Annotated in this window: 54 protein-coding genes and 1 riboswitch (1 of these 55 only partly in view); of the genes, 12 read left to right on the top strand and 42 right to left on the bottom strand. The window is 65.7% G+C overall.

All coding sequences use genetic code 11. The features are described 5' to 3' along the window. A protein-coding gene (locus tag HMPREF3151_RS08865; RefSeq protein WP_070475172.1) for a DUF6263 family protein crosses the window boundary here: on the top strand, positions 1-332 show its 3' end. 607 nt of this gene lie to the left of the window's left edge; only the last 332 of its 939 coding nucleotides appear in the window; its start codon lies beyond the left edge, outside the window; the stop codon is at positions 330-332. Here the strand turns inward: HMPREF3151_RS08865 and HMPREF3151_RS08860 are convergent. Continuing rightward, the gene (locus HMPREF3151_RS08860; RefSeq protein ID WP_070475171.1) at positions 329-907 is read right to left on the bottom strand and encodes a WKL family lipoprotein; all 579 of its coding nucleotides are present in this window, start codon (positions 905-907) and stop codon (positions 329-331) included. The two genes, HMPREF3151_RS08865 and HMPREF3151_RS08860, sit on opposite strands and share 4 nt — an antisense overlap. 74 nt (positions 908-981) lie before the next feature. Here HMPREF3151_RS08860 and HMPREF3151_RS08855 point away from each other — a divergent pair, with 74 nt between their 5' ends. Then, positions 982-1872, top strand: coding sequence for an asparaginase (locus HMPREF3151_RS08855; protein WP_070475170.1), 891 nt, complete (start codon positions 982-984; stop codon positions 1870-1872). Here HMPREF3151_RS08855 and HMPREF3151_RS08850 read toward each other — a convergent pair. The 23 genes from HMPREF3151_RS08850 to HMPREF3151_RS08740 all read right to left on the bottom strand — a co-directional run bounded on the left by HMPREF3151_RS08850 (position 1861) and on the right by HMPREF3151_RS08740 (position 29049). Beyond that, a complete protein-coding gene (locus tag HMPREF3151_RS08850; RefSeq protein WP_070475169.1) occupies positions 1861-3243 on the bottom strand; it encodes a DNA polymerase IV in 1383 nt (460 codons plus the stop codon). The genes HMPREF3151_RS08855 and HMPREF3151_RS08850 overlap by 12 nt on opposite strands. A 43-nt stretch (positions 3244-3286) precedes the next feature. Beyond that, positions 3287-4585: an HNH endonuclease signature motif containing protein gene (locus HMPREF3151_RS08845; RefSeq protein WP_070475168.1), complete on the bottom strand. Its 1299-nt coding sequence runs from the start codon at positions 4583-4585 to the stop codon at positions 3287-3289. A gap of 399 nt (positions 4586-4984) precedes the next feature. Beyond that, positions 4985-8161 carry an isoleucine--tRNA ligase gene (gene ileS, locus HMPREF3151_RS08840; RefSeq protein WP_070475167.1) on the bottom strand — a complete coding sequence of 1059 codons (3177 nt, stop codon included), beginning with the start codon at positions 8159-8161 and terminating at the stop codon, positions 4985-4987. Positions 8162-8402: 241 nt separating this feature from the next. After that, on the bottom strand, positions 8403-9368 hold the full coding sequence (locus HMPREF3151_RS08835) for a DivIVA domain-containing protein (RefSeq protein ID WP_070475166.1): 966 nt from the start codon (positions 9366-9368) through the stop codon (positions 8403-8405). 126 nt (positions 9369-9494) lie between these two features. Then, positions 9495-9806 carry a YggT family protein gene (locus HMPREF3151_RS08830; RefSeq protein ID WP_034998551.1) on the bottom strand — a complete coding sequence of 104 codons (312 nt, stop codon included), beginning with the start codon at positions 9804-9806 and terminating at the stop codon, positions 9495-9497. A gap of 18 nt (positions 9807-9824) precedes the next feature. Further along, a complete protein-coding gene (locus HMPREF3151_RS08825) occupies positions 9825-10343 on the bottom strand; it encodes a cell division protein SepF (RefSeq protein WP_070475165.1) in 519 nt (172 codons plus the stop codon). A 38-nt stretch (positions 10344-10381) separates the two neighbouring features. Then, positions 10382-11080, bottom strand: a complete 699-nt coding sequence (locus HMPREF3151_RS08820) for a YggS family pyridoxal phosphate-dependent enzyme (protein WP_070475164.1) — start codon at positions 11078-11080, stop codon at positions 10382-10384. Continuing rightward, entirely contained in the window at positions 11073-11798 is a 726-nt protein-coding gene (gene pgeF, locus HMPREF3151_RS08815; RefSeq protein ID WP_070475163.1) for a peptidoglycan editing factor PgeF, read from the bottom strand. The genes HMPREF3151_RS08820 and pgeF overlap by 8 nt, the downstream gene beginning before the upstream one ends. Before the next feature lie 14 nt (positions 11799-11812). Next, positions 11813-13000: a cell division protein FtsZ gene (gene ftsZ, locus HMPREF3151_RS08810; protein WP_070475223.1), complete on the bottom strand. Its 1188-nt coding sequence runs from the start codon at positions 12998-13000 to the stop codon at positions 11813-11815. A gap of 133 nt (positions 13001-13133) precedes the next feature. Continuing rightward, positions 13134-13781: a cell division protein FtsQ/DivIB gene (locus tag HMPREF3151_RS08805; RefSeq protein ID WP_070475162.1), complete on the bottom strand. Its 648-nt coding sequence runs from the start codon at positions 13779-13781 to the stop codon at positions 13134-13136. 1 nt (position 13782) lies between these two features. Beyond that, a complete protein-coding gene (gene murC / locus HMPREF3151_RS08800) occupies positions 13783-15204 on the bottom strand; it encodes a UDP-N-acetylmuramate--L-alanine ligase (RefSeq protein ID WP_070475161.1) in 1422 nt (473 codons plus the stop codon). After that, positions 15205-16284: an undecaprenyldiphospho-muramoylpentapeptide beta-N-acetylglucosaminyltransferase gene (gene murG / locus HMPREF3151_RS08795; protein WP_070475160.1), complete on the bottom strand. Its 1080-nt coding sequence runs from the start codon at positions 16282-16284 to the stop codon at positions 15205-15207. It lies immediately after the preceding gene. Positions 16285-16291: 7 nt separating this feature from the next. Beyond that, positions 16292-17716 carry an FtsW/RodA/SpoVE family cell cycle protein gene (locus HMPREF3151_RS08790; protein WP_070844745.1) on the bottom strand — a complete coding sequence of 475 codons (1425 nt, stop codon included), beginning with the start codon at positions 17714-17716 and terminating at the stop codon, positions 16292-16294. Between the two features lie 51 nt (positions 17717-17767). Next, the gene (gene murD, locus HMPREF3151_RS08785) at positions 17768-19171 is read right to left on the bottom strand and encodes a UDP-N-acetylmuramoyl-L-alanine--D-glutamate ligase (protein ID WP_210383729.1); all 1404 of its coding nucleotides are present in this window, start codon (positions 19169-19171) and stop codon (positions 17768-17770) included. Next, positions 19168-20268, bottom strand: coding sequence for a phospho-N-acetylmuramoyl-pentapeptide-transferase (gene mraY / locus HMPREF3151_RS08780; RefSeq protein ID WP_070475157.1), 1101 nt, complete (start codon positions 20266-20268; stop codon positions 19168-19170). Before mraY ends, murD begins: the two co-directional genes overlap by 4 nt. Positions 20269-20304: 36 nt before the next feature. Beyond that, positions 20305-21825 (bottom strand): UDP-N-acetylmuramoyl-tripeptide--D-alanyl-D-alanine ligase, encoded by a 1521-nt coding sequence (murF, locus tag HMPREF3151_RS08775; RefSeq protein ID WP_070475156.1) that lies wholly within the window; start codon positions 21823-21825, stop codon positions 20305-20307. Beyond that, positions 21822-23306, bottom strand: coding sequence for a UDP-N-acetylmuramoyl-L-alanyl-D-glutamate--2,6-diaminopimelate ligase (locus tag HMPREF3151_RS08770; RefSeq protein WP_070475155.1), 1485 nt, complete (start codon positions 23304-23306; stop codon positions 21822-21824). The genes murF and HMPREF3151_RS08770 overlap by 4 nt, the downstream gene beginning before the upstream one ends. Before the next feature lie 23 nt (positions 23307-23329). Then, the gene (locus HMPREF3151_RS08765) at positions 23330-25306 is read right to left on the bottom strand and encodes a peptidoglycan D,D-transpeptidase FtsI family protein (RefSeq protein ID WP_083290271.1); all 1977 of its coding nucleotides are present in this window, start codon (positions 25304-25306) and stop codon (positions 23330-23332) included. 97 nt (positions 25307-25403) lie between these two features. Further along, positions 25404-26108 carry a cell division protein FtsL gene (locus HMPREF3151_RS08760; protein WP_141741383.1) on the bottom strand — a complete coding sequence of 235 codons (705 nt, stop codon included), beginning with the start codon at positions 26106-26108 and terminating at the stop codon, positions 25404-25406. 20 nt (positions 26109-26128) lie between these two features. Next, entirely contained in the window at positions 26129-27142 is a 1014-nt protein-coding gene (gene rsmH / locus HMPREF3151_RS08755; RefSeq protein ID WP_070475153.1) for a 16S rRNA (cytosine(1402)-N(4))-methyltransferase RsmH, read from the bottom strand. Positions 27143-27337: 195 nt separating this feature from the next. Continuing rightward, complete coding sequence (gene mraZ / locus HMPREF3151_RS08750; protein ID WP_070475152.1) at positions 27338-27772, bottom strand: division/cell wall cluster transcriptional repressor MraZ; 435 nt, start codon at positions 27770-27772, stop codon at positions 27338-27340. A 413-nt stretch (positions 27773-28185) separates the two neighbouring features. Further along, positions 28186-28578 carry a DUF3040 domain-containing protein gene (locus tag HMPREF3151_RS08745; RefSeq protein WP_070475151.1) on the bottom strand — a complete coding sequence of 131 codons (393 nt, stop codon included), beginning with the start codon at positions 28576-28578 and terminating at the stop codon, positions 28186-28188. A gap of 90 nt (positions 28579-28668) precedes the next feature. Next, positions 28669-29049, bottom strand: a complete 381-nt coding sequence (locus tag HMPREF3151_RS08740; protein WP_083290276.1) for an SAV_6107 family HEPN domain-containing protein — start codon at positions 29047-29049, stop codon at positions 28669-28671. Between the two features lie 209 nt (positions 29050-29258). Here HMPREF3151_RS08740 and HMPREF3151_RS08735 point away from each other — a divergent pair, with 209 nt between their 5' ends. The 3 genes from HMPREF3151_RS08735 to HMPREF3151_RS08725 are packed head-to-tail and all read left to right on the top strand — an operon-like array spanning position 29259 to position 32453. Continuing rightward, positions 29259-29822, top strand: a complete 564-nt coding sequence (locus HMPREF3151_RS08735; RefSeq protein ID WP_070475150.1) for a GNAT family N-acetyltransferase — start codon at positions 29259-29261, stop codon at positions 29820-29822. A gap of 43 nt (positions 29823-29865) precedes the next feature. Further along, positions 29866-30948, top strand: a complete 1083-nt coding sequence (locus HMPREF3151_RS08730; RefSeq protein ID WP_070475149.1) for a polyprenyl synthetase family protein — start codon at positions 29866-29868, stop codon at positions 30946-30948. Beyond that, positions 30948-32453 carry an alpha-(1->6)-mannopyranosyltransferase A gene (locus HMPREF3151_RS08725; protein WP_070475148.1) on the top strand — a complete coding sequence of 502 codons (1506 nt, stop codon included), beginning with the start codon at positions 30948-30950 and terminating at the stop codon, positions 32451-32453. Before HMPREF3151_RS08730 ends, HMPREF3151_RS08725 begins: the two co-directional genes overlap by 1 nt. Here HMPREF3151_RS08725 and HMPREF3151_RS11630 read toward each other — a convergent pair. Further along, entirely contained in the window at positions 32356-32718 is a 363-nt protein-coding gene (locus HMPREF3151_RS11630) for an Rv2175c family DNA-binding protein (RefSeq protein WP_141741382.1), read from the bottom strand. The two genes, HMPREF3151_RS08725 and HMPREF3151_RS11630, sit on opposite strands and share 98 nt — an antisense overlap. 25 nt (positions 32719-32743) lie before the next feature. On the opposite strand from HMPREF3151_RS11630, the gene HMPREF3151_RS08720 reads away from it, so the two are divergent. Then, positions 32744-34123: a protein kinase domain-containing protein gene (locus HMPREF3151_RS08720; RefSeq protein ID WP_070475147.1), complete on the top strand. Its 1380-nt coding sequence runs from the start codon at positions 32744-32746 to the stop codon at positions 34121-34123. Between the two features lie 234 nt (positions 34124-34357). Here the strand turns inward: HMPREF3151_RS08720 and HMPREF3151_RS08715 are convergent, their stop codons facing one another. From HMPREF3151_RS08715 to HMPREF3151_RS08645, 14 genes are all read right to left on the bottom strand, one after another. Continuing rightward, the gene (locus tag HMPREF3151_RS08715) at positions 34358-35746 is read right to left on the bottom strand and encodes a class II 3-deoxy-7-phosphoheptulonate synthase (RefSeq protein ID WP_070475146.1); all 1389 of its coding nucleotides are present in this window, start codon (positions 35744-35746) and stop codon (positions 34358-34360) included. A gap of 80 nt (positions 35747-35826) precedes the next feature. Beyond that, a complete protein-coding gene (locus HMPREF3151_RS08710; RefSeq protein ID WP_070475145.1) occupies positions 35827-36336 on the bottom strand; it encodes a polyadenylate-specific 3'-exoribonuclease AS in 510 nt (169 codons plus the stop codon). Then, positions 36337-36549, bottom strand: coding sequence for a hypothetical protein (locus HMPREF3151_RS08705; protein ID WP_070475144.1), 213 nt, complete (start codon positions 36547-36549; stop codon positions 36337-36339). Next, a complete protein-coding gene (locus HMPREF3151_RS08700; RefSeq protein ID WP_070475143.1) occupies positions 36546-37274 on the bottom strand; it encodes a lysophospholipid acyltransferase family protein in 729 nt (242 codons plus the stop codon). Before HMPREF3151_RS08700 ends, HMPREF3151_RS08705 begins: the two co-directional genes overlap by 4 nt. Before the next feature lie 13 nt (positions 37275-37287). Continuing rightward, positions 37288-38241 (bottom strand): ROK family protein, encoded by a 954-nt coding sequence (locus HMPREF3151_RS08695; protein ID WP_070475142.1) that lies wholly within the window; start codon positions 38239-38241, stop codon positions 37288-37290. Between the two features lie 11 nt (positions 38242-38252). Continuing rightward, a complete protein-coding gene (locus HMPREF3151_RS08690) occupies positions 38253-39389 on the bottom strand; it encodes a glycosyltransferase family 4 protein (RefSeq protein WP_070475141.1) in 1137 nt (378 codons plus the stop codon). Further along, positions 39385-40413, bottom strand: a complete 1029-nt coding sequence (locus tag HMPREF3151_RS08685) for a C40 family peptidase (RefSeq protein ID WP_070475140.1) — start codon at positions 40411-40413, stop codon at positions 39385-39387. The genes HMPREF3151_RS08690 and HMPREF3151_RS08685 overlap by 5 nt, the downstream gene beginning before the upstream one ends. Before the next feature lie 161 nt (positions 40414-40574). Continuing rightward, a complete protein-coding gene (locus tag HMPREF3151_RS08680) occupies positions 40575-41330 on the bottom strand; it encodes a C40 family peptidase (RefSeq protein ID WP_070475220.1) in 756 nt (251 codons plus the stop codon). Positions 41331-41343: 13 nt separating this feature from the next. Beyond that, positions 41344-41472: riboswitch (cyclic di-AMP (ydaO/yuaA leader) on the bottom strand. Positions 41473-41882: 410 nt separating this feature from the next. Next, on the bottom strand, positions 41883-43514 hold the full coding sequence (locus HMPREF3151_RS08675; protein WP_070475139.1) for a cytochrome bc1 complex cytochrome b subunit: 1632 nt from the start codon (positions 43512-43514) through the stop codon (positions 41883-41885). Continuing rightward, positions 43514-44734 carry a cytochrome bc1 complex Rieske iron-sulfur subunit gene (locus tag HMPREF3151_RS08670; RefSeq protein ID WP_070475138.1) on the bottom strand — a complete coding sequence of 407 codons (1221 nt, stop codon included), beginning with the start codon at positions 44732-44734 and terminating at the stop codon, positions 43514-43516. Before HMPREF3151_RS08670 ends, HMPREF3151_RS08675 begins: the two co-directional genes overlap by 1 nt. After that, positions 44731-45579 (bottom strand): cytochrome bc1 complex diheme cytochrome c subunit, encoded by an 849-nt coding sequence (locus HMPREF3151_RS08665; protein ID WP_070475137.1) that lies wholly within the window; start codon positions 45577-45579, stop codon positions 44731-44733. The genes HMPREF3151_RS08670 and HMPREF3151_RS08665 overlap by 4 nt, the downstream gene beginning before the upstream one ends. A gap of 63 nt (positions 45580-45642) precedes the next feature. Next, positions 45643-46263, bottom strand: coding sequence for an aa3-type cytochrome oxidase subunit III (locus HMPREF3151_RS08660; protein ID WP_210383728.1), 621 nt, complete (start codon positions 46261-46263; stop codon positions 45643-45645). 406 nt (positions 46264-46669) lie between these two features. Next, the gene (locus HMPREF3151_RS08650; protein ID WP_070475135.1) at positions 46670-47101 is read right to left on the bottom strand and encodes an aa3-type cytochrome oxidase subunit IV; all 432 of its coding nucleotides are present in this window, start codon (positions 47099-47101) and stop codon (positions 46670-46672) included. Between the two features lie 18 nt (positions 47102-47119). Then, a complete protein-coding gene (locus tag HMPREF3151_RS08645; protein ID WP_070475134.1) occupies positions 47120-48214 on the bottom strand; it encodes an aa3-type cytochrome oxidase subunit II in 1095 nt (364 codons plus the stop codon). Between the two features lie 345 nt (positions 48215-48559). Here HMPREF3151_RS08645 and asnB point away from each other — a divergent pair, with 345 nt between their 5' ends. Further along, positions 48560-50482, top strand: coding sequence for an asparagine synthase (glutamine-hydrolyzing) (gene asnB, locus HMPREF3151_RS08640; protein ID WP_070475133.1), 1923 nt, complete (start codon positions 48560-48562; stop codon positions 50480-50482). A 61-nt stretch (positions 50483-50543) separates the two neighbouring features. Further along, positions 50544-51530 carry a S41 family peptidase gene (locus HMPREF3151_RS08635; protein WP_070475132.1) on the top strand — a complete coding sequence of 329 codons (987 nt, stop codon included), beginning with the start codon at positions 50544-50546 and terminating at the stop codon, positions 51528-51530. A gap of 60 nt (positions 51531-51590) precedes the next feature. Here HMPREF3151_RS08635 and HMPREF3151_RS08630 read toward each other — a convergent pair whose 3' ends face one another. Further along, positions 51591-51935 (bottom strand): HesB/IscA family protein, encoded by a 345-nt coding sequence (locus HMPREF3151_RS08630; RefSeq protein ID WP_034998489.1) that lies wholly within the window; start codon positions 51933-51935, stop codon positions 51591-51593. A gap of 140 nt (positions 51936-52075) precedes the next feature. Here HMPREF3151_RS08630 and HMPREF3151_RS08625 point away from each other — a divergent pair, with 140 nt between their 5' ends. Beyond that, on the top strand, positions 52076-52807 hold the full coding sequence (locus HMPREF3151_RS08625; protein WP_070475218.1) for a DUF3043 domain-containing protein: 732 nt from the start codon (positions 52076-52078) through the stop codon (positions 52805-52807). Positions 52808-52810: 3 nt separating this feature from the next. Next, positions 52811-53797, top strand: a complete 987-nt coding sequence (locus HMPREF3151_RS08620; protein WP_070475131.1) for a nicotinate-nucleotide--dimethylbenzimidazole phosphoribosyltransferase — start codon at positions 52811-52813, stop codon at positions 53795-53797. On the opposite strand, the gene HMPREF3151_RS08615 is transcribed toward HMPREF3151_RS08620, so the two are convergent. Then, entirely contained in the window at positions 53794-54900 is a 1107-nt protein-coding gene (locus HMPREF3151_RS08615) for a branched-chain amino acid aminotransferase (RefSeq protein WP_070475130.1), read from the bottom strand. The genes HMPREF3151_RS08620 and HMPREF3151_RS08615 overlap by 4 nt on opposite strands. Before the next feature lie 70 nt (positions 54901-54970). On the opposite strand from HMPREF3151_RS08615, the gene HMPREF3151_RS08610 reads away from it, so the two are divergent. After that, on the top strand, positions 54971-56458 hold the full coding sequence (locus HMPREF3151_RS08610; RefSeq protein WP_070475129.1) for a leucyl aminopeptidase: 1488 nt from the start codon (positions 54971-54973) through the stop codon (positions 56456-56458). Here HMPREF3151_RS08610 and HMPREF3151_RS08605 read toward each other — a convergent pair whose 3' ends face one another. Further along, complete coding sequence (locus HMPREF3151_RS08605; RefSeq protein ID WP_070475217.1) at positions 56459-56854, bottom strand: oxidoreductase; 396 nt, start codon at positions 56852-56854, stop codon at positions 56459-56461. 122 nt (positions 56855-56976) lie between these two features. On the opposite strand from HMPREF3151_RS08605, the gene HMPREF3151_RS11625 reads away from it, so the two are divergent. After that, the coding region (locus HMPREF3151_RS11625; protein WP_141741381.1) for a biotin/lipoyl-containing protein at positions 56977-57096 on the top strand (120 nt) is incomplete at its 3' end.

Genomic DNA, 57096 nt, shown 5'->3' with positions numbered 1-57096 from the left:
TGGAAAGCCGCGTCGCGGGCGACACCGCGATGACGCGTACCACCACCTACACGCTGATCTCCCGCGACGGCGACACGCTGACGCTGGATACGAAGGTTGAGGAGCGCCCCCAGAACAACAACGTCACCATCGACGGCCCCGGTGAGCTCGAGGGCGAAAGCGTGCAGGTGGATTCCTCGCGCACCACTTCCGAAGGCCAGATCGTGGTGGACCTGACCCGCCCGCTGCCGGTGTCCGGCCAGACCGCTTGGACCACGCGCCTGATCTACGGCGGAGACGACAAAGCGCGGGTGGTCCAAGACATCACCCGCGCTGTGCAGTACGGAGCTTAGAGCGCCGGAGCTTCGGCCGGCGCCTGTTCGGCTGGCGCTTCGGCCGGTGCTTCGGGGGCTGCCGGTGCACCCGTGTTGCACATGTCCGGCACCTGCTCCGGGGCCAGGGTGTTGCTGACCAGGAAGCAGGCCCAGCTCTTGGAGATCTTCCAGTTGCCTTCCTCGTTGATGAACTCCACGTCCTCTGCAAGCTGGGACTCAGCGTTCGGACGGGTGAAGTTCACGGTGGCGAGCACGGAGTTGGCGGTGTAGCCCGGCAGCACCGGGTTGACCACCTGGAAGTTCGCGCCGGACTCTTGCTGCGATTGGGTCATCAGGTCGAACAGCTCCGGCGTGGTCTCGCCGCCCTGCACGGTGTTCGCGCGCTCTGCGATGGGCAGGTTCGGGTCGGCGGCGCGCTGCAGCACGGCATTGAGCTCTTCCGCCGTGGGCATTTCCGCAACCGGGGCAGCCTCGGAGGAGGCTGCCTGGGTTTCGGTGGTGGTTTCGGTCGTGTCCGAATCCTCGGAGCAGGCAGTCAGGCTCAGCGCCAGGCCCGCCACGGCAGCGGCTGCGACAAGTTTCGGTGCTTTCACGTGTTCTCCTTGCGTAGCGTAAATCTCTCGTTTCACGTTACTGCACACCCGCAACTTTCTGGCACTCTGTGTGCATGAACGTGTTAGTCATCTCAACCGGCGGCACGATTGTCTCCACCGCCAACGACCGCGGCGCGCTCGTGCCCACCCTCACCGGGGAGGAACTCGTCGCCCGCTGCGGCACCACTCGTCAGGTGCGCGCGATCGACGTGGCCAGCCTCGATTCCTCGTCGATGAGGCTCGCTGAGATCGACATGTTGCGCGAAACCGTGCGCACTTTGCTTCTCGACGACTCCGCCTCCCTCGTCATCACCCACGGCACCGACTCCATGGCCGAAACCGCCCTCGCGCTGGACCTCGTCCACGCCGACCCCCGACCAGTTGTGCTCACCGGCGCGATGCGTTCCGCCGACCACGCCCACCCCGACGGGCCCGCAAACCTCCGCGGCGCGATCGAGGTGGCCGCCACCCGGCACGACACCGGCGTGCTTGTCCACTTCGCGGGCGAAACCCTTCCAGCGCGCGGGTTGATGAAGACGCAGACAACCGCCGAGCACGCCTTCACCCTCACCAGCGGCACTCCCCTGCCCCGCCCCATGGCTGTGCCGGCCGCCCCGCTGGACGGGCTGAACATCCCCATCGTCCGTGCGTGGGCCGGCGCCGACGACGCCCTCCTCCGCGCACTCGGGCCTATCGACGGGCTCGTCCTCGAAGCCCTCGGCTCCGGCAATGTGTCGGCGGGGATGGGCGAAGCCGTCGCAAAGCTGCTGCGTCGCGGGGTGCCTGTGGTTGTTGCGACGTCGGTGCCCTACGGCGAGGTGTCGTTCGCTTACGGCGGCGCTGGCGGCGGCTCCACCCTCGGCGACCTGGGGGCGCTGCCCGCCGGCTACCTCAGCGCCGGGCAGGCCCGCATCGCGCTGGCCACCGCGCTGGCCACCGGCATGGATCCACGCTCACTGCTGTGAGAACCAGTCCTGCCACGCCAGCGAATCCAAAGGGTCCGCCTGTTGGAGCTGCGGGTCGTCCGCGCGCAGACTTTTGATCCTGCCCGGGCCCGTCGCCCGCGTTTCAAACCGCACCGTCACCCAACCTTTGCCGGCCCCCTGGACCCAACCATGGCCGTAATCAGGGTGGTAAACGTCCTGGGTGGCGCGCCACACGCCGCGCTCCGGAGCTGTCTCCTGCCGAACTTCCGCGTCGAACTGCGTTTCGTGGTCGCTAACCCCAGTTTCGTAGTCCGCCGGCACTGGCGCCGGCTTCACAATCGCCTGGTCCAGCTCAGGGAACAGCACGTCCTGCAGCGTGTCCTCCAGCCCCGAGTACGACACTCCAACCAGCCGGATCGGCCCCACCTCATCCGGGTAACGCACGATCCGGAACGCGGTGGCCAGCAGCGTCTCCGCGTCATCGGTGGCGTATGGCAACGTCGCCGAGCGCGACTCGATGCGGAAGTCCGCCATCCGCAACTTCACCGTCACCGTTCGCGCCCCGCGACCGTCCTTGCGCAGCCTGCGGTGCGACTCCGCAGCCGCCCGCTCCAGCGCCGCGTCCACCTCCGGCGGGGTGGTCAGATCCTGCGGGTAGGTGTGCTCCGAGGAGATCTGCTTCGACTCCGCCCTCGGCGCCACCGGCCGCTCATCCACGCCTCGCGCCAGCCACCACAACTGCTTGCCCACCGCGCCACCGATGGCGATGTCCAGCTCTTTCTCGCTGAGGTTGGCCAGGTCCCCGATCGTTTCAATCCCGGCGGCGAGCAACTTCGACTCAGTCACAGGCCCCACGCCCCACAACTCGCTGACCGGCATCGGGTGCAGGATCTCTAACTGCCGGTCGTGCGGGATGACAAACACCCCGTCCGGCTTCGCCCGTCCCGAGCCAATTTTGGCGTACTGCTTTCCCGGACCCGCCCCGATCGAGCTTGGCAAACCTGTCTCTTCCTTGATCGCCGCGCGCAGCTCGTTCGCCCATTGCTCCACGTCTTCCGGGCTCGCCCCAACCAAGTCCTCTGGCTCCATGAACGCCTCGTCGATGGAAAGCTGCTCCACCACATCCACGTACCTGCCGATGACTTCGAACACCCGCCTCGACGCCGCCGCGTAGACCGACCTGCGCGGGGCTACCAGCACCGCTTTCGACCCCACCAGACGCGCCGCCCGGTGCGTCGGCATCGCCGAGCGCGCCCCATACTTGCGCGCCTCGTAGCTCGCGCCGGCGACCACACCGCGCCCAGAGACTCCCGCAACCAGCACCGGGCGCCCTTGAAGCGTCGGCCGGGTCAGCTGCTCGCAGGACGCGTAGAACGCATCCATGTCGATGTGCAGCACCCAGCGGTTCATGTCCACCACTGTGCACCACCGGTCCCGCGTTGTTCCAATCCCCTCACCCGGCGAACGAATCTCCGGCGACGTACTCCATTCGCCTCGGCTGCTTTCTGTTTCGCGAGACGAACCGGGCACCGTTTTTGAACGTGAAGAACAAATCGCTCCCTTGGCGCTCAATGGTGATCACTCCGTGGCTCACCTGGGAGTGGCAGCTCGAGCACAGCGGAATCAGGTTGTCCAAATCGGTCATGCCTCCGTGCTCCCACTCTTTTATGTGGTGCATCTCTATGAAGCGCCTATGCGAACACCCAGGCATGGCGCATTGATATCCCCAGATCGCCAGCAGTGCCTGCACTTGGCCGTCTGTGGCGAACCGCCGCGAACGGCCGACGTGGATAGTCAGGCCCGTTTCATCCAGCAAGTGCAAACGCACCATCGCATTGGCGAGGTAGCTGCGCACGTCCTCAGAAGAGGCCGAGCGGTTTTCTGGCATCCAGCACTGACCTTGCTGATTCACCATGAGGTTAACCTGCACGCCAGGGCTACGAAGCGGACTCTTCGGGTTTGCGCGGACCATGTCGATCATGGACAACAAGGCCCCGTACACGTCCTGTTTTTCTGGAGGCCCGTAACGCGACACCGAACGCACGATGTCGTCCATGGTGATCTTCGTGCGCTTACGCGGAGCGCGGTCCTGTTCTGACAGGACGGCGTCTTCGGCGGCAGATGCGTCGTCGATAAGCTTCTGCACCTTCTCCGGGTCCTGCAGATCATCCGGGTCCACATCCTCGAGACCGAAACTGGCCAACTGCGCCACCTTCAGCGCGGTCAGGAGTTTTTGGCCAGCCACCGCCGGAAGCCTCGCCTCGAAGGCGAGCATGCCGTCGTCGCACTCGCGGGCGCGAGCGAATGGTTCCGTCGGGTCCTCTTCTTTGGGTCTTGCCCCGGCGAGCAAAAGCTGGAGATCAGCAAACGACATGCTCAGCGCGAGCTCGACATATTGCTCCTCGTTGTACTCATTCACGTACCGGAGAAGGAAGCGAACTGTCGAATACGGCATCACCCCCGATTCGAATGCGGCGTACAAACACCTGAACTTCCTCAGCCCCCGCGCCACGCGCACATACTCGAACGCCGTGGCCTGCGGGAGGTTGAGCTCGCTGCGCAACCACGTTGCCGTCGACTTCTCCCCGTACTGCTCCGCGAGCCCTTGTTCGTCGAACTGCCCCACAGCATCGAGCATCCGCGCCCGGTGGTAGTTCGCCGACAATTGATTGCATTTGATCTGGTCCTCGAGCACCTCTGCCGACAGGCCACCCGTTCGACCGTCTGTCCGTTCTTCCACCACAACTGTCATGGTTAATCCCCTTACTCATGAACATTGACACCTTTATAGAACGCTCATGTGTTCGAGTCAACGGTTTGGCAAAAAATGTCCACTGAAGTGGACAATCTATGGCGCTTCACTAAGTAAAAGCGCCGAACATAAAATCCGTTGACTATGCCGCTGCATAGTGGGTGCCTCCCCAAAATTGGCCAGAAAAACTATGCAGCTGCATAGTCGACGCCATCCCTCAAGCGCCCCAGTTGCGTCGCGAGAAACTATGCCACTGCATAGTTGGTGCCTCCCCAAAATTGGTCAGAAAAACTATGCAGCTGCATAGTGCCCACAAACGATCGCCGACCCGCCGCCCCAGCTCTGCAAGCAAAAAGGGGCCCCACTCTGTACGAGTGAGGCCTCAGGTTTACCCCAGCCTTAGCTGTTCTTCCGAACGGTCGCGGTCACCCCGTCGACGACGTCGTGGCCCTCGACAGGTTCTGTGACCACGTCGAAGGACGTCGCGAGGGTCTCGGCGGCGATGTGGTCGGCGTGGGTGCGGGCCCACGCCTCCTTCTCCGCGGGCACGGCCAGCACCACGGCGATGCGGTCGGAGACCTCGAAGCCCTCGCGTTTGCGGGCATCTTGCAGGCCGCGGATCACGTCCGCCGCCCACCCCTCAGCCTCGAGTTCCTCGGTGACCTCGGTGTCGAGGACGACCAGGCCGACGGTGCCGTCGGCGTCGACACGCGCAGTGCTCTCCGGGTTCTCCGCCACCAGGCGCTCGGTGTAGAGCTCCGGGGTGAGCACGATGTCGCCGTCGACGACCACGTCGTCGCCGCGGCGCTCGTAGTTGCCGGCCTTGACGTTCTTGATGGCGCGCTGCACGTCCTTGCCCAGCGACGGGCCGGCAACCTTCGCGTTGACCACGACTTCGAAGGATCCGGCGGAGTCGACGTCGTCAGTTAGAACGACGTCCTTCACGTTCACCTCGTCGCGGATGGTGGAACGGAACGCCTCAAGCTTGTCCGACTCCGGCAGCGCGACAGTGAGCTTCGGCAGCGGCAGGCGGTTGCGCAGCTTGTTCGCCTTGCGCACTGACGACGCCGCAGAGCACACTGCACGGGTGGCGTCCATGGCGGCGACCAGCTCGGCGTCGGCCGGCAGCTCGGCGGCCTGCGGGTAGTCCGTCAGGTGCACCGAACGACCGCCGGTGAGGCCGCGCCAGATCACCTCGGAGACGTACGGCAGCAGCGGCGCCACAGCGCGCGAGACGACCTCGAGCACCGTGTAGAGGGTGTTGAACGCCTCCGGGTGCGCCTCCTGCCCCTCCCAGAAGCGGTCGCGGGAGCGGCGCACGTACCAATTCGTCAGTGTGTCGGCGTAGCGGCGCACCTCGTCGCAGGCATCGGCGATGCGGGTGTCGTCGAGCGCCTCGCCCACAGCTGCCACCATGTCGTGCGTCTTGGCCAGGATGTAACGGTCGAGCACGTTGTCCGAGTCCACGGACCACTGTGCATCTTCCGACGAGTACAGCTGCAGGAACGTGTACGCGTTCCAGATCGGCAGCAGCGCCTGGCGCACGCCCTCGCGGATGCCCTGCTCGGTGACGATCAGGTTGCCGCCGCGCAGGATCGGCGACGACATGAGGAACCAGCGCATGGCGTCGGAGCCGTCGCGGTCGAAGACCTCCATCACGTTCGGGTAGTTGCCCTTGGACTTGGACATCTTCTGCCCGTCCGAGCCCAGCACGATGCCGTGCGCGACGACCTTCTTGTACGCCACACGGTCGAACAGCGCGGTGGACAGCACGTGCTGCACGTAGAACCAGCCGCGGGTCTGGCCGGAGTACTCCACGATGAAGTCCGCCGGCTGGCGGGTGTCAAACTCTTCGGCGTTCTCGAACGGATAGTGGTACTGCGCGAAAGGCATGGAACCGGACTCGAACCAGCAGTCCAACACATCCGGCACGCGACGCATCATCGACTTGCCGGTCGGGTCGTCCGGGTTCGGGCGCACCAGCTCGTCGATGTGCGGACGGTGCAGGGACTTCGGGCGGGTGCCGAAGTCGCGCTCCAGCTCGTCCAGGGAACCGTAGACGTCCACGCGCGGATACTCAGGATTGTCGGAGACCCACGCCGGAACCGGAGAGCCCCAGTAGCGGGTGCGGGAGATGTTCCAGTCGCGCGCGCCCTCGAGCCACTTGCCAAACTGGCCGTCGCGGATGTGCGACGGGATCCACTCGATCTCCTGGTTCAGCTCCACCATCCGGTCGCGGATGTCGGTGACCTTGACAAACCACGCCGGCAGCGCCATGTAGATCAGCGGCTCGCCGGAGCGCCAGGAGTGCGGGTAGGAGTGCACGATGGTCTGGTCGCGCAGCACGCGGCCCTTCGCACGCAGGTCGCGGATGATGTCGCGGTTCGCGTCGAAGACAAGCTTGCCCTCGTACTCCGGCACCAGCGAGGTGAACTTGCCGTCGGCGTCGACAGGGATGACCAGGTCGATGCCGTATTCCTGGCAGGTGAGCATGTCGTCCTCACCGAAGGCGGGCGCCTGGTGGACCACGCCGGTGCCGTCCTCAGTGGTCACGTAGTCCGCGTTGAGGATCATGAACGCGTTGTCGTGGTCGCGGAAGTAGTCGAAGACCGGCTCGTACTCCAAGCCCTCCAGCTGCGCGCCCTCGTAAGTGGCCACAACCTCGTACTCGCCGAGCTCCTTCGCGTACGCGCCGAGCAGGTTCGTCGCCAAGAGCAATTGCTTATCGACGAACCCCTCGGCCCCGTCCGCACCGACCTTGACCAACGAGTACTCCACCTCGGGGTGGACCGCGAGGGCCAAGTTGGACGGCAGCGTCCACGGGGTCGTGGTCCAGGCGATAGCTGCAGCGTCGTGAAGCTCAGGATGTTCGGCCCACGTCTTCTCCGCGGCGTAGCCTGCGCGCCCGCCGGTAAACGGCAAGGTCACGGTGACGGTGGGGTCCTGGCGGTCGCGGTAGGAATCGTCCAGGCGGGTCTCCTGGTTGGACAGCGGAGTGTGCTCGGCCCAGGAGTACGGCAGGACGCGGAAGCCCTGGTAGATCAGGCCCTTGTCGTAGAGCTCCTTGAACGCCCACATGACGGACTCCATGTACTCCGGGTCCATCGTCTTGTAGCCGTTTTCGAAGTCCACCCAGCGGGCCTGACGGGTGACGTAGTCCTCCCACTCGCCCGCGTAGTGCATGACGGACTTGGCGCAGTACTCGTTGAACTGCTCCAGGCCCATGTCCTCGATCTGGGCCTTGTCGGTGATGCCCAGCTGCTTCTCCGCCTCCAGTTCAGCAGGCAGGCCGTGGCAGTCCCAGCCGAAGACCCGCGGGACATGGAAGCCGGACATGGTGCGGAAACGCGGCACGATGTCCTTGACGTAGCCGGTAAGCAGGTGTCCGTAGTGCGGCATGCCGTTGGCGAACGGCGGGCCGTCGTTGAACACGTACTCCTCGCAGCCCTCGCGCTGCTCCAGGGAGGCCTTGAACGTGCCGTCCGTGTTCCAGTAGTCCAGGACGACGCGCTCCATCTCCGGGAAGCGGTCGCTGCCGCCGGTCATGTCCACTTTGGGGTAGACGTTGCCAACCATGACATCACTCCTTCAGCCGTGCAGGGACGCAGTGTTGCGCGGTACCACCCTGCTTGAGGCGCGTGGTGCGCCCCCACTTCGTTGCGGTGAAGGAAGTTACGTCTTCCGTGTGTGACGTCCGGGTCTAATAGGCACAAGCCGTTCTTCCGGAAACGCTCCCCGGTGATGGCCGGATCATAACGTGTTACGAGTAACGCCCAGCATCCTACAACGATGCTGGGCGTTTGTGAAGAGCTAGGTGCTACTTCTCGTTCGGCGCGGTACTGGAACGCGACTCGAGCTCCTCAAGCTGGGACTCCAGCAACGTCTTCAGGCGCGTGCGGTACTCGCGCTCGAAGGTGCGCAGCTCCGCAATGCGGTTCTCCAGCGCGGTCTGCTGCTGCTTCACCGTGTTCATGATCTCGGTGTGCTTACGCTCCGCGTCGGCCTTGAGCTTGTTTGCCTGCTCCTCCGCCTGGCGGATCTGCGCCTCGGCGCGGGAGTTGGCCTCGTTGGTGGTCTCCTCAGCTTTCTTCTGCGCGTCGGTGACCAGCTGCTTGGAGCGGGTCTCCGCGTCCTGCAGCTGGGTGCGGGAGCGGGTCTGCGCGTCCTCGAGCTGCTTCTTGGACTTGGATTCAGCCTCTGCGATCTCGCGCTCTGCGGCGGCACGAGCATCCGCCAACATGGAAGAAGCCTCAGCCTGCGCGTCGTTGGTCAGGCGGTCCGCCATCTCCTGCGCGAGGCCGAGCACCTTCGCTGCCTGCACGTGGGTGTCAGCGGAAACGTCGCTGCGGGCCGGCTGGGAGGCGGCAGCCGCCGGAGCAGTTGCCTGCTTCGGAGCCTTCGCGGCCTCCTCGGCCTGCTTGCGGGCCTTGGCTGCCTCGTCCTTAGCGGAACGGGCCTCAGCTTCAGCTTTCTCCTGGGCCTGCTTCGCGGAGCGCAGCTGCGCCTCAAAATCGGCGCGGACCTTCTGCTCCACCTCGCGGCGGATAGCGGCCTCGTCAACCTTGGCGGAGTCGTCGGAACGCTTCACCGGCGCAGCAGCAACTGCGTCCTGGCCGCCCTCCTCGAGGCGGGAACGCAACTCGTCATTCTCATCCTGCAGCTGCGCAAGCGTGTCCTCCACGAGGTCGAGGAACTGATCCACCTCGTCCTCGTTGTAGCCTCGCTTGCCAATCGGCGGCTTGCTGAAAGCGACATTGTGCACGTCAGCTGGTGTCAGCGGCATTTGCGTTCCCTTCGATAATCGTGTGAGTACTCGCTCGCGCGAAGCATTATCTGCTGAATTGTAACGGTTTCGCTCGACGAGTGTAGCCCAGCCTAGCCGTAAAGCCGGGTTAAAGCTCAAGTAAAGCTACCGCAGCGCCGGATTAATCAGTACGGCGCCGACGAGCATCTGGATGAGCATGAGGATGAAAAACAGGACAATGACACTCACGTCCAGCCCCACACCGCTGCCGCCGAGCTTCAGTGGCGGGATGAGTTTGCGCAGCGCATTCACCGGCGGATCGGTCATCCGGAAGATGGGCTCAGCCACCATGATGAACCAGTGCGGCGGGTCGAACTGCTTGGAAAACGCCTGCACCATCTCGATGATGATGCGAACAATAACCAGCAGCGAGTACAGCCCCACAAGGGCGTAGATGATTGCTCCGAAAAGTGCCACGCCGAACCACCCTACCGGCTAACGCAAGCCGGCAGCACGCTTGAGGTCGTCCTTTTCCAAGTTCGCGTTTTCCGGCACGATGGCGAAAACTCGCTTGCGGGTTTCAACACCGCGGGAGAGGTTGTGCATGTTGCCGCGCAGGGCGAAGCACAAGCCAGCGGCGAAGTCCACGATGCGCTTCGCGTCGGCAGTATCCAGGTCGGTCAGGTCCATAACCACGGCGTCTCCGTCGCGGAACGGCTCGCCGATCTCCTTGGCGTCGTTGTAGTTGCGCGGCGCCGCGGTGACGATGTGCGGCGTGGAGCGGTAGCTCGGGCGGACGGCCTCGCGGCCGAAATCGCGGGCAGCGGGGCGGTCCATGCGCGACGGACGCTCGGCACGCTCGGGGCGCACCGAACGGTCGTAAGCGGTGGAACCGGCAGCGGCTGCACCAGCGGCACCTGCGGCGTACTGCGGGTCGTCGTAGTAGGCGTCGTCCTCGCCGTTATCCACGGGGCCGAGGCCGAAAAAGTCTTTAGCACTGTCAAAGAAGGACATGCGGGCGGCTCCTTTTATGGGGTGATTCGCGGTGGATTTCAGACTACGGGGCGGGGCCCGAGGAGGGCTGTTCCGACACGCACGATATCGGATCCGCACGCGATCGCGTCGGCGAAATCACCGCTCATACCTGCAGAAAGCCTCAAGTTTCGGTTGAGCTTGGCGGCGTAGTCATCCGTCAACGAGCGCGCCTGAGCGAACACCTCGCGCGGCTGCGAATCCAGCGGTGGAACGACCATGAACCCGGCCAGCTCGAGGTGCTCGGATTCCTCCACCGCTTCCACGATCGCGGGCACGTCCGCCAGGGATGCGCCGCCGCGGGCAGTGTCGCCGTCGTAAGACAGCTGCACCATGCACGGCAATATCTCGCCTTCGCGGTCGCCACGTTCGAGCGCAAGCGCCATGCCGCGGTTGAGCCCGTGGGCCAGCTTCAGCGAGTCCAGCGAGTGCACTTCCGAGGCCCAACGCGCCACCGAATTCGCCTTCTTGGACTGGATCTGGCCGATCATGGCGATGCCGCAGCGGCCTTCAAGCGCGGCCGCCTTGTCGCGGGCCTCCTGTTCCCGGTTCTCTCCCACCAGCTCAACGCCGAGCGAAGCGAGCTCGACAATGCGCTCCACCGGGTGGAACTTCGTTACCGGCAAAAGTGCCACGCTGCCTTCTTCGCGGCCGGCGGCGCGCTCCGCGTCGCGGATCTGTTGGCGGACGGTTTCAAGGTTTTGTGCGAGATCAGACATTAGGCATCCAAATTACGCCAGCTTGCCGTCCGGTCACACCTTCGCGGCGGTGGGAGAAGAAATCGTTGTCGGTGATGGTGTCGCGCGGGTCCGCGTCGATGTGGGTCACGCCCAGGCTCAGCAGCTGGCGCACCAGCCCGGCGCGCACGTCGATGCCGGGCGTGCCCTTCGTTGTGCGTGTGCGGGATCCGGGCAAATGCTTCTCGACGTCTAAAGCCATCCCCTCCGGGACCTCATACGACTCCCCTGCCGCGGCAGGACCCAGCAGCACCTGGATGCGCGACGGTTCGGCGCCGAGGCCCACCATCGCCTCGACGGTGTTTTCCGCGATCCCGTTGCGCGCGCCCATCCGGCCGGCGTGGGCCGCGCCGATGACGCCGGCAGTGTGGTCGGACAGCAGCACCGGAGTGCAATCTGCCACGAGCACGCACAGCGCCAGGTTCTTTTCTCTGGTGACGAGGGCGTCGGTGGCTTCCACGGGGGTGGCCGAAGGTCCGTCGACAAGCGTGACTGTGTTGGTGTGCAGCTGCTCCATCCACACGAAACGCTCCTCGGGCAGGCCGAGCACCTGCGCAAGGCGGGCGCGGTTGGCGGCGACATCTGCGGGGTCGTCGCCGACGTGGGCGCCCAGGTTGAACGAGTCGTAGGGGGCAGCAGAAACCCCGCCCGCACGGGAAGTGAACACCATGCGGACGGGGCGAGTGGAAAGATCTGGCATGCCTGCCAGCTTAACTAGCGCATGAAGTCCGGCACATCGACGTCATCGAAGCCGCCGTCGAAGCCGCCGTCGCGGGCCTCGCGCGGCTCACGCTCACGCTCGGTGAACAGGCCGCTGCGGCTGGACGGCTCGTAGCGGTGGCGCGGCTGGTACTCCTCCTTGGCCGGCTCGGCCTCCACGACCTTGGTCGAGCTCCGCTCCGGCTGCGGCGTTTCCTGCTCAGCCGACTCAGCCGGCTCGGCCGGGCGGGCGTTGGCCTTCTCGTCGAAGCCGGTGGCGATGATGGTCACGCGGACCTCGTCGCCCAGGTTGTCGTCGATGATCGTGCCGAAGATGATGTTGGCGTCCTCGTCGGCCTTCTCCTCCACGATGGACGCCGCGTTGTTGACCTCCATCAGGCCCAGGTCGGAGCCGCCGGCGACGGAGATGAGCACGCCCTTGGCACCCTCCATGGTGGTTTCCAGCAGCGGGGAGTTGATGGCTTGCTCGGTAGCCGTCATCACGCGGTTGTCGCCGCGGGCGGAGCCGACGCCCATGAGTGCGGAGCCAGCGTCGGCCATGACGGAGCGCACGTCCGCGAAGTCGACGTTGATCATGCCCGGGATGGTGATGAGGTTGGTGATGCCCTGGACACCGTTGTAGAGCACCTCATCCGCCGCGCGGAAGGCCTCCATCATGGAAAGCTCCGCGTCGCCCAGCTGCAGCAGGCGGTCGTTCGGGATGACGATGACGGTGTCGCAGACTTCCTTGAGGTTCTCAATGCCCTCGAGCGCCTGGCGGGTGCGGCGCTTGCCCTCGAAGGTGAACGGGCGGGTGACCACGCCGATGGTCAGCGCGCCCATCTTCTTGGCAATGCCGGCGACCACCGGGGCGGCGCCGGTGCCGGTGCCGCCACCCTCGCCGGCGGTGACGAAGACCATGTCGGAGCCCTTCAGAGACTCCTCGATCTCCTGCTTGTGGTCCTCAGCGGAAGTGCGGCCAACCTCAGGGTTGGCGCCTGCGCCGAGGCCGCGGGTGGCCTCGCGTCCGATGTCGAGCTTCGTGTCGGCATCCGTAAACAGCAGCGCCTGGGAGTCAGTGTTTATCGCGACAAACTCGACGCCCTTGAGGCCTTCCTCGATCATCCGGTTGACGGCGTTGACGCCGCCGCCGCCGACACCGACGACGCGGATCATGGCGAGGTAATTGGCGGGAGAGGTCATGGTGGTGGTCTCGCCTTTCACAAGTTGGTTTTTGCAGTTGCTACCCATCTTGTGTGAAAGCACGCGGATTTTTGTTTTCTGGTCCGGCGTGTCACAACCCTAAACCTGTACTTTAGGGTTGTGACCTGCGGTTTTAGCGCGAAGTGACCAGTTCTGGGTTGGAAATATTGAATGTTTTTCCGTCCAGCTGCAGCACGGTCTCAAGCGCGAGCGCCTTGTTCTGGTTGTCCTCGGACGAACCCCACGTGACTGTCCTGTCCCCGTCCAGCTTGAGCACGAAGCTGTGGTCCCCGTCGCAGGTCAGCTCGCGGACCTGCGGGCGGGCCGGGTCCGTGATCGCGGAAGCGACCTCCACCGCTTTCGGCAGTTGCTCCTCGTTAATGCCGACGAGCTGCACCGCCCCCAGCGGCGGCTGGGCGACCACGAAATCCTTGCCCTCGCTGTTGATCAGGTGGGGTTCGCCGCCCTGGTCTATCCAGGCCACCGGGGTGTGCTCCTGCACAGTGACGTCCACCGCATCTGGCCACCGGCGCTTCACCGTCACTGAATCCACCCACGGATTCGCCGCCACGTCCTGGGCTGCCCGGTGCACATCCACGCGCCCCATCGGGGTGCCCACCTCCACGCCGGAGAGCGACTTCACTTCCTCGGCGGGCAGGTTCACCGCACCCTCGACGTTGACGTCGTCGACGGGCATGGCCAGGGTAAACGGCAGCGCCGCCACGACTGCGAGCACAAGTGCGACGCAGCCGGCGACGATGGTGATCGCGCGGCGGGACATCCTACGCCTCCCGCAACGCGGCGAGGATCTCGTCCGCCAGCATGGTCACGCTGCCCGCCCCCATGGTCAGCACCAGGTCACCGGGCTTGGCTACCGCCGCCACGGTCGCAGGCGCCGCGGAAAAGTCCGGCTCCACACGCACCGGCGCGGTCATCTTTTCGGAAATAGTCCGGGAGGTCACACCCTCCACCGGCGTTTCACGGGCGCCGAAGATGTCCAGCAGCACGCATTCGTCGCTGAGCGACAGCGCGTCGGCGAACTCGCCTGCGAACTCCTGCGTGCGCGAGTACAGGTGAGGCTGGAAACAGACCACAACGCGGGCGCCGTTGCCCTCAGCGTCGACCTTGTCGCGGGCGGCGGTGAGCACGGCGGCCACCTCCGTCGGGTGGTGGGCGTAATCGTCGTAGACGCGGGTTCCGCCCACCTCGCCCTTGAACTCGAAGCGACGGCGCACGCCGGTGAACTCGCTCAACCCCTGGGCGAGCTTCGCCGGGTCGGCGCCAACCAGCACGCCTGACAACAGTGCCGCGGCAGAGTTGAGCACCATGTGGCGGCCCGGAATCGCCAGCGTGTACATAACATCACCGGAGATGCGGCCGGTGCGCAGCTGCACCTCGACCACGGTGTGCTCGCCCTCCTGCCGTTCGCCTGTGACCACAGCGCCTGCCGGGATCTTGGGGTGGCGTGCGGAGGCCTCCGCGGTGCCGTAGCCGGAGACGGTCAAGCCGCGCTCGAGGGCGCGCTCGCCGCAGGCGGCGGCGTTGTCGTCGTCGAGGCAGACGACCACATGCTTGGCCAGGTCCGCGAAATCGTCGAAGACCTGGAAGTACTTCTCGCGCGTGCCGTAGAAATCCAGGTGGTCCGGCTCGATGTTGGTGATCACAGCAACATCCGGGGAGTAGCGCAGCAGCGAGGCGTCGGACTCGTCGGCCTCCGCAACAAACACGTCGCCGTGGCCATGGTGCGCGTTGGTGCCGGCTCGGTTGAGCTGGCCGCCGATGGCGAACGAGGGGTCCTCCCCCGCCGCCTGCAGCGCCACCACGGCCATCGACGTCGTGGATGTCTTGCCGTGCGTGCCCGCGAGCAGCAGCTGGGTCGAGCCTTCCATCAGCTCCGCAAGCAGGTCGGAGCGGCGCAGCAGCGGGATGCCCTCGCGCTTGGCGCGCACCAGCTCCGGGTTGTCCTGCGGGATGGCGGCGAAGCTGGTCACCACTGCGGTGGGCAGCTCGCCGGACAGCTCCAGGTTTGCTTCGTCGTGGCCGAGCGCGACCTTGGCGCCCTTCGCTTTGAGCGCGCGCACTGGCCGGGAGTCTTTGGCGTCGGAGCCGGTCACTGTCGCGCCGCGGTCCAGCAGGATGTGCGCCACGCCGGACATGCCGGCCCCGCCGATGCCGATGAGGTGGACGCGGGAGAGATCTGTCATTTATGTGTCCTTTCCAGCAGCCGCGGCGATGCGCGCGGCAAGGTCCTCGGCAACGCTGCCGGCACCCGAGTCCTCGAGCGCCGCGCGCATAATCGCGCGGGCATCGGGTTCCAAGAGAGGCAGCAGCTTGTCGACGAGCACGTCGCCGGTCAGCGCCGCGTCGTCGATACGCAGGGCCGCCCCGGCGTCGACGAGGTGGGCGGAGTTGAGCCCCTGCTCGCCATTGCCGTGCGGCAGGGGGATGTAGATGGCGGGGATGCCGGCCGCGGAGTTTTCCGCAACCGTCATCGCGCCCGAGCGGCACACCACCACGTCGGCGATTGCGTACGCGGCCTCCATGTCGTCGATGTACGGCACCGCCGTGTAGTGGTCGTGCGTGACCGGGGCGTCGTTCTTGCGCCCGTAGGCGTGCAGGATCTGATACCCCGCGCCGGTGAGCCGCTCCACCGCGTCGGCCAAGGCCGCGTTGATGCTCACCGCACCTTGCGAGCCGCCGGTGACCAGGATGGTCGGGCGGTCTTCTTGTAGGTTCCACATGCGCAGGCCCCGCTCGCGCTTCGCGCCGTCCGGGTCCACGCCCACGCCGGGGCGCACCGGCACGCCGACGACCTCGCCGTCCATGCCGGAATTGGGCACCGCGTTGAACCCGGTGCCGCCGATCTTCACGCCCAGCTTGTTGGCCATGCCTGCCAGCGCGTTGGTCTCCAACACGAAAAACGGCAGGCCAAGCTGTTTCGCGGCCAGGTACGCCGGGCCGGAGACATAGCCGCCGGTGCCGAAGACGGCACGTGCGCCGCAGCGCTTCATTGCCTGCTTGGCCTGGCGGACACTACGGGCCAGCTTGAACGGCACGGAGGCGAGCTTCCAGGGCTTCTTGCGTGGGATCGGCACCGGGTCGATCAGGGAAAGCTCGAACCCACGGGCCGGAATGATGGTGGTTTCCAGGCCTCGTTCAGTGCCGAGGGCGACCACGTTTGCCCCGTACGCGTCGCGAAGCACTTCCGCGACTGCAAGAGCGGGCTCGATGTGGCCCGCAGTGCCGCCGCCTGCGATGACGACGCTGAACTTCTCGGTAGACATGGCTCTCCTATCGGCGCGGGGTCCGGCGGTGCGGCTGCCTATGGTAGGACGCGGCGACCGGCTGGGTCACCGGCGTGCCGTAGCGCTCGCGGCGCGGCGCGGCCGCAGGCGCCTGGCGGCGCTGCTTGAGCGCGCGGGGCTCGCCGATGAAGAACATGCGGTCGAACATGGGGCGACCGTAATTCTGCATGGACGAGATCGCGTCCGGCTCGTGGCGCGCCACAGACGCCAGCACGCCCATCGCGCCGAGGGTGAACACGGCCGAGGAACCGCCGGCGGACAACATGGGCAGCTGGATGCCGGTGACCGGAAGCAGGCCCACCACGTAGCCCATGTTGATGAAGGCCTGGGAGACCACTGCCGCGGTCAGGGACGCTGCCATGAGCGTCTGGTACTGCGTCTGCGCGCGCAGCGCGGTGCGCATACCGAAGAAGCCGAGCAGCGCGAACAGGAGGATCACCAGGGCGCCGCCCCACAACCCGAGTTCTTCGCCGATGACGGCGAAGATGAAGTCGTTGCGCGCCTCCGGCAGGTAGAACCACTTCGCGCGCGACTGGCCCAGGCCGACGCCGAAGATGTGGCCGTCCGCCAGCGACAAAAAGCCTTGGTGGGACTGGAACGCCACGCCACGGGTGTCGTCGAAGTGGCCGCGCAGCGCGTCGAAATAGACGTGGAAGCGGGCGGAGCGGAAGCTGCCGGAGAGGAAGATCACCACCAACGCCACAACGCCCGAGGCCGCAACCACGCCGACGGCCTTCAGCGACACACCCGCAAAGAGCAAGATGAACGCCACCACCACGGCAAACGAGAGCGCCATCCCCATGTCGCCCTGCATGGCAATCAGCCCCACGCAGAGGATGGAGACGGTGAGGAAGGCGGCGAATCCGTTGTCCGGGGCGAACAAACGGCGCGGGTCCTTGTTGGCCAGGATCTTCGCTCCCCACATGGCGATGGCGACGCGGGCGAACTCGGAAGGCTGCAGGCGCAGCGGGCCGGCGACCAGCCAGGACTGCGAGCCCACCTCGGCACGGCCAGTGCCCAGAGGCGTGAGCACGGCGATGAGCAGCACAATCGCGATGACCATCAGCCAATTACTCAGGCCCCGGAGCCGCTCGGGCGGCGTCTTCAACGCGGCCCAGAACGCGATGAGGCCGAGCACGACCATCACGAACTGGCGCACGGCCAGGGACCACACGCTCGCACTCGCGGCAAACGAGGTCGCCATGGACGAGCTCATGACCATCACCACGCCGAGACCGGCGAGGAAGAGCACGATGCTGCGGATCATGGTGTAGTCGATCAGCGGCCGGGAATCGAGCGCATCCTGGATGCGCCGGAGCCCTGCGCTGAGCTTCGATTCGGGAGCGGGTGCCGCCTTACGCGGCGCGTCCGGCCGTGGTGCGCGTTGCCGGGGTGCGCGTTGAACCGTCATGCTGCCCTTTCGATTGGAACCGCGGAAGAAAACCTCAACCTTTAGTTGAGCTTACTTGTTGTGCGGGTTCCAGTGTCGCATTGCGGCGGCCGCGAATGCGTCGCCACGCGCAGACATGCCGGAAAACATGTCCAAGCTCGCCGCGGCGGGTGCCAAAAGCACGGTGTCGCCCGCCTGCGCCTGGGTGGCCGCCCACGCCACGACCTCGTCCATCGCTTGCTCCGGGTCCTGCGCGTCGGAGACGAAAACGGGCACCTCCGGCACCACCTGCTCGAGCGAGGCGCGGATCATCTCCCGGTCCACGCCCAGAAGCGCCACCGCGCGGAACTGCTTGGCGTGCGCTTTGACCACGGCATCCACGGACGCGCCCTTGAGCTGCCCGCCGGCGACCCACACCACGGAACCAGCGCCGGTGAGCGCCGAATCCGCCGCGTGCGGGTTGGTGGCCTTGGAGTTGTCCACCCAGTCCACTCCGCCGCCGGAGTGCACGACCGCGCCGCGGTGGCCCTCCACCTGGTACGCGTCCAGCGCGCGTTGGATGTGCTCGGTCGTGGCTCCCTGCGTCAACGCCACCGCGGTGGCGGCCAGCGCGTCCAGCACACCTGCGGCACCGGCGGGCTCGATGCCGTCGGCCGGTGCGACATCCACGGGTGTTCCGCCAAGCTTTGCGACGATGCGTCCGCCCACCACACCAACCTGGCCGTCTGCCGGCTCGCCGAGCGTGAACCCGACGATGTCCTCGCGCCCCGTGTCGGCGGCGATCCGCGCGACCTCGGTGTCGTCGATACCCGCCACCGCCACCGGCGCCTGAAGCACCTTGGCCTTGGCCGCGGCGTACTCGGCGAAGCTGCCGTGCCAGTCAATGTGGTCGTCCGCCAGGTTCAAAAGCACGCCCGCATCGGGAACGAGCTGGGAGGACCAGTGGAGCTGGAAGCTGGAAAGCTCGGCTACCAGCACGTCCAAACGCTCCGGCGCGAGCATCGCCTCCCCCACCGCGACGCCGATGTTGCCGCACGCGCCGGCGCGCAGGCCGGTGTCCTTGCCAGCCTCAATCATCATCTGCGCGAGCATGCCCGTGGTGGTGGTTTTGCCGTTCGTTCCGGTGACCACCAGCCAGGTGCGCGGCTCGCCGAACACGCCGGCGCGGTCCAGCCGGAAGCACAGCTCCACGTCGCCGATGACGTCGATGCCGGCGGATGCGGCGTCCACAAGCAATGGCGTATCCGGCCGCCACCCGGGCGAGGTGACCACGAGCCCGACCTCGCCGAAGCGGGCGCGGGCCTCGTCGCCGGTGCACGTGTCGTAGCCAGCCTCGGCGGCGCGGGCGCGGCCTGCCTCGTTGTCGTCGACAACGGTGAAGCGGGCGCCGGCGCGCCGAAGCAGCTGCGCCGCCCCGAGCCCCGACACACCGGCGCCGGCGACCAGGGTGTAGTCCGACAGGATCGGCTGCGTCACAGGTTCGCCCCGTTCAGCCACTCGCCGTAGAACACCGCAAGGCCGAGCATGAACGCCATGGCGGAGATGATCCAGAATCGGACCACGACGGTCATCTCGTGCCAGCCGCCGTTTTCAAAGTGGTGGTGGAACGGCGCCATGCGGAACACGCGCTTGCCGGTGGACTTGAACGACGCCACCTGGATCACCACCGAGGCGGCCTCGAGCACGAACAGCGCGCCGATGATGATCATCAAAAGCTCCGTGCGCGACCCCACGGACAGGCCCGCAACCAAGCCACCGAGTGCGAGCGAGCCAGTGTCTCCCATGAAGATCTTCGCCGGGGCAGCGTTCCACCACAGGAAACCCACACAGGCGCCGAAGCCGGCAGAGGCCAGGATGGCCAGGTCCAGCGGGTCGCGCACGCTGTAGCAGCCGGCGGCGGCCACGGCCTCGCACGAGTTGCGGAACTGCCAGAAGGTAATGCCCACGTACGCGGCCATCACCAAGGCGGTGGTGCCGGAGGCGAGCCCGTCCAGCCCGTCGGTGAGGTTCACCGCGTTCGACCAGGCGGCCAGCAGGATGTAAATGAAGACGAGGAAGAAGATCGTGCCGATGGTCCCGCCGCCGAAGGTCAGGTCGATCGTCTCAATGTCGCGCACGAAGCTCAAGAACTGCGAGCCCGGTGTCAGCCCGTTCTCGTCAGGGAAGCGCAGAATGAGCACTCCGAAAATCAGCGAAATGGCCAGCTGCGCCACCAGCTTCGCGGTCTTGTTCAGGCCCAGGTTGCGCTGCATGAACAGTTTGATGCCGTCGTCCGCGAAGCCGACCAAGCCCAGAGACAGGGTGAGAAACAGCACGATCAGGCCGGTGGCGGTAAACGCAGTATGCCCTGTGAACAGGGCAACAAGGCTGCCGCCGAGGTAGCCCATGGTGATGCCCACGAGGATGGCAATGCCGCCCATCGTCGGGGTGCCGCGTTTGCGGGCGTGGGACGCCGGACCGTCCTCGCGGATCTCCTGCCCCATCGCCCGCCGGTTGAAGTACCGGATGAGCGCAGGGGTGAGGAAGATCGAAACCAAGAAGCTGATGATTCCGGCGCAGATAACTTGAACCATGGAAGTTGTACCTTGCTATTTCTCTACGTCGCGTGACTACCTAAGCGTATGCCCTTGCAGGAGCGCTTCCGCCACTACCCACAGCCGGGCGGCGTTGGAGGCCTTGACCAGCACAACATCCCGGTCTTTGCGCTCGCGCCAATTGTCCTCCCCTACCGGCGCGGACGCTAGCAGCTCGCGCACCGTCTGCGCCGCCTCGTCGGTGTCGGCGACGGCGGTGGTGCGGATGCCTTGCCCCTCGGCGCGCTGGGTGAGCGCAACCATCGCGTCGGACTTGCCGACGGCCACGAGGTGCGTCACCCGGTATCGCGCCAACTCGTCCGCGAGCAGCGCGTGCTCCTGTTCGGCGCCAGCACCCAGCTCGCTCATCTCTCCGAGCACGGCCACCGAGCGCACGCCCGGGCGGGCGGCGGCGGTATAGCCCAACGCCGCGATGGCCGCGCGCATGGATTCGGGGTTAGCGTTGTAGGCGTCGTTGATCACGGTCACCCCGTCGGCGCGCGTGTTCACGTCCATGCGGTTGACGGACACCGAGCTCGCCGCGGACAGCGCCTCGGCAACGGTGGCCGCGTCCATGCCCAGCTCCGTGCCCACGGCAGCGGCGGCGAGCGCGTTACCCACCTGGTGCGCGCCGAACACGCCGAGCGTGACCCGTTGCGGATCACCGTTCGGCGTGTGCATGGTGAAGGACGCGCGCGCCACCGCGTCGAGCTCAACGTCCGTGGCGTAGTAGTCTGCGGCCGTGTTGCCGGACTCGGAGAAGGTGACCACGCGCGCATCCGTTCGCCCGGCCATACCGGCGACGAGCTCGTCGTCCGCGTTGAGCACGGCGACGCCGTCGCGAGGCAGCGCCTCCACCAGCTCCCCCTTGGCCTTCGCGATGTTTTCACGGGAACCGAACTCGCCGATGTGCGCGGATCCGACGTTGAGCACCACGCCGATTGTCGGCGGCGCGATGGTGGCCAGGTGCGCGATGTGGCCGATGCCGCGCGCGGACATCTCCGCGACCAAAAAGTCTGTGTCTTCGGTGCAGCGCAGCACCGTGTACGGGTGGCCGATCTCGTTGTTGAAACTGCCCGGGGGCGCCACCGTCTCACCGGCGCGCGAAAGCACCGCGGCGATGAGGTCCTTCGTGGACGTCTTGCCCGCAGAGCCGGTCACGCCGACGATGGTCAGCCCGTGCGCCCCCGTCAGCTCGCGCGCGACCGCGGAGGCGAGCTTAGACATGCCGTCCACCACACCCGCCGCGGAACCGTCCGGGTCATTCGCGGCCAGGTCCGAGTTGTCCCCCTCGCGCGGCGGCCGCTTCTCGACGATCACCGAAGGCCTGCCCACCTCCCGCGTGGTCAGCGACGCGGCAGCGCCGGCCTCTGCGGCCTTGTCCACGAAATCGTGCCCGTCCACGCGCGCCCCCGGGAAGGCGACGAAGAGTCCGCCCGGGCCGATCTTGCGGGAGTCGAACTCCACGAACCCGGTCACGTGCGTGTCCGGGTCGGCTTCCGGGCTCAAGCGCCCGCCGGTGACCTCGGCGATGCGCGCCAGCGTCATGTCGATCATGCTCGAGATTGCCTTTCTGTAATTGCCCTGCGCATCTCTTCGCGGTCGTCGAAGTGCAACTTCTCGGTGCCCACGAGCTGGCCCACCTCGTGGCCCTTGCCAACCACGATCACTGCGTCGCCGGGCCGGGCCCACTCAACGAGCGCGTCAATCGCCTTGCCACGTGGGCTGACCTCGACAATCTCCGCGCTCGCGCCGGCCTCGCGCGCGCCCGCAAGGACTGCGGCGCGGATGGCGGCGGGGTCCTCGGTGCGCGGGTTGTCGTCTGTGACCACCACGAAGTCCGCCCCCTTGGCCGCCTCAGCGCCCATGAGCGGGCGCTTGGAGGAATCGCGGTCGCCGCCCGCGCCCACGGCCACGCCGATGCGCCCTTCCACCTGGCCGCGCAGGGTTGCCAGCACCGCGCCGATGGCAGCCGGCTTGTGGGCGTAGTCCACGACGGCGACAAAGGTCTGGCCTTCGTCGATACGCTCCATGCGCCCCGGCACCGCCGCCTGCTCCAGGCCGTTCAAGAACGACGGGAGCTCCACGCCCGCGGTCTGTGCGATGGCCGCGGCGAGCGCGGCGTTGGCCACGTTGAACGCGCCTGGCATGGGCAGGGTGAACTCGAAAGTATCGTCGGCGGTGAGCTGGATGCGTTGGCGGCCTTGGTCGTCGATACGCACAAGCTCCGCGGTCACATCGGCGTCGCTTGTGGTAGCGACCGTGACCGGCGCTTCGGCGAGATCAGCCATGCGCTGGCCCCACTCGTCGTCGACGCAGATGACGCTGCGCTTCGCCCGCAGCTCGCTCGCCGGGTCGAAGAACAGCGCCTTCGCCTGGAAGTAATCCTCCATGGTCGGGTGGAAATCCAGGTGGTCCTGGGAAAGGTTGGTGAACGCGGCGACGTCGAAGTCCGAGCCGGTGACGCGCCCCAGCATCAACGCGTGCGAGGACACCTCCATGACCACATGCGTGACCCCTTCGTCGCGCATCTGCGCGAACAGCCGCTGCAGCATCGGCGCCTCCGGCGTGGTCAGCTCCGTGGCCACGTCGCGCCCCATGATCTTCGTGCCGGTGGTGCCAATCAGCCCCACTTTGCAGCCGGCAGCGGTCAGCCCCTTTTCCAGCATGTAGGTGGTCGTGGTTTTGCCGGAGGTGCCTGTGACGCCGAGGAGCATGAAGCTTTGCGACGGGTGCCCGTACACCTCAGCCGCCACATGGCCCAGGATTGTCCGCACATCCTCGACCACGAGCACCGGGCGTCGGTCTGCCGTCTGCTGGATAATCGCCAGACCAGCCTCGTCGGTAAGTATCGCGCCCGCGGCGGAATCGAACGCGTAGGTCGCGCCGTGGACACGGGTGCCGGGTAGCGCGGCGAACAGGCCGCCAGGTTCGACGTTCTGGGAGTCCAGGCCGACAAAGGTCACCGGGGTATCCGCGCTCGGCGGGTTGACGATGCGCGCGCCAGCGATGTCGGCGAGCTGCTGCAAGCTTGTCATTTTTCTCAGACCTCCATCTGTATCTACTGGCCCTGCAACGGGTACGGCTCGGCCGGCGGGCTCAGCGGAACGTTCTCACGGTTGAGCAGCCAGCCCGCAATCTGCTTGAAAATCGGGGCCGCGGACTGTCCGCCGTTGCCGCCCTCGAGGACGCCGCGCTGCGGCTCGTCCAGCATGACCGCGACCACGAAGCGGGGATCGTCCGCGGGCGCGACACCGGCAAAGGTGATCCAGTACGCGCTGTTGGAGTACGCGCCGGTGTCCGGGTTGACCTTCTGCGCCGTGCCGGTCTTGCCGGCGAACTGGTACCCCTCCAGGTTGTTGCCCTGGGCAGTGCCGTTGTTGACCCCAGCCGGGTCCTCTTGGAACGTGGCGCGGAACATGTCCAGCGTGGTGCGCGCGGCCTCCTCGCTGATCACTCGGGAGTGCTCCGGTTCCTCCTGCGCGATCTCCTCACCGTCCGGGCCGGTGATCTTGTGGATGATGCGCGGCTGGATCCGCTCGCCCTCATTCGCGATCGTCTGGAACACACCCGCCATCTGCAACGTGGTCCAACTCATTCCCTGGCCGATGGGCAGGTTGGCGAAAGTGCCGCCGGACCACTGCTCCAGCACCGGCAGCAGGCCCGCAGACTCGTTGGGCAGCTCGATCCCGGTGCCCTGGCCGATGCCGAAACGGTTCAGGTAATCCCAGAACCGCTCCTCCCCCAAGCGTTGGGCGAGCTGGAGTGTGCCCACGTTTGAGGACTTACCGAAGATGCCCGCGGTGGTGTACGGCATCACGCCGTGCTCCCACGCGTCGCGCACCGTAATGCCCGCCATATCGATCGAACCGGGCACCTGGTGCACCTCGAACGGGTCCGTCAGCCCCTGGTCGATCGCCGCGGCGGCGGTGATCACCTTCGCCACCGAGCCTGGCTCGAAGGGGTGAGACACGCTCGGGTTCTCAAAGTCCTTGCCCTGTTTGACCTGCTGGTCGACGTTGCCGTTCGGGTTGATCGTGTCGGTATTCGCCATGGCCAGCACCTCGCCAGTGTGGCTATCCAGCACCACGGCCTGCGCTTCCTTGGCTAGCGAGTTGGCCTTGGCCTGCTCCAGGGTCTGCTGGACATAGGTCTGCAGGTCCAGGTCGATGGTCAGTTCGATCTGGGCGCCGCCGACGGCCGGGACAACGTCGCGCAGCGAGCCCGGAATAGATTGGCCGTTCGCGGACACGTCCTCGGTGGAGCGGCCGTCGATGCCGGTGAGGTCCGCGTCGCGGGAGGCCTCCATACCGAACTGGCCTTGCCCGTCCATGGAAACCTTGCCGATGATGTTTTCGCCCACCGCCCCGTTCGGGTACTGGCGGATGTCCTGGTGGTCCGCCGCGATGCCGTGGAAGGCGTCTGCGACGGTGGCGGCCACATCCGGGTCCACATTGCGCACCAGCACCTCGTAGCTGGAATCCGCGTGGAGTTTGTCCAGGATCTCCTTGGCGCTGACCTGGCCGACCTTGGTGGTCGGCTCGCCGGAAGCGGTGTTCGACGGGGTGTCGCTCACCACTTCCCCATCGCCGATCATGCCCGGGATCTCGTTGGCCATTGTGCGCAGCACGTCCTCGACGCGGGCGTCCACCTGGGCGGCGATGTCCTCCGGAGACAGCCCGTCCACACGCATTTCCAGTTCCTGCTGCTCCTTGAGCTCCTTGCGCAGCTGCACCGGAGACACCGTCAGGGAGCGGGCTTGCATGGTGTAGGCCATCTTGTTGCCGTCGCGGTCCACGATCTCGCCGCGGCGCGCGCGGTCCACGTAGGTGCGGCTTCGTTGGTCGTTGGCTTGCTCGCGCAGCTCGTCGCCGATGATGACCTGCACCCAGAACAAACGTCCGATGAGCAACGCGGCCACCGCCAAAAAGGCAATGCCGAGCCAGTACACACGCTTGCCCGTGATGTGCTTCTGAGAAGTCGGCGCAGGCTTCGGATTCTCCCGCGCTACCTGCGAGTTCGCATTAGAGCGTGGCACTGCTCACCTCCCATATCCACTGGCTGGTACCCGCCGTTATGTCGACAACCATCATGCCCCGCCCCCGGGCAGATACCTAGGTGCGCCACGCCTGCCGTTACGGCTGGGCCGCAACGTTGGCCTGGTAGGGCGCCAAGTTGTCAATACGGGGTGCGTTCGCGGCGCGGCCGGGGCGCTGCGTCAGGGCATCCTCCAGCTCCTTCGTCGCACGATCGTCCGAGGACGCGCGGGAGGCGGGCCTGCCTTCGCCGTTGACATCGACCAGCTTGGAGGCCGACTCCGGGTTGTACGGGCGCTGCTCCTCCGCGTGGCCCTCGTCGTTCACGGCAACCACGCCCGGCTCGCCGGCGAGCACCATGCCCATGGAGTCTGCCCGCTGCGCGAGCGCCGCCGAGGAACGACGGTCCTCCAGGTCGCGGTTGAGCGACTCGACCTCGTTCGCCAGCTCCTGCTCCTTGGCCTGCAGCTTCTGAATCGCAAAGGTTTGTGTGGTGGCGATGCCGGACAAGATCATGGCCACCGCGATTCCCACCACCAGCAACGGCAAAGCGATCTGGGACAGCGAAGAGAACTTCGAGCGCACCTTCGTGGTGGCCACCCGGCGTCCACGGACGGACACCACCTGGTTGGATCCCAGCCGGCCGCGGGACTTCGGGTGCTCCACGTGCGGCTTTACGCCGGGCATGGTGCGTACGCGGCTGGCCGAGTGCTGAGTGCGGCCCTGAGTGCGGCCCTGAGTGCGGCCAGGTGTGCGGCTCTGGTTGCGGGTCAGCGTCGCCGATCGCGTTGCTCGTGCGGCCATGGTGTCCGTCCTTGTCGGGCTTAGGGGGTGGGCTGGGGTGGGCTGAGTTTTTCAATGCAACGCACCCTCACGGGCGCGGCGCGCGGGTTGCGTTCGATCTCCTCCGCCGGAGCCTTCTCCGCCCCGCGGGTGACGGTGCGGAACTCCGGCTCGGTGCCCGGCAGGTCCATCGGCAGGCCAACCGGGGTCTTGGAGGTGGTGAGCTCGTTGAACGCGGCTTTGACGATCTTGTCTTCCAGGGACTGGTAGCTCATGAACACTGCGCGCCCGCCCTCGCCGAGCAGGTCGGTGATCACGGGCACGACGTTTTCCACCGCCTCGAGCTCACGGTTGACTTCGATGCGCAGCGCCTGGAACGTGCGTTTCGCGGGGTGTCCACCAGTGCGTCGGGTTGCGGCCGGGATGGTGGCGTAAAGCAACTCCACCAGGCGCGCGGCACGGTCGAAGGGCTCGCGCTCGCGCTCCGCGATCACGGCGGAGGCGATCTTTCCGGCGAAGCGCTCGTCGCCGTACGTCTTCAGAATGCGGGCCAAGTCGCCGTGGCTGTAGGTGTTGAGCACCTCGGCCGCGGTGATGCCTTCTGTCTGGTCCATGCGCATGTCCAGCGGGGCGTCACCACGGTAGGAGAAGCCTCGCTCCTGCTGGTCCAGCTGCATCGACGACACACCTAGGTCGAACAGGGCGCCCGCGATGCCGTGTTCGCGGGCTGCGTCGAATATGTCGCCCTCGTTGTTCGCAACCGCCTCATCCACGTGGTCGAAACGGCACTGCACTGCCACGAAGCGGTCGCCGAAGGACGCCAAGCGTTCCGACGCCTGACGCAGCGCGTTCGGGTCCCTGTCCACACCAATCACGCGGGCGTGAGGGAAAACGTTGAGGAAGTGCTCTGTGTGTCCGCCGGCGCCGAGCGTGCCGTCGATAAGCACCGCTTTTGCTCCGAATGCCTCAACGCTGGGCGCGAGCAGTTCAGCCATGCGGTCGCGCATGACGGGGACGTGACCGTGCGGGTCGTCAGCGAGCGTGAAGTTCGCCATGGCGTGCCCTCCGTGTCTCTTCAGTGTCCCTAGCTCGTGCGGTGGTTGTCAGCTTCTTTGTCGGCGCGGGGAGCGCATAGAGCCCTGCCCGGGGCGGCTGTTCTGATGTCGGGGAAGTACACCAGAACGCTTCACGCCCCGGACAGAGTCCGTACACGCTCTCCGTAGTCGATGCCTCCTGCGGGGTAGTCAGCCCTACAGCAGACCGGAGAGAATGTCGTCGTCATCCGCCGCAGAGAACGCGGCTTCAGTCTCTTCTTGATACTTATTCCAGGACTCGAGGTCCCAGATCTCGAGAAAATCCACCGAACCGATGACCACGCACTCCTTGGAAAGGCTTGCGTACTCCCGGTGCGCCGGGGACAGGGTGATTCGCCCAGACCCGTCGAGCGTTTGCTCATCCGCACTGGCAGCCAGGTTGCGGATAAAAGCACGCGCCTTGGGGTTTGTGCGGGATGCCGCTGCGGCCTTGCGGGCGCGGGCGGCAAACTCGTCGCGCGGATATACCGCAAGCGAGTGGTCCTGCCCCTTGGTCACCATCAACCCGTCTGCAAGATCCTCACGGAACTTCGCGGGGAGCGTCAGGCGACCTTTGTCGTCGAGCTTGGGAGTGTAGGTTCCCAGAAACATCCGGCGACCTACCTTCCTTCACTTTCTGACGTTGGCTGTGAAATTTTCTCGGCTTCGTTCCGTACCGCGCACGTAGTCAAGATGCGCGCCACGTCACTCCGCTGGGCCCCACTTTAACCCACTTTCCCCCACAAACGCCACACCTCAGCAGTTTTTAGTTCCAGTGTGTCGTGTTTGCGCATTTCAGAGTGCCATTTTTGCCGTGGGGAGTTTACCCGCGAAAACGCAGAACATGCTCCACACGCGCCACACTCGATATCTGCACCCCCACGATTCACGCCCCGAGGGGGCGGCACTGCCCATGTTTCAGCCCACTTTGGGCGCTAGTGGGGAGAAGTGGGGGATTTGGGGCGGGCACGAAAAAGCGCCTCCCCGACACGACGGGAAGGCGCAGCCGCAAATACCGCTAAGTACTACTGACGGTCTTCGAAACGACGACGAAAGCTCTCCTCCATGCTGGCGCTGCGCTGCGTGCGCGGCTTCGCCTGCCGGGACGAGCGCGCAGACGGAGACACTTGGTTCGACGGGGTGCGCAGCGCCATGATGCCGCCAAAGAGCATGACAGCGAAGCCGATGACGCTCAGCACAATCGTCCAGATACTCAGGCTCGCCAGCGCCACACCACCAAGCAGGAGCACCAGACCCAAGACGATCAGGGCGACGCTGCGCATGGTCAATTGACCGGTCTTTGGCGCGGAACCGAAGCCAGATTCAGTCACGACACTGCTGCCAAACTTCGGGTCGTCCGCGAAGAGAGACTGCTCAATTTCGCGCAACGCCCGCATTTCCTGCTCAGATAGAGACACTGCTCACTCTCCCGATACCGATGGCGGACTGACGTTATCCGTATAACGGCCATGGTACGCAGATTGTTCCCGTGCCCCACTTTCCTCACACTATGCAGCCATCGGAGCCTCCCCAGCCCTGGTGGACAGATAAAACTCCTCCGCATCCGAGAGCAGCCGGTGCACCACAGCCGCACCCGGGTCCATTTCAATCCCGGACGCCACCCTGCCGCGCTGCGTCGAATAGCGCTTGAACACGGCGGCCCAATGCGCCCCGTCATCACCCGTGAGCGCGAGCTTGTCCCACGCGCTCGTAGGTAGACGCTTGCGCTTGCGCACGATCGGCGAGGCCGCGTTGCGCGCCCCGGCAATCCGAAGCGCCGCACGATAGGCGTTTTCCATTGCCACGTCGTGCCGGCCAGCTTCGAAATCATCATGCGCCAGCCCAATCAGCTCCTCGGCCGCGGACAAGAATTGGTCGGCCTTACTCATGCGCGCACCCCGTCCGTACACCGCGCCGGTTGTTGCCGAAACTACGCTTCCCGCCATGGCTTCCTCCTGCATAAACATTGCTTTTGTACAAGTGATGGGCTCACCCTAAAACACGCGTTCGACACCACCCGACACACATGGGAACACTTGTTCGACCAGAAGTGTGGGTTCCTGCCACACACAGCGCCCGCAAGTGATTCCATAGAGGGGTGACTGCAACCATTCAGCGCCTGACGGCCGCCGAGTTCCTGATGCTCGCCCCAACGCTCGTAGACATCTATATAGAGGCCATGGGCTACCCGCAGACCATGCGCCGCCAACGCATCCAGGTGTGGAAAGGCGAGGTGCGCTCCCCCGGCTTCACCGCGGTCGCGGCGATCGATAGCGGCCAAGTCGTCGGCATCGCCTACGGCTTCATCGGCACCCGCGATCGCTGGTGGGACCGTCAGCTCGTGCGCGCGATGGACGCAAACGGCGGGATCACGGACCAAGACCGGGAGATGCTGCGCAGCTACTTCGAGGTCGCGGAAGTGCACGTCTCCCCCGCGCTGCAGGGCAAAGGCCTGGGCTCCCGCCTGCTCACGGAGCTACTGAGGGAAGCCCCGACGCGCTGGGCGCTGCTATCCACACCGGAAGTTGCAGACGAGGCGAACAACGCGTTCGGGCTGTACCGCAAGTTCGGATTCACGGACGTGGCGCGTAATTTTCTCTACGAGGGGGATAAACGCCCCTTCGCCATCCTCGCCCTCGATCTGCAAAACCGCACTGGGTAGGGTTGCGGGGAGATCATCAACTTCAGGCACAAGGAGCGTAGGCGTGACAGATCTTGGGCTCAACGACGTACCGGCACAGGTGGAGCAGCATCTTGAATCGTTTTTCAACGAGCGTGCGAAAGCTGTCGAGGCCATTGGCGAGCCTGTCGCACAGGCGGTGAGCCACCTGCGGCGCTTCGTCCTCGGCGGCGGCAAGCGCGTGCGCCCCACGTACGGCTGGGCAGGCTTCGTCGGCGCGGGCGGCCTGCAAAGTACGGAAGACCCCGAGGCCGTGCTCCGCGCTGTGAGCGCCCTGGAGCTGATCCAGGCCTGCGCGCTGGTGCACGACGACATCATCGACGCCTCAGACACCCGGCGCGGCAACCCCACAGTGCACCGCGCGATCGAGGCGGAGCACCGCAGCCAGAGCCTGCTCGGCTCCGCGGAGGAATACGGCACCAACGCCGCGATTCTGCTCGGCGACCTCGCACTCGCCTGGGCTGAGGACATGTGGCGCTACTCCGGTGTCTCCCAGGACGCTCTCGCTCGCGCCGCGGAGCCGTGGGTGGGCATGCGCACCGAGGTCATCGGCGGCCAGCTGCTGGACATCATGCTCGAGAGCCTGGGCAGCGAGTCGGTGGAGATGGCCAACCGCGTCAACCGGTTCAAGACCGCGGCGTACACCATCGAGCGCCCCCTGCACTTGGGTGCCGCGCTTGCGGGCGCGAGCGAGTCGCTCATCGACGCGTTCCGTGGTTACGGCCGCGACATCGGCATCGCATTCCAGCTTCGCGACGACCTGCTTGGCGTATTCGGCGACCCTGCCGTGACCGGCAAGCCGGCCGGCGACGACATCCGCGAGGGCAAGCGCACGGAACTGTTCGCCACGGCCCTTGAGCTGCTGGACCAGACGGACCCGGCGGCGGCGCAAGAGCTTCGCGACGGGATTGGTACGACGGAGGATGAGGCGGAGCTGCGTCGATTAGCAGGGCTCATCCGCTCCAGCGGCGCAGAAGACGCGGTGGAGGCGCGCATCGAAGAACTCACCGCCTCCGGCCTCGGCTTCCTGGACGGCGTCGGCATCGACGACGCAGCCGTGGAAGCGCTCACCGTGCTCGCGCACAAGGCCACCGACCGGCGGATGTGATGCGCCCGCAGAGTCTGGGCGTCGCCGCCTGCGCGCTGATTGCCGTGGGCTCATTCGGCGCAGGCGCGACCCGCTACCGCGGCGGCCTGCTGCGCGCAGTAGGCCTGGAGCACCTCTCCTACGGTCATGGCCGGGCGCTGATGGACATGCTGCTCACCGCCGGCATCATCGGCCTGGTGGTGGCGTGGGTACTGCTGTGGAAAGCCAGGCCCGGTCTAGCCCAGGTGCGCCGCAGCGTGTGCTGGTGGGCAGGCGTTATCGCGCTGTCCGCGCCGATCCTGTCGCGCGACGTGTACTCCTACCTCATGCAAGGCGCGATGCTTCGCGACGGCTTCGACCCCTACTCCGAAGGCGCCGCCATAAACCCGGGGCCGTACCTGTGGGAGGTCTCCCACGACTGGCGCAACACCACCACGCCGTACGGCCCATTGCACCTCGGGGTGGGCAAGGCGGTGACGTCGCTGGTCGGCGAGAACGTCACTTTAGGCCTGGTGGTCTACCGGCTGATTTCCCTGGCAGGGTTCGCGCTGATTGTGTGGGCACTGCCGCGGATTGCGAAGCAGATCGGCGGCGACCCCGCCCTTGCTCTGTGGTTGGGGGCAGCCAACCCGGTGATGCTGCTGCACCTCATCGGCGGCATGCACAACGAGGCCGTCATGGTTGGTCTGGTCAGTGTGGGCCTGTTGTGGTGCCTGCGCAGCCGCTGGTGCACCCCGGGCATCGGGCTGATCGCGCTGGCGGTGTCGCTGAAAGCCACAGCGGCGGTGGCACTGCCGTTCGTGGTGTGGCTGATGGTTAAGCGGCGCAGCAGCACCACCCTCGGTGCCGCCGGCATGCTGGTTGTCTGCGGGGCGTGGGCGCTCGCCGTCAACATCGCAGTGATCCAGCTGGTCACCTGGGCATCCGGCACCACGTGGGGGTGGCTCGAGGAAATCACCGGCAACTCGAAGGTGATCAACCCGCTCGCCGGCCCCACCCTCGCCGCCGAGCTCATCACGCCGGTACTCCAGCTTTTCGACGACACGTTCCGCTACAACACCGCCCTTTCCTGGACCCGCACCGTCTTCTCCGTGCTCATGCTGGTCGGCCTGGCGGCGGTGTGGTGGATCTTCCGCCCCCGCCGAAACGAGGCCTACGAGCGGCGCTCCGTCGCCGGCACCACCGCCGCCTACACGGTGGCATTTGCCGCCAACGCGGTGACCCTGCCCTGGTACTACGCCTCCGTCATCTCGCTGGCAGGCACATTCCGCCCGCCGGCCTGGGTAGTGCGGGTGACCATTGGGGCGTCGATAATCGTCGCCCTCGCATTCCAGGGCAGCGGCAATCACCGCCTCTACGACGCGTGGTTCCTCGCACTCGCGGCGATCGCCGCCGTCGTTGCGGTGGAGTGGCTGTTCCGGGACCCGGCTAAAACGCCATCGCCTGCGCGCGGCGGATCACTTCGCGAGCTTTTTGGCCGTGCAACGCGTCCACAGGACGCCCCGGCAGCGACTCATCCGGCGTAAACAGGAACGCCAAGATCTCGTCCGCGTCATAGCCGCCGTCGGAAAGCACCGTGATCGCGCCGGAGACGAATTTGCTCAAGCCGTCCTCGCCGAGCAGGCTCGCCGGCACAACCTTCTTTCCGTCCTTGACGTAGTGCACCAGCTTCTTCGCGCCGACGTAGTCGTGCACCTTGGTCACCGGCACGCCCAGCTTCTCGGCGACATCCGGAAACGGCAGCAGGGTTTCGTCGATAAGCAATTGCTCAAGATTCGTTTGTGCGCTCACGGTCCGCGATTCTACTCTGGTGCATATGGCAACCTTGCGGGCAGGCACGACACTGGACGGGCGTTACGTTGTCGACCGCCCAATCGCGCGCGGCGGCATGGCCACCGTCTACCGCTGCGTCGACGCACGCCTCGGACGTGAAGTGGCCGCGAAAGTCATGCACGAGCAATACGTGCACGACGAGGTGTTCCGCGAACGCTTCCGCCGCGAAGCCCGCGCAATGGCCCAGCTCAGCCACCCAAACTTGGTCAACGTGTACGACTTCTCCGCGTCCGGCGGCGAAGTGTTTTTGATCATGGAACTCATCACCGGCGGCACCCTGCGCGAACTGCTCGCCGAACGCGGCCCCATGCCCCCACACGCCGCCGCTGCCGTGATGCGCGGCATGCTCACCGGGTTGAGTGTCGCGCACGCGAAAGGCATGGTGCACCGCGACATCAAACCCGACAACGTACTCATCGACACTTCCAGCCGCGTCAAACTCTCCGACTTCGGGCTCGTGCGCGCCGCGGCCGAAACCACCCAATCCACCGACCAAATCGTCGGCACCGTCGCCTACCTCTCGCCCGAACAGGTCGACGGCGGCGCACTGACCGCGGCTTCCGACGTCTACTCCGCCGGCATCGTGCTCTTCGAGCTACTCACCGGCCGCACCCCCTTCAGCGGCGACACCCCCTTGGCCCACGCCTACGCCCGGCTGCGCTCCGACGTGCCCGCGCCGTCTTCGCTGATCGCCGGGGTGCCCAAGCTTTTCGACGAACTCGTCGCCACCGCCACCGCCCGCAACGCCGAAGACCGGTTCCACGACGCCGCCGATTTTTTGGAGGCCTTGAACGACGTGGCCAGCGAGCTGGCGCTGCCCACCTACACCGTGCCCGCCCCGCGCAACTCCGCCGCACACCGCGCCGCAGAACACCCGACCAATTTTGGGCTGGCCGCGGGTGTTGGCGGCGGTGCTGGTGCTGGTGGCGCGAACGGTGCTGGCGGTGCTGGTGCCAGGAGTGCCGCCCACCAGCGGCTTTTCCCCGGCGACGACGCGCCCACCCGCGTCTCCCCCTCCCCCGCCAGACCCGCCCAGCCTGCGCCCGGCCCGACCCGTGGCCAGTGGCCCGCAGCAGGTCCGGCGCCCGTTCCTGCGCCAGTCCCGGCCGCTGGCCCGGCACCTGCGCCTGCGCCGAGGCCTGTTCCGGGGCCGCTTTCCCCCGACGCCCCGGATGCCCCTTCAACGCGCGAGCCCGCTTCCCGACTTCCCACCGTTAAACCCGTGTCGAACCGTTCCCCGTTCGGCGTGGCCCTGTACACCGTCTTCGTCATCATCGTGATCGTCGCCGTGGCGCTGGGGGCTTGGTGGTTCGGCTCCGGCATGTACGGAGAAATCCCGGAGGTCATCGTCCCCCAGCCCTAGCCGGCCGACTTCCACTATGCAGCTGCATAGTGGGTGCCGACCAATCATTGGTGCTGGCCGAGTTGTCCGCAATGCGGAGTCCGCAATCGGAGTCTTTTGTACGAATCGGCAAAACGCCCCGGTTCCCAATTTTCCCACCTGGGGAAATGCTGGAGCGCTGTCGATTTTTACAAAACCTGTCGGCCCCGGAGGCCCCGAAGACCGGTGGAGTACACAGGCGAGCCCTGCCGAAAACTAGTAGCGAAGCATCTCGGCGACAAGGAAGGACAGCTCGAGGGCCTGCTCGGTGTTGAGGCGGGGGTCGCAGGCGGACTCGTAGCGGCCGGGCAGGTCGACGTCGGTGATGTCCTGGGCCCCGCCGAGGCACTCGGTGACGTTTTCGCCGGTGAGCTCGATGTGGATACCGCCCGGGTGGGTGCCCAGCTCGCGGTGGACCTCGAAGAAGCCCTGGACCTCGTCGAGGATTTTGTCGAAGTGGCGGGTCTTGTAGCCGTTCGAGGAGGTGAAGGTGTTGCCGTGCATCGGGTCGGACTGCCAGACCACCTTGTGGCCGGATGCCTCGACGGCCTTGACAATGCCCGGCAGGGCCTCGCGGACCTTGTCCTGACCCATGCGGATGACCATAGTCAGGCGTCCAGGCACGCGGTCCGGGTCCAGCTTGTCGCCGTAGGCGACGGCCTCTTCCGGGGTGGTGGTCGGACCTAGCTTGATGCCGATCGGGTTGGAGATCAGGGCGGCGAAGTTGACGTGGAAGTCGTCGATGCCGCGGGTGCGCTCGCCGATCCAGAGCTGGTGGGCGGACAGGTCGTAGAGCCTGGTGTCGCCGTTGGAGTCGGTGGCCAGGCGCAGCATGGCCCGCTCGTAGTCCACCAGCAGCGCCTCGTGGGAGGCGTAGACGTTGGAGGTGCGCAGGTTGTCGTCGCGCACGCCGCAGGCGTCCATGAAAGCCAGGGACCGGGAGATCTCGCGGCCCAAAGCTTCGTAGCGCGCACCTGCCGGGGAGTTGGTCACGAACTCGCGGTTCCAGTCGTTGATGTTGTGCAGGTCCGCGGTGCCTGAAGCCGTCAGGGCACGGACCAGGTTCATGGCTGCAGACGAGTTCGCGTAGGCGCGGACCATGCGCGCGGGATCGTGGCGGCGCGAATCTTCGGTGGGCTCGACGCCGTTGACGATGTCGCCGCGATAGTTGGGCAGGCCGTTGGCGTCCAGGTCGGAGGAACGTGGCTTGGCATACTGGCCGGCGATGCGGGCCAGCTTCACCACGGGCATGGAGGCACCGTAGGTCAGCACCGCGGCCATCTGCAGCAGGGTGCGGACGTTGGCGCGGATGTGGGGCTCGGTGTTGGACTCGAAGGTCTCGGCGCAGTCGCCGCCCTGCAGCATGAACGCCTTGCCGTTGGCGACGTCGGCCAGCTGGGTCTTCAGCTCCTCCACTTCGGGGGCGAGCACGACCGGCGGCACGGACTCCAGGATCTTGCGCACATACTGCGCCTGGGCGGGGTCCCAGGAAGGTTGCTGCTTCGCGTCGCGGGAGATTGCGTCCTGGAACTGCTCGTTCAGGTCGCCCGGCAGCGGGGGCAGGTCCGGCAGTACGTCTTTGGGGATGTCGATTGTCCAACTCACCCATTCAGTTGTAGCACGATTCACCCCAGGCTACAACCACCTTCACCTGCAATTTCCCAAAATGCGAAGATTGAATCTCACTATTTGGACACAGTGCCGGAGGCGTCGATAGGCAATGCCTCCATGCACACCCGGAATTTGCGCAGGTTGTGGCGCGCGTCCACGAGTGCGTCGTGGTTGCCGTCCGGGACTTTGGGCAGGCGCGGACGCCCCGCCATCTGCCAGTACTGCTTCAGCTCGCGGGTGTAACGCGGCAGGTCCTTGGGCAGGCCGGCCATGTCACCCCAGAGTTGGGCGAACACCACGTGGTCGTAGGCGCCGACCCACGCCCACAGCTCCGGCTTGCCGCGGCCGGCGGTGAGAAACGCGTGGGCCTCGTCGCGGATCTTCTGCAGCGGCTTCCACGCCGGGTGCGAGGCGCGCGGCAGCTTACTCAGCACATTCTCGCGCACCCATTCGTTGGCGTTGGAAGCGTCGAACTCCGTGCTCACGGCATAGAATTCGCGCCCGTCCTCGGCAACTATGCCGATGGAGACTAGCTCGATGGTAGAGCCGTCCTCTATAAATTCAGTGTCGTAGAAATACCGCATCTACTTGCGCGACTCCGACCGAATGTCGTCGAGAAGCTCACGTCTCGACGGCCCCTTCGGCCCGCCGCGGCGGGGCCAGAACATCACAGCAGCCACCGCCAGTACTGCGAGCGGCCCGGCCAACTTGGGATACCAGCCGGCCTCAGAAGCGACCAGGTAGATCGCCACCACGACGGCGACCAGAGCAAAACGGATAATCAGGGGTTTGTTCACGGGCGTGCCTCCTCCGGGTATTCCCCCGTCTCCGCCAGGGACTTCTTCACGTCCGAGGCGTAGATATCCACGTAGTCCTCCCCCACCATGTCCGCCAGGCGGCGCATGCAGTAGTCCGTGAACGAGCGCATGACCTCGCGCGAGTCGGGGTCGAAGCCGTGCTCGGCGGCCCACGCATGGGGGTGGATCTGTTCGGAGACCCTGATGCGCACCTTCACCGGTCGCGGGATTTTCGTGCCAATCGGATTCGCCTCACCGGAGCCGATCATGCCGATGAGCACGACAGGTGCGCCGGTGGCCATTGCCACACGCGCCATGCCGGTGCGGCCCTTGTACACGCGCCCGTCCGGGGATCGGGTGCCCTCCGGGTAGATGCCGAACAGGTCGCCTTTACCCAGCACTCTTTCCGCCGCGGTCTGCAGCGCGTCTCCGGCGCCCTTCGCACCGCGGTCCACAGGGATCTGGCCCACCGATGAGAAGAAAAACTTCTGGATGCGCCCAGTGAGACCCTTCCCCGTGAAGTACTCCTTCTTCGCGGGGAAGGTGATCTGGCGCCGCACCATCAGCGGCAGGTAGAACGAATCCAGCACGGCCTGGTGGTTGGACACCAAAATGGCGGCGCCGTCGTCGGGGATGTTGTCCGCGCCTTCGATGGTGGGTCTGTTCCACACAAGCAGCGGCGGCCCGAGAATAACCTTGAACAGGGAATACCACTTGTTGTTCATCGTCGCTCGCCTTCTACAGCAGTTCACGGGCCAGATCAGCGACCCCGATCATACCCGCCCGGGACCCCAGCTCAGCGCAGAGGATCTCCGGCTGCGGACGATATCCGGCGCCGACGATGTTGGCCTCCATGGAGGTGCGCGCGTCGTCCAGGTAGAGGTCGGCGTCTTCGCTCACGCCGCCGCCGAGGACGACCTGCGCGGGATCCAGCACATCGGCGACGATTGCCAACCCGCGGCCGAGCCAGGTGGAGAAGCTGTCCAGGGCAGCCAGTCCCAGCTGGTCGCCGGCACGGGCTGCGGCCATGATGTCGTGCCCGCTCGCCCGCTTCTCGACGACCGCCCGGTACACCGACGAATCGCGGAAGCTGCCTTTGGTGGCGATTTCAATCGCGCAGTCCACAAGCGACGTGCCGGAGGCGTAGCGCTCCAAGCACCCCTGTTTGCCGCAGGAGCACACGCGACCGCCGGGGACCACGGTGATGTGGCCGATTTCGGGCGCGGTGCCGAATGCGCCGCGGTAAATCTCGCCGTGGTGCATCAGCGTCGCGCCGATGCCTGTGCCCACGGCGAAGAACACCCAGGTGTCCAGGTCTCGGCCGGCACCGTAGCGGTATTCGCCCCAGGCGGCGGAGTTCGCGTCGTGCTCGAGGCGCACCGGCAGGCCCAGCGCCTGCTCGAGGTCGCGGCGCACGGGCTGGTCGTCGCGCCAGGCCAGGTGCGGCGCGAAGCGGACGATTTCGCAGTCCGGGTCCAAAAAGCCTGCCACGGCCACGCCGACTGCCCCGATGTCGTGCTTGGCGCGCAGCTCGCCAACCATCTCGACGATCGTGCGGGTGAGTCCCTCAGCGTCGTGCGGGGTGTCGGTGCCGAGCGAATCGACGATCACACCGTCAGCGTCCACCACGGCGGCGCGTGCGTTTGTGCCGCCGATGTCGAATCCGACGGTCATCGGTGAGTGAGCAACCATGGAATGGCAGTCTAGTCCCGCCGCTTGCCAGCGCCGCATAGCGCAGCCAGCCGCGCCCCGAGCACGTCCCAGGAGAAGTGCTCGGTCACATGCGTGCGTCCGGCGCGGCCCATGCGGGTGCGCCTTTGGTCGTCGAGAAGCAACTGCGCAATTGCCTGGGCGACGGCATCGGTGTCCCGCCCATCGACCACCACCCCCGTCTCCGCGGTGACGGTCTCGGGCGCGCCGCCGGAGTTGCCCGCGACGACGGGCACGCCGCAGGCCTGCGCCTCCAGATAGACGATGCCCAGGCCCTCGACGTCCAACCCGCCGAGGCGCGTGCGCGCAGGCATGGCGAACACGTCCGCGGCCGCCACGATGTCACGCAGCCGCTCCCCCGGCACCGCGCCCGTGAATACGACGCCCTCGCCCGCCATCGCCCGCAGCTTCCGTTCGTACGGGCCGGAGCCCACGATGACCAACCGGGCGCCTTGTGCTTGTCGACGAACCTCCGGCCAACCCCGAATCAGCACATCTTGCCCCTTCCTGGCCACCAGCCGCGAGGAGCAGACCACCAGCGGCGCGCCGTCGACGCCGAGGTCCTCGCGGGTGGCGGCCCGCTGGGATGCTGTGGCGGGACGGAAGAACTCCGTGTCCACGCCGGACGGCAGCGCCACGAACCGGGGGTGGGTGCCGAATGCTTTCAGACGCTGCCGGGTGTAGTCCGAGATGTAGGTGACCGTGTCTGCGCTGCGGCCGATGGCGGCTAGGGCCCGGCGGGCGACGGGCAGCATGCCCCAGCCGACCTCGTGGCCGTGGGTGGTGGCGATGACGGTGGTCGCGCCGGCCCGCTTCGCGGCCGCGCCCATCAATGCCAACGGTGCAGCGGCCCCGAACCACACCGTGCCGATCCCGTGGGCGCGTATCAGACGCTGCATCTCGCGGGCCGTCGCCGGGGTGGGCAGCATGACGCGGCGCGGCCAGCGCACCACCATGTAGGGCACGGAGGCGTCCCACTCTCGCGCGGCGACTGCGTCTTGGGTGGAGGCGAACACCACGAGGTTGTCCGGGCCTACGCGGCGTGCAAGTTCAGCGGCGAAGTCCCGCAAATACGACTGAATCCCGCCCACGGTGGGCGGGAAGTCGTTGGTGACCAGCAGCGTCTTAATAACGCACGGCCCCCTGGACCGGCATGGAGTTCAGCGGCACCACCTGGATCGGGATGCCGTAGTCCGAGGAGTGGACCACCATGCCGTCGCCGATGTACATGCCCACGTGCGTCACACCCGGGTAGTAGCCGATGATGTCGCCCGGCTGCAGGGCATCCATCGACACCGGGGTGCCGCCCGCGAGCTGCGCCTGCGAAGTGCGCGGGATACCGATACCGTTCTGGGCGTAGGCCCACACCATCAGACCCGAGCAGTCGAACGCGTCCGGGCCGGCAGAGCCCCATCCGTATGGCTTGCCCAGCTGCGCCATGGCCGCTGCGACGATTCCGGAGTCCGCGCCAGGCAGGAACGCCGAATCCACCGGGTTGTCCTTGTTCATCCAGCGCTGGCGGTCAGCCTCGCTCAGGCTGTCCACGCGGCGCTCAATGTCGGCGACGCGCAGATCCAGCTCCTCACGCTCCTCCTCCAGCTTCTTGCGCTTGCCGTCCAGCTCGTTGCGGGCGTGCTGCGCCTCCGCAACCGCGATGTTGGCCACGCTTGCCCGCTCGCCGGCGGCTCGGTTGGCGTCCTCCAGCTCCGTCAGCGCGCGCTGGGAGTTTCTACCCAGAGCCGCCAAGTACGCAGAACGGTCGATCGCCTCCTGCGGGTTGCCGGAGTCCAGGGTGGTCAAGATCGCGTCGGACTTCGGGATCCGGTAGCGGGAGTGCGCGATGTCGCCGACGTTCTTGCGCTGCGCGTCGGAAACGCCACGAAGCGATTCCAGCTGGGATTTCGCCTCGGTGGCGCGGGCGTTGGCGGAGCGCAGCTTCGCCTCGGACTCGGCGATCTCGTCCTCCAGCTCCTTGATCTCCTCGGCCTTCGCCGTGGCGTCGTGGGAGACAGATTCCATCTCCTCGATCAACGCATCCACGTCGTCCGCGTTTGCGGGTGCCGCGGGAAGCATCGTGGTGGCAATGACGCTGCCTGCGACGATAGCCGCAACGGCGGCGCGGGAGCGGTTGGAGCGGAGCGAGTGTTTACCCACTATGGACACCTCTTCAGATTTCGGCGCGAACGAACAAACTATAGCTGCTCCGGGGGCCGTCGCAAAGCAAAATGCTCAACGTGTGATTTGAGTGATTCGTGAGGTAAGAGAGAAAAAATGCCCCGCCCCCGCAAAGCGGGACGGGGCACATTCTTCGGCTATTAGAAGCGAACCACAGAGTGGATCGGCATCATGTGCAGGTCACGGTAGCCCACCGGGATACCGGAGTTCAGCGCGTCGATGATCTGGCCGTTGCCGGCGTAGATGGCGACGTGGGAGGCGCCACCGTAGTACGCGACGATGTCGCCCGGCTGGATATCGCTCAGTGCGACCTGCTGGCCGGCGGAAGCCTGAGCCTGGGAGGTACGCGGGATGGACTTGCCAGCCTGCGCGTAAACCCAGGAGGTGAAGCCGGAGCAGTCGAAGGCATTCGGGCCTGCTGCGCCGTAGACGTACGGGGAGCCGATCTTGGACTGCGCAATGGAAACGATGCGCTCACCGATGGACGGCTCCGGCGCCGGTGCCGGAGCGGCAACCGGTGCGGAGTAGGTCTGCTGGACCGGCGCCGGGGCAGGGGCGGCCGGACGGACCTGCTGCTCAACGTTAGCGAGGAACTGGCTGAAACCCGGGACGTTAGCCACGCCCGGCAAAGCCTTCACGGACGCGATAGCGTTCTGGACGTTGCCGTTCGCCGGTGCGCCGGCGAGCGACGGGATCCAAGCGTCAATGCCCGGAATGGAAGCCACACCCGGCACGTTCTCGATGCCCGGGACCTGAACGGAAACCGGAGTGTTGGGAACACGAACCTCTGCTGCGGAGGCGGCGGCCGGCGCGACCAGTGCGGCGCCCGCTGCGACGGCTACGGTAGCCGCTGCTGCGCGTGCTGCGGTGTTGTCCTGGCGACGGTGCTTTGCCACGATAATTCTCTCCATATCTTCTCTTCGCCAACCGGGTTAGCTGTCGGGCGGGGTGCTGAGAAATGGCCCTGCGCCCCTCGGGAGCACTTCGCTCCGCGGTGGTTCCCCGGTCCCCATGGCGCGCGTTCCGCGGGGTGCGGTCCGCCGCTTCGGGTTACGGCTCATATGTTGTTTTCGGTACATGCTGCCAACGGCTGTTGTCGCAATGTCTCGAACAGGTTACGAAACGGCAACAACGGTGTCCACCCGCCACGCCGTTACAGTTCCGTTATCAACCAAAATTGCCCATTTCACGGTTTCGTCATGTCGGCATTTAACTTCCACTCAGACACCCGACGATCCCGCATTTACCCCTTCTATGCTGCGGCTTTTCGAACCCATAGTGCACCCATAGCGACCTCACCCGCTTTGTACTCAAGCACAACCTGAGAATCTCTGTGGTCTTTGTCACATGGCAAAGTTTACGGGATTGTAACCAAGAAAAAAGCCCTCTTCCCGTTGCCGGGAAGAGGGCCTTTTCGCGACCGCTACAGCGTCATAACTACGCCGTGACTATTCCGCGTTGTCGTGTGTTGCGTCGCGGTCGGAGCGGTCTTTGGCTGCCTCAAGGGCACGCAGCGTCTCGACGGCCTCGTGGTGCTTCTGCTCCTCTGCATCGCGCACACGCTCGGTGACACCGATTTCTGCCGGGGAGAACTTGCCGATGGTGTCGGAGTCCGCGAAGCCGAGCTGGTTCATCTGCTTCGGCACGCGTGCACCTGCGTACTCCAGCGGCACCGGGTGGCCGTGCTCGTCCACCGGGCCGAGCGGCTGGTGGATTTCCACGAACGCACCGTTGGGCAGGCGCTTGATCACGCCGGTCTCGATGCCATGCTCCAGGACCTCACGGTCGGAACGCTGCAGGCCGATGCACAGGCGGTAGGTAATGAAGAATGCCAGCGGCGGCAGCACGATCAGACCGATACGGCCAACCCAGGTCATCGCGTTCAGCGAGATCTGGAAGAAGTGCGCCACGTGGTCGTTACCACCGGAGATGGTCAGCAGCAGGAAGAAGGTCAGACCCATAACACCGACACCGGTGCGCACAGGAACGTCGCGCGGACGCTGCAGCAGGTTGTGGTGGGCGGTGTCGCCGGTGACCTTCTGCTCGATGAACGGGTAGGTGATCAGGAGAACGACCATCAGGCCACAGAGCAGGGCCACCCAGAACGCACCCGGGATGGTGTAGTTGCCCAGGTAGAGCTCCCATGCCGGCATGACACGAGCAGCACCGTCGGTCCACAGCATGTAGATATCCGGCTGGGAACCGGCGGACACCTGGGACGGGTTGTACGGGCCAAGGTTCCAAATCGCGTTGATGGAGGTGAGACCAGCCATGGCGGCAAGTACGGCGAACACGACCATCATGTAGCCGATTGCCTCGGTGGCGAACACCGGCATGATGCGCACGCCGACGACGTTGTTCTCGGTGCGGCCCGGGCCCGGGAACTGGGTGTGCTTCTGGAACCAAACCAGTGCGAGGTGAGCCGCAACCAGGGCGAGGATGATGCCCGGCAGGATCAGCACGTGGAGGATGTAGAAGCGGTCCAGCATCAGGTCAGACGGGAAGTCGCCGCCGAAGATTGCCCAGTGCATCCAGGTGCCGATGATCGGCAGACCCAGAATGATGGCGGACATAATTCGCAGGCCAACACCGGAGAGCAGGTCGTCCGGCAGGGAGTAGCCCATGAAGCCCTCGATCATGCCCAGCAGCACCAGGGTGACGCCAATGAGCCAGTTGGCCTCACGCGGGCGACGGAACGCGCCGGTGAAGAACACACGCATCATGTGGGCGAACATCGCCATCATGAACATCAGCGCGGCCCAGTGGTGCATCTGGCGGACAAACAAGCCGCCGCGGACGTCGAAGGAAATATCCAGCGCGGTTGCGTATGCGCGGGACATTTCGACGCCGTTAAGCGGCAGGTACGCACCGTCGTAGATGACCTTGGTGATAGACGGGTCAAAGAACAGTGCCAGGTAGATACCGGTCAGCAGCAGGATGATGAAGCTGTACAGCGCCATCTCACCGAGCATGAAGGACCAGTGGGTCGGAAAGACCTTGTTCAGCTGCGGGCGCAGAACGCCCGAGATTGTGTAGCGCGAATCAACGTTATCCGCGGCTTGCTCAAGTTTAGTGCTCATTAGGACTGACGCTCCCAGAATGCCGGGCCGACGGGCTCAATGAAGTTCCCGTTGGCGATGAGGTAACCGTCTTCGTCAACAGTCACAGGCAGCTGCGGCAGTGCGCGGGCGGCCGGGCCGAAGACCGGCTTACCGTACTGCAGAGCGTCGAACTGCGACTGGTGGCACGGGCACAGAATGCGGTTTGTCTGAGCCTCGTAAAGCGAGGTCGGGCAACCGATGTGCGTGCAGATCTTGGAGTAGGCGTAGTAGTCGCCGTAATGGAAGTCCTCCTGCCCCTCACGCTCGACCGCCTTCTCCGCGTCCTTCGAACGCAGGCGGATGAGCATGACCGGGTTACGCGGACCGTGGATCGAGTGCATGTGGTGCTCGTAGACGTCACGCTGCGGGTCGTACTCGTCGCCGTCGTTGACGTCCTCCGGGTAGAGCGGGAACACCGTTTCCATTGCGGCGGCTGCGAGGTCCTCCGGGCGCATGCGCACCAGGCGGGAGACACCCGCGGTGGTGTAGTGCGAGCCGGTTTCGCCCTCGTGCAGCTCGGCGATCGCGCCGGTGTCGCGGCCGAGGTAGACCTTCACACCCTTGTCTTGGATGGTCCAGCCGTGGGTCCACAGGGTGCCGTCGCCGTGGTAGTCCAGCTCGTGGCGGACCTTCCACGGGTTCTTGATCGCGCCACCGAGGGGAGCAATAACCATCAGGCCGGCGAGAACACCGGCGGTGCCGAGCAGGCCCTTCAGTGCCGAACGACGGCCGAGGGTCGACGTCTCCCATGCGTCGTTCAGCAGCGCGGTGGTGGTGCGGCGGTCCAGCTCGCTGGAGCGGCCGTCGTGGCGGCGCTGCACTGCGATCTCTTCCGGCACGAACTTCTTCACGTACTGGATGATCGCGACGCCAAGACCGCAGAACGCCAGCGCGGACGTCAGACCCAGCAGCGGGGTGTAGAGGGTGTAGATGAACAGACCCTCGTCGCCGTGGAACTTCGGCTCCCACGGCCAGAACAGGTACACGCCGAGGAAGGCCAGCGCGGAGATGACCGAGATGGTCAACCAGATGCCGATGCCGGTGGCGGCGGACTTCTCGCGCGGGTCGCCCTCGACCGGGTAGCGCTCCTTGCGGTACGCCACCGTGACGTCGTCGAGCTCGGTGCCCAGGGCAGCCAGCTCCGCATTGCTCATGCGGTCCAGCTCTTCCTTCGTGTAATTCTTCTTCACATCACTCATGAGCGAGATCCAATCCACATAGCAGCGGCAGCGACCAGGGTCACGCCGATGATCCACATCGCCATACCTTCAGAAACGGGGCCGAGGCCGCCGAGGGCGTAGCCACCCGGGGACGGGGTTTCCTTGGTGGACTTGATGAAGGCGATGATGTCCTTCTTCTCGTCAGCGGAGAGCTGGCGGTCAGAGAACTTCGGCATGTTCTGCGGGCCGGTGAGCATGGCCTGGTAGATCTCCTGCTCGTTGGCCGGATCCAGCACCGGTGCGTACTTACCGGAGGAAAGTGCGCCACCGCGGCCGGTGAAGCTGTGGCAGGACGCGCAGTTCAGGCGGAACAGCTCGCCGCCACGGGCGACGTCTGCTTCCTGGATCTTGCCGTCGAAGTCCTTGCCGCGCAGCTCCTCCATAGCCAGCGAGCCGTCCGGGTTGTACACCAGCTCCGGGCCACCGCCGTTTGCCGCGACGTAGGCAGCAAGTGCGAGCGCCTGTTCCTCGGTGTAGCGCGGACGCTTGCGCTCGGCCTGAGCGTCGTTGGACATCATCGGCATGCGGCCGGAGTTGACCTGGAAGTACACGGCACCTTCGCCGGTACCGATGAGCGACGGACCGCGGTCCTCGACGCCCTGCAGGTTCGCGCCGTGGCAGGTGATGCAGGCGACGTCGTAGAGGTCCTTGCCCTCCTGGATCAGTGCCTGGTCATCACGGGCTGCCGTTGCCACCTGTGCGTTCGGGGTCAGAGCAGATGCGAGCAGACCCGCACCGGTCAACCCCAGCGTCAGGGCCGCTGCGCCAGCGAGCGTGCGCTGCGTCTTGCGTCCCTGGCGCTTCTTCTTGGGTGTGTTTTCCATTGTGTTCCCTTTATCGACTTTTCAGAACTTTTCCGCTCCCCCAGGCAAACGCCTGGAAGAGGACTACTGAACGAGGTAGATGGTGATGAACACGCCGATCCAGATGGCATCGACGAAGTGCCAGTAGTAGGAAACTGCCATTGCGGCGGTTGCCTGAGCCGGGGTGAACTTCGACTTAGCCACGCGCAGCAGCACCACGATGAACGCGAGGATGCCGGCGGTCACGTGGGCCATGTGGAAGCCGGTGATGATGTACACCACCGAACCGAATACGGAGGACTGCGGCGTTACGCCGGCCAGCACCAACTCGGTCCACTCGTAGGCCACCAGGCCGAGGAAGATGACGCCCAGCACAACGGTCACAGTGAACCACTTGCGCAGGCCGAACACGTCACCCCTCTCGGCAGCGAAAACGCCGAACTGGGAGGTGAAAGAGGACGCGATCAGCACAGCGGTGATGATGCCGCCGAACAAAACGTTGATGTGATCGGTCTGGGTGCTCCAGTCACCATTAGCGAGGCCGTTTGCACGCGACGTGAAGTACATCGCGAACAAACCGGCGAAGAACATGAGCTCTTGGGCGAGGAACGCGATCGTGCCCACGCTGACCATGTTCGGACGGTTCAGCGCTGGGACGCGATTCTGCGGCGTCGCCATATCTTGGTTTGTCATTGCGGTCGTCACGGGTGAGATTATCCCCTATCTCGTCCTGATATTCATCTCACTCACCCCCGAAATTTTCCTGTGAACCTGTGCGCAACCAGCAGGTTTTGACTGCACCCGTGTTGCGGAAAAACTTTCTTCGTTTTCCCGGGAACTTTTTCGCCGCGCATCCGACTAGATCAATGCTGGTCATCGCGTCGTCCGCCCGCACCCCTCCCCCTCCGAGACGTTTTGGCCAAAATAGTTTCGCACTTTTTCGAGTTGCCGCGAAGTTCCCGAGTGTGCCTGATCTCACACTTTGAGTGGCCCGGCGCAGCGGTCCAAACGGGGGACCAACTTTCGGATGACTGCACCATAAACCGCACGATAACCATAGAAAATTCCCCCGCCGCGACCATTCGCGGCGGGGGAATTCTCGATTCAGCGTCTAGTGCTTCTCGCGCGGGATACCGTACTGCAGGCTCAGCATGGTGGTGGCCCAAATCAGGAACACCGCACCCAGGGCGAGCAGCCACAGCTGCCAGAAGGCGATGCCCAGGCCGAGCACCAGAATGGCGACGGACATCGTGAACGGCCAGATGGAGCTCGGGGAGAAGAAGCCGAGCACACCAGCGCCGTCCTCGATCTCCGCTTCTTCCCAGTCCTCCGGGACGATATCCATGCGGCGCTCGGTGATGTCGAGGTAACCACCGAGCATGAAGGACATGGCGGTAGCGAGCACGAGGCCGACTGCGCCGACCCACTCCACGCCGAAGAGGTACGCGTCCTCACCGATCCAGGCGGTGGCGAGGATGTAGAACACGGCCATCAAAGCAAGGAAGGTGCCGATGGCGTAGAAAACCTTTGATCCAGTTCCCATGGCTTCGCTCTCTCTTTCTTAAACGTTCGCGTTCGGGTCGACAGTGTTGTTGCCGTCGCGGGAATCAGTGCGGCCCGAGACGAACGGACGGGTGGAGGTCGCGTACGGGTCCTCACCAATGGACTTCAGCGCCTCGGAGTTCGGTGCACCCGGGTTGTCGCGGCGGAACTGGATGTACTGCTCGAACTTCTCCGGGGTCACGGCACGGACCTCGAAGTTCATCATTGCGTGGTAGGTACCGCACATCTCGGCACAACGGCCGACGAAGGCGCCCTCTTCTTCAATGCGCTCGATCTGGAACGCGCGCTGCTGCTGGTTGCTCTCCGGGTGCGCGTAGACGTCACGCTTGAACAGGAACTCCGGAACCCAGAATGCGTGGTTCACGTCGCCGGACGCGAGGCGGAACTCGATCGCAGTGTCAGTCGGCAGCACCAGAACCGGAACTTCCTCGGTGGAGCCGATGGTCTCAATCTCGTTGAAGTTGAGGTAGGACTGGTCGCCCATGGAGGTGCCGTGAATCGGGTTCGCGTTGTGCATGTCCTCCGGGTCGTACTTGGTCTCCTCCGCCAGCGCCTGACGCTCGGCATCCAGACCGTCGTAGTCCTGGCCGTCGGCGGTCAGCTCACCGGCGACGTTGGCGTAGCCGAACTTCCAGTTCCATTGGTAGCCGGTGACGTCCACGGTCACCTTCGGGTCCTTGTCCAGAGCAGTGGTCTTCGTCTGCGCCTGGACGGTGAAGAAGAACAGCACCATCACGATGATGATCGGCAGAATGGTCAGCCCCAGCTCGAGGCCGACGTTGTACTGCGTCTGGCGCGGGAACTCGCCGGCGCCGCGCTTGGTGCGGGCCTTACCGTTCCAGCGCACGATGGCCATGATGAACAGCCCCCACATGATGATGCCGATAATCCAGGCGGCAACCCAGGTCCAGACCCAGAAGTTGTACATCTGGGTGCCCTCCGGGGTGACCGGGTCCGGCCAGCCCATGTCGAGGATGTTTGCGACCGCCTCCGGCGCAGCAACGTCACAGCCAGCAAGCCCGAAGCTGCCGAGCAGGAGCGCGCCCGCGACGCCGGCCTTCTTGGCGAAACCGCGGTTTACTTCCTTATCCACGTGTGTCTGCCTTCCTGTCCACACTAAAAACACTGAATGCCCATGTTCGTGACAGAACATTCCTACGGGGTCAGAATAGTTCATCCGGCTTGGCCCGTCGGAATCTAGGAAGTGGAGGTTGCGGTGGGGGCCGGAGGAACGTCGATAAGCAAGTGCTTAGCGACGATAAAGCTTCGCCCGGCAAACGAAGCCGTGAAAAAGTTCATCCTTAAGTTGGCCCCCTTATGGGGCACGGCGAAAGTTGGGCGGTTCCGGTTCACGAAAATCGGCCCCAAAACCTTATTGTTGAGGGGACTTCCCGCCGCGTAAAAACGGCGCACCTTATATATACGGAGAGGTTTGAGTATGTGTGGCCTTCTTGCCCTGCTTACCGCGGACGCAAACGCAGCCCAGTTCGTTGATTCTGTCGAGCGCGCCCTGCCGTGCATGTACCACCGCGGCCCGGACGCCGCTGGCACCTGGAACGACGACTCGGCCGTGTTCGGTTTTAATCGCCTGGCCATCATCGACATCGAGCACTCCCACCAGCCGCTGCGCTGGGGCCCGGCAGACAACCCGGAGCGCTACGCACTGACGTTCAACGGCGAGATTTACAACTACGTCGAGCTACGCGAGGAGCTGCAGGCGGCCGGCTACACCTTCAACACCGGCGGCGACGGCGAGCCGATCGTGGTGGGCTTCCACCACTGGGGCGCGAACGTAGTGGAGCATCTGCGCGGCATGTTCGCCTTTGTCATCTGGGACACCGAAACGCAGACGATGTTCGCGGCGCGCGACCAGTTCGGCATCAAGCCGCTGTTCTACGCCACCACAGACAAGGGCACGGTCTTCGCTTCCGAGAAGAAGTCCATCCTGGAGATGGCGCCGGAGCTCGGTCTAGGGCTGGACCTTGACCGCCGGGCGATCGAGCACTACGTGGACCTGCAGTACGTGCCGGAGCCGGAGAGCCTGCACAAGGAGATCCGCCGCGTCGAGTCCGGCTGCACCGTCACCTTGAAGCCGGGCGGCGAGGTGCACTCGGACCGCTACTTCAAGCCGGACTTCACATCTCAGCCGGTGCCGAAGGGCAAGGAGCAGGACCTCTACGACCGCATCGCGCGTGCTCTGGAGAATTCCGTGGAAAAGCACATGCGTGCCGACGTCACCGTGGGCTCATTCCTCTCCGGCGGCATCGACTCCACCGCGATTGCCACCCTGGCCAAGCGCCACAACCCGAACCTGCTCACCTTCACCACCGGTTTCGAGCGTGAGGGCTACTCCGAAGTTGACGTGGCCGCCGAGTCGGCAGAGGCGATCGGTGTGGAGCACATCGTGAAGATTGTCTCCCCCGAGGAGTACGCCGACGCGATTCCGAAGATCATGTGGTACCTGGACGATCCGGTTGCGGACCCGTCGCTGGTGCCGCTGTTCTTCGTGGCGCAGGAGGCGCGAAAGCACGTCAAGGTGGTGCTCTCCGGCGAGGGCGCAGACGAACTGTTCGGCGGGTACACCATCTACAAGGAGCCGCTGTCGCTCGCGCCGTTTGAGAAGCTGCCGGGCGCGCTGAACAAGGGCCTGAACCGCTTGAGCCGCGTGCTGCCGGAGGGCATGAAGGGCAAGAGCCTGCTTGAGCGCGGCACCACCCCGATCGAGGACCGCTACTACGGCAACGCCCGCTCCTTCAACTTCGATCAGCTCGAACGCGTGCTGCCGTGGGCGAAGCGCGAGTGGGACCACCGCGAGGTCACCGCGCCGATCTACGCGGCATCCACCGAGATGGACCCGGTGGCCCGCATGCAGAACCTGGACCTGTTCACCTGGATGCGCGGCGACATCCTGGTCAAGGCCGACAAGATGAACATGGCCAACTCTCTCGAGCTGCGCGTGCCGTTCTTGGACAAGGAAGTCTTCGAGGTCGCCCAGACGATCCCCTACGACCAAAAGATCGCCAACGGCACCACCAAGTACGCCCTGCGCAAGGCGATGGAGCAGATCGTGCCCCCGCACGTGCTGCACCGCAAGAAGCTGGGCTTCCCGGTGCCGATGCGCCACTGGCTGGCGGGCGACGAGCTTTTCGGCTGGGCGCAGGACACCATCCGCGAGTCCCAGACCGACGACATCTTTGCCAAGGACCAGGTGCTGGAGATGCTCAAGGAGCACCGCGACGGCGTCTCCGATCACTCCCGCCGCCTGTGGACGGTGCTGGCGTTCATGGTCTGGCACGGCATCTTTGTCGAGCACCGCATCGACCCGCAGATCGAGCACAAGGACTACCCCGTCCAGCTCTAACGCGGCCATTTTCCGGCGAATCCGGCTGCTTGCATGACGGCTGCCTGGTTCAATGGACTGCATGTCAACTGCACGGAAAGTCCTCATCGCAGTAGGCGGTGTCCTCGGCGCACTGATGCTTGTCGCCGTCGCCGCCGCGTTCGTCTACGGCCCCACCATGACCGCGAAGGTTTCGGGAACCGCGCGATTCTGGGGTACGGACACACCAAGCCGCTACGCAAAGACGGTGTTGGACCTGTCGGAGGAGGGCATCTACGGCGACTCCGAGGAGTTCCGGGCCGCGCGCGCCGCAGCCGAAGATGCGGTTCAGGGGGCATCTTCGCGTGACGACGTCCGCTCCGCCCTCAACGATGCCGTGAAGGCTGCCGGCGGCAAGCACTCCAAGCTCATCGAGCCTGGTGCCGAGCAGGACAACGCAAGTGAAGCGGACACCCGCTCCCCGTCCGTGAATGTCAGGGGCGGCGTGGCCTGGACGACGGTGCCCGGTGTGGGCCGCCACGACGACGGCCAGCACTACGCCGACACGCTTGCCGAAGGGCTGGCCGCCGCCCGCGACGGCGGTGCCTGCGGCGCAGTAGTGGACCTTCGCGGCAACGACGGCGGGGACATGGGACCGATGCTCGCCGGGGTCTCTCCCCTACTGCCGGACGGCACGGCGCTGGAATTTGTTTCCAACGCCTACGCCAGCCCCGTAACCGTCGAGGGCAACGGGGTGCGCGGCGGCGGGAGCCCGACGACCACCTCCGGCGGCAAGTGGGACGCACCGGTCGCGGTGCTTGTCGACGGTGATACCGCTTCCTCCGCCGAGGCCACCATGCTGGCGTTCCGGGGCTTGGACAACGCCAAGAGTTTCGGCACCCCGACAGCCGGCTACGCCTCGGCGAACATGGTCTACGACTTCCCCGACGGCAGCGCATTGATGCTGACCATCGCGAAAGACAAGGCACGCACCGGCGAAACCTTCTCCGAAGACCCGATCCAGCCCGATGAGCCCGGCGGCGAAGACGCGGCCCTCGCGTGGCTCGCGGCCGAGCACAGCTGCAAATAACGCACGAAAAAGCTCCGCACCGTCGGTGGTGCGGAGCTTTCGTCGATAAGCAGGAAGTGCTTAGTTGAAGCTGTCGCCGCAAGCGCAGGCGGAACCCGCGTTCGGGTTGTCGATGGTGAAGCCCTGCTGCTCAATGGTGTCCGCGAAGTCGATGGTCGCGCCCATGAGGTACGGCACGCTCATCTTGTCCACGACCAGGCGCACGCCGCCGACCTCGTCGGCCTTGTCGCCGTCCAGGTCACGGTCGTCGAAGTAGAGCTGGTAGCGCAGGCCAGCGCATCCGCCCGGCTGGACAGCGATACGCAGGGACAGGTCGTTGCGGCCCTCCTGATCAAGCAGGGCCTTCGCCTTCGCCGCGGCGGCCTCGGTCAGGTTCACGCCGGTAGTAGAGGTGGGGGCAGTCATTGCAGTCTCCTTCGTGCCTCGACTCAAGTCTTTCGATGTGGAGTGGCGCCCATGCTACGCGCCACCGGCCATGCACAGTGCAACCGGTAGGCGTGCCGGGTTATTCCACTCCCGCACGCGGGCCTTGTAGCCTAATGAGCGTGAAACTTCCCTGGCAGAAAACCGAGCAGAGCGCAGACGCGGCGCAGGGCTCGACGAAAGTCGAGCTGCCTAAGGCTGACAGCGTTGACAAGGCTGACACCACGGCCGAGGCCGAGCAGGCGGAGGAACAGCTCCCCAAGGGCTACACCCCGCCGAAAGGCCGTCCGACGCCGAAGCGCATCGACCAAGAGATCAAGCGCGGCGTGGTGCGCGACCCCAACGCCGCCACCCCGGCGCAGATCCGTCAGCGCGAAAAAGAGCTGAAGAAGACCATGTCCAAGGAGGAGTGGAAGGCGCACAAGAAGAAGGTGCGGGAGGAAAACCGTGCCCGCAACCGCGAAATCCAGGCCCGCATGGACGCCGGCGACGAGCGCTACCTCACCGAGCGCGACCGCGGCGAGGTGCGCGGGTTCGTGCGCGACTGGGTGGACTCCAAGCGCTTCTTCAACAACTACGTCATGCCGGCGGCACTTGTGCTCTTGCTGATCATGCTGATCGGCACCTGGCTGCCGCGCGTGTCCGCCGTGCTGTCGCTGCTGAGCCTGCTGTTCATGTTGACCATCTTCATCGAGGGCTTCATCATCGGCATCCGCGCCAACCGTGCGGTGCGCGAGAAGTTCCCGGAGGCCGACACCGGCTTCGGCCTGGGCATGTACGCTTTCTCCCGCGCCACCCAGCCGCGCAACTGGCGCACCCCGAAGCCGCGCGTCGCCGTGGGAGCAAAGGTCTAGGCCATGCAGTTTCCGCCGGTTGAAGCCCCGAAGCAGTCCCACGGCCACGCCGTCGCCGACGCGTTGGCGGGCTCTGCCGCAGGGCTGGCGCTGGGCAGGCTGGGCTCCTTGGCGTCGAGGATCGCGTCGGTGCAGGGCAAGGATATCCCCGCCCCGTTTGTCCGCCCGCGCGTGGTGGTCGTGGCGGGCACACACGGCGTCGCTGCACGCGGCGTGTCCGCGTGGACGGAAGACGCGGGCGCCGCACAGGCCGAGCAGCTGCGCGCCGGCGCCGGCCCGGCCCACGCCGCGGCGCGACTCGCGGGTGCGACGGTGCGCTTCATCGGCGACTACCTGGACACCCCCACCGGCGCCATCGACGTGGAGCCCGCCACCTCCCCCGAGGTGTTCGATGCCGCCCTCGCCGCCGGCGCGGAAGTGGCCGACAACGAGATCGATTCGGGTGCGGACCTGATCATCCCCGGCGACATCGGGGTGGGCAACACCACCGTCGCTGCGGCGGTCTACGGCGTGTTCACCCGCACCGAGCCGGTCAAAGCCATCGGCCGCGGCTCCGGCATCAACGACAAGGTGTGGAAGGTCAAGGTCGCCGCCGTGCGCGACGCGATGTTCCGCGTGCGCGACTTCCGCGAGGACACCGAGCGCGTCTGCTCCGAACTCACCGGCCCGGACTTCGCGTTTCTGGTGGGGCTGATCGCCCAGTCCGCCGCGCGCCGCACCCCGGTGCTCATCGGCGAGGCCTACCCCGCCCTCGCCGCCTACGTGGCCGAGCGGCTCGCCCCCGGCACGAAGGACTGGCTCATCGCCGGCCACTCCACCACCGAACCGGCCCACGTCGGCTGCCTCGAGGCTCTCAATCTCACGCCCGTACTGGCGCTGGAGATGAAAACGGGCCAGGGCGCAGGGGCCCTGGCCGCGCTTGGCCAGCTCAACCTCGCCGCGGAATTGGCGGGTGAGGTGCTGGCCGAAGGTGCGTCGATAGGCAATTAGCTCTCGATGAGCACGGTGTTCCAGCCGTGGGTGTCCTCGACGTCGCCGGTCTGGATGCCGCGCAGACGCTCGCGCATGGCCATGGTGACCTTTCCAGCCTCGTTGTTGTTCACCGTGAACTCGCCCTCGTTGGACTTTACGGTGCCGACCGGCGTGATCACGGCCGCGGTGCCGCACGCCATGGTCTCGGTGATCGTGCCGTCCTCGACACCGGAGCGCCACTGCTCGACGGTAATCTTGCGCTCCTCCGCGGTGTAGCCCAGGTCCTCGGCCACCTGCAGCAGCGACTTGCGGGTAATGCCCGGCAGCAGCGAGCCGGTCAGCGCAGGGGTGATGATCTTCGCGTCCGCGCCCGAGCCCTCGACGAACATGAGGTTCATGCCGCCCATCTCCTCGATGTACTTGCGCTCGATCGCGTCGAGCCAGACCACCTGGTCGCAGCCCTTCTCCGCCGCCTGCTGCTGCGCGAGCAGGGACGCGGCGTAGTTGCCGGCGAATTTCGCATCACCGGTGCCGCCGGGGGCCGCACGGACGTAATCCTCTGAGATCCACACGCTAACTGGCTTGATACCGCCGGAAAAGTACGCGCCGGCCGGCGAGGCGATGATGTAGAAGCTGTAGCTCGACGACGGCTTCACGCCCAGCGTCTTCTCCGTGCCGATCATGAACGGGCGCAGGTACAGCGACGCCTCGCCGCCAGCCTCCGGCACCCAATCTTTATCAACATCCACGATCTGGCGCACCGCCTCCAGGAAAACCTCTTCCGGCAGCTCCGGCATCGCCATGCGCGCAGCCGAGTTGTTCAGGCGCTTCGCGTTCTGCTCCGGGCGGAACGCGGTGATGCTGCCGTCCGCGTGGCGGTAGGCCTTCAGGCCCTCGAAGATGGCCTGCCCGTAGTGGAACACGTTGGACGCGGGGTCCAGCGAGATCGGCTCGTAGGCGCGCACCTGCGCGTTGTGCCAGCCTTCGTCCTCGGTCCAGTCGATGGAGACCATGTGGTCCGTGAACTGCTGGCCAAACGCCGGGTCTTCGAGGGTCTTCGCGCGCTCCGCGTCGGGGGTGGGGTTTGCGGTGGGGGTGATTGTGAATTCGATCTCAGCCATACGGCCCAGGGTACTCCCCTCATTCAGTACGCTCACAGGGTGTAATTGCCCGCACAACGAAAGGACATCCATGGCCTTCGACATCAGCCTTCCCGCCCGCGGCACCACGGTGCGCACAACGCTCGGCGCCACCGCCCCTGAAGGTGCGGCGCTGCTCATCCCCGTCGCCAACGGCGAGGACGGCATCGAGGTCCCGGTCACCGCGCTCGCCCCCAAGGGTCTTCTGGAGGCACTGGTTGCGGTCGGCGCCAAGGGCACCGAGGGCGAGGTGACGCGTCTGCTTATCGACGGCTCCCTGGTCACCGCATTCGGCCTCGGCGACGCCTCCGAGATCGACGATGAAGCCGTTCGCCGCGGCGTCGGTGCGGCTGCGCGCGCGTTGAACGACGTGGAGCGCGCCGCCATCTCCGCCGAGTTCGGCGTCGCCCCCGTGGTGGAGGGCCTACTGTTGGGCGGCTACACCTACACCGGCTTGAAGTCCCAGGCAGAGGTGCAGGACGACGAAAACGCCGACGCCGAGACGCCGCAGACCACCGAGGTCACCGTCATCGACGCCGACGAGGACGAGTACAACGCCGCCGTGATTGTCGCCGAGTCCGTGAACCTGGCCCGCGACCTGGTCAACACCCCCGCCAACTTCCTCTACCCCGAGTCCTACGCGTCCGTGATGGGCGAGGTCGCCTCTTTTGCGGGCTTGGATATCGAGGTGCTCGACGAGTCCGCGCTGGAGAGCCAGGGCTTCGGCGGCATCCTGTCTGTGGGCCGCGGCTCCTCACGTCCGCCGCGCCTGGTGCACCTGACCTGGGCGCCTTCCGGGGCAGCAAAGAAGGTCGCGCTGGTGGGCAAGGGCATCACCTTCGACACCGGCGGCATTTCGCTGAAGCCTGGCTCCGGCATGGAGGACATGATCTCGGACATGGGCGGCTCCGCAGCCCAGCTCGCCGTGATCGCCGCGGCGGCGCGCCTTGAGCTGCCGGTGCGCGTCGACGCCTGGCTGCCCCTTGCGGAGAACATGCCGTCCGGCACCGCCACCCGCCCGGGCGACGTGATCACCCATTATGGCGGCATCACCAGCGAGGTCATCAACACCGACGCCGAGGGACGCCTCGTGCTTGCCGACGCCGTCGCCCGCGCCTGCGAAGACGGCCCCGCCTACCTCATCGAAACCGCCACGCTCACCGGCGCGCAACTGGTGGCGCTGGGCAACCGCACCGCAGGTGTGATGGGCTCCGACGAGCTGCGCGACCTCATCGCCGAAACCGGTCGCGGCGTGGGTGAGCAGGCCTGGGCCATGCCGCTTCTGGAAGAGCAGGAAGACGAGCTGAAGTCCCCCATCGCCGACATCCGCAACACCCACAACGCGCGCACCGGCGGCATGCTGTTTGCGGGCCTGTACCTGTCCCGCTTCGTGCCGGAGGACGTCGAGTGGGCGCACGTCGACATCGCCGGCCCCGCCTGGAACGGCGGCGCCCCCTACGGCTACACCCCGAAGCGTGCCACTGGCGCGCCGGTGCGGACGATTGTGGAGACGTTGTCGCGCCTCGTCGATAAGCAATAGCTAGCCGTAAGGATTCTCGCCGCGCTCGAACCGGGCGCGGCGCTGCTTTTGCTCCTCGCGCTTGCGCAGGATGCGCTCCTGCTCGATCTTTCTGCGCATGCGGTCGGGGTAGCCGGTTTCCTCGACGTCGTAGAGCATGATGCCCAACATGTCGGCCACCTGGTCGATGCCCTTCGGGCCGCCGATGCGGCGGCGGGTGTAGTTGCCCTTCTCGTCCACGAGGACGACGGACATCTCGTTGACCATCGTCTCCGGCTCGACAAAGCCCTCCACGTACGACCGGCCGACGACCCAGTCACGCAGGTACTGCGCATCGTCCGGACGAATCGTCTCCCCCGGCGCGCGGGGCGGTTTAAACGTCGTGGACTTCTTGCCTTTGCCGAACAGGTTGAACACGTCCCACATCATACGGTGCACTTCGGGAAGGAAAGGTCACCCCTTGGGCAACGTGCGGGGCTTGTTACAGGTACGCTTTGTGCCTGTATAGCTTCCAACGTTTCAATGAGGAGACTTAAGAAATGGCGCACTCAGTTGAGATGCCCGAGCTGGGCGAATCGGTCACCGAAGGCACGATCACCACGTGGCTGAAGGAAGTCGGCGACACGGTCGAGGTGGACGAGCCGCTGCTCGAGGTCTCC

The sequence above is a fragment of the Corynebacterium sp. HMSC05H05 genome (assembly GCF_001807265.1).
Taxonomy (GTDB): domain Bacteria; phylum Actinomycetota; class Actinomycetes; order Mycobacteriales; family Mycobacteriaceae; genus Corynebacterium.
This window is presented reverse-complemented; position numbering and strand designations above follow the sequence as displayed.

Excerpts from the sequence above, each read along its gene's own strand:
- HMPREF3151_RS08720 (WP_070475147.1), top strand. The coding sequence starts at position 32,744 with ATGGCAACCTTGCGGGCAGGCACGACACTGGACGGGCGTTACGTTGTC.
- HMPREF3151_RS08725 (WP_070475148.1), top strand. The coding sequence starts at position 30,948 with ATGCGCCCGCAGAGTCTGGGCGTCGCCGCCTGCGCGCTGATTGCCGTG.
- pgeF (WP_070475163.1), bottom strand. The coding sequence starts at position 11,798 with ATGCCAGATCTTTCCACTCGCCCCGTCCGCATGGTGTTCACTTCCCGT.
- murC (WP_070475161.1), bottom strand. The coding sequence starts at position 15,204 with ATGACAGATCTCTCCCGCGTCCACCTCATCGGCATCGGCGGGGCCGGC.
- HMPREF3151_RS08650 (WP_070475135.1), bottom strand. The coding sequence starts at position 47,101 with ATGGGAACTGGATCAAAGGTTTTCTACGCCATCGGCACCTTCCTTGCT.
- HMPREF3151_RS08760 (WP_141741383.1), bottom strand. The coding sequence starts at position 26,108 with ATGGCCGCACGAGCAACGCGATCGGCGACGCTGACCCGCAACCAGAGC.
- HMPREF3151_RS08710 (WP_070475145.1), bottom strand. The coding sequence starts at position 36,336 with ATGCGGTATTTCTACGACACTGAATTTATAGAGGACGGCTCTACCATC.
- HMPREF3151_RS08665 (WP_070475137.1), bottom strand. The coding sequence starts at position 45,579 with ATGGAAAACACACCCAAGAAGAAGCGCCAGGGACGCAAGACGCAGCGC.
- HMPREF3151_RS08835 (WP_070475166.1), bottom strand. The coding sequence starts at position 9,368 with ATGCCGCTGACACCAGCTGACGTGCACAATGTCGCTTTCAGCAAGCCG.
- HMPREF3151_RS08740 (WP_083290276.1), bottom strand. The coding sequence starts at position 29,049 with ATGAGTAAGGCCGACCAATTCTTGTCCGCGGCCGAGGAGCTGATTGGG.
- HMPREF3151_RS08610 (WP_070475129.1), top strand. The coding sequence starts at position 54,971 with ATGGCCTTCGACATCAGCCTTCCCGCCCGCGGCACCACGGTGCGCACA.
- HMPREF3151_RS08670 (WP_070475138.1), bottom strand. The coding sequence starts at position 44,734 with ATGAGTGATGTGAAGAAGAATTACACGAAGGAAGAGCTGGACCGCATG.
- murG (WP_070475160.1), bottom strand. The coding sequence starts at position 16,284 with ATGTCTACCGAGAAGTTCAGCGTCGTCATCGCAGGCGGCGGCACTGCG.
- HMPREF3151_RS08675 (WP_070475139.1), bottom strand. The coding sequence starts at position 43,514 with ATGAGCACTAAACTTGAGCAAGCCGCGGATAACGTTGATTCGCGCTAC.
- HMPREF3151_RS08700 (WP_070475143.1), bottom strand. The coding sequence starts at position 37,274 with ATGAACAACAAGTGGTATTCCCTGTTCAAGGTTATTCTCGGGCCGCCG.
- HMPREF3151_RS08615 (WP_070475130.1), bottom strand. The coding sequence starts at position 54,900 with ATGGCTGAGATCGAATTCACAATCACCCCCACCGCAAACCCCACCCCC.
- HMPREF3151_RS08790 (WP_070844745.1), bottom strand. The coding sequence starts at position 17,716 with ATGACGGTTCAACGCGCACCCCGGCAACGCGCACCACGGCCGGACGCG.
- asnB (WP_070475133.1), top strand. The coding sequence starts at position 48,560 with ATGTGTGGCCTTCTTGCCCTGCTTACCGCGGACGCAAACGCAGCCCAG.
- HMPREF3151_RS08825 (WP_070475165.1), bottom strand. The coding sequence starts at position 10,343 with ATGTCCTTCTTTGACAGTGCTAAAGACTTTTTCGGCCTCGGCCCCGTG.
- HMPREF3151_RS08770 (WP_070475155.1), bottom strand. The coding sequence starts at position 23,306 with ATGACAAGCTTGCAGCAGCTCGCCGACATCGCTGGCGCGCGCATCGTC.
- HMPREF3151_RS08805 (WP_070475162.1), bottom strand. The coding sequence starts at position 13,781 with ATGTCCCGCCGCGCGATCACCATCGTCGCCGGCTGCGTCGCACTTGTG.
- HMPREF3151_RS08630 (WP_034998489.1), bottom strand. The coding sequence starts at position 51,935 with ATGACTGCCCCCACCTCTACTACCGGCGTGAACCTGACCGAGGCCGCC.
- HMPREF3151_RS08620 (WP_070475131.1), top strand. The coding sequence starts at position 52,811 with ATGCAGTTTCCGCCGGTTGAAGCCCCGAAGCAGTCCCACGGCCACGCC.
- HMPREF3151_RS08855 (WP_070475170.1), top strand. The coding sequence starts at position 982 with ATGAACGTGTTAGTCATCTCAACCGGCGGCACGATTGTCTCCACCGCC.
- ftsZ (WP_070475223.1), bottom strand. The coding sequence starts at position 13,000 with ATGACCTCTCCCGCCAATTACCTCGCCATGATCCGCGTCGTCGGTGTC.
- HMPREF3151_RS08850 (WP_070475169.1), bottom strand. The coding sequence starts at position 3,243 with ATGAACCGCTGGGTGCTGCACATCGACATGGATGCGTTCTACGCGTCC.
- rsmH (WP_070475153.1), bottom strand. The coding sequence starts at position 27,142 with ATGGCGAACTTCACGCTCGCTGACGACCCGCACGGTCACGTCCCCGTC.
- HMPREF3151_RS08635 (WP_070475132.1), top strand. The coding sequence starts at position 50,544 with ATGTCAACTGCACGGAAAGTCCTCATCGCAGTAGGCGGTGTCCTCGGC.
- mraY (WP_070475157.1), bottom strand. The coding sequence starts at position 20,268 with ATGGTTCAAGTTATCTGCGCCGGAATCATCAGCTTCTTGGTTTCGATC.
- mraZ (WP_070475152.1), bottom strand. The coding sequence starts at position 27,772 with ATGTTTCTGGGAACCTACACTCCCAAGCTCGACGACAAAGGTCGCCTG.
- ileS (WP_070475167.1), bottom strand. The coding sequence starts at position 8,161 with ATGGTTGGCAACGTCTACCCCAAAGTGGACATGACCGGCGGCAGCGAC.
- HMPREF3151_RS08695 (WP_070475142.1), bottom strand. The coding sequence starts at position 38,241 with ATGGTTGCTCACTCACCGATGACCGTCGGATTCGACATCGGCGGCACA.
- murF (WP_070475156.1), bottom strand. The coding sequence starts at position 21,825 with ATGATCGACATGACGCTGGCGCGCATCGCCGAGGTCACCGGCGGGCGC.
- HMPREF3151_RS08820 (WP_070475164.1), bottom strand. The coding sequence starts at position 11,080 with ATGTCTGATCTCGCACAAAACCTTGAAACCGTCCGCCAACAGATCCGC.
- HMPREF3151_RS08845 (WP_070475168.1), bottom strand. The coding sequence starts at position 4,585 with ATGACAGTTGTGGTGGAAGAACGGACAGACGGTCGAACGGGTGGCCTG.